We start from the raw sequence: 53,401 nt of genomic DNA, 5'->3' as shown, positions 1-53,401 counted from the left end.
TAAGCAGTGAAGGGCTGACTCTATTTGATCACTTCAAATGCAAAAGTGGTGATGAGAATTTCAGAAAATAACCCATCAAATATTGAACGTAACTTATTATATATAATGGATATTATTTAAATATTTCAATCTGAAATTCCCGGTATTCATCGCGATTGATGCTGCAAAAATGCCTCATTTAGCCGGATAAATTATGGTATGCTTACCCTCAATATACTTTTGCTAAAGGAATATCTTTCCAATTTGTTGTCCATGCCGGGGACAACATTTCTCTTTTCATCTTCCATTCTGTATTAATGCCCTGCCCCGCAAACCACACGTTGCCAAGCCCGGACTGATTAATACCGTCCAGCACCTTCATCAGCTGTGCACTGTTTTTTCTCGGCTGATCTTCATCGAACAGATTCAGCTGGCTGACGCCATACGGTGTGAAGTCATCAAGCATGATGCCTGCCGTCATATAGCGGCGACCTTCAAGCCATATACGGTCCAGCGAACGCATGACCACCTCAATCACGTCACGCGTATCCTGCGTTGGTCGCGGGAGCTTCTCGCCGGTGCTGTTGCCGTAAAACACCTCATCCGTCACGTGCGGTGAAGTACGTATAAACACGCCCACGTGCCTGCAGAACTGCCGCTCTTTCCTCAGCTTCTCCGCTGCGCGCGTCGCGTACTGGCAGAGCGCCTCCTGCATAGCCACCTTGGTGGTAATGCGTTCGCCAAAAGAGCGGCTGGAAACGATCTGCTGCTTCGCCGGCGGCAACTCCTCGAGCGGAATGCACGATTCGCCGTTGAGTTCGCGCACGGTTCGCTCGAGAACGACGCTGAAGTTTTTGCGTATTAGGGCAGGGTGCGCACGCGCCAGTTGCAGGGCGTTTTCAATTCCCATCAGGTTGAGACGCTTGCCGATGCGACGACCCACGCCCCAGATTTCCTCGACAGGCTGATTCAGAAGAAGGGTTTCAGTTCGTTTAGGATTTTTTGACGTAAGCGCCAGTACGCCCCGGAACTGCTTCCATTCTTTGCTGGCCCATTGTGCGCTTTTCGCCAGCGTCTTGGTCGGACCCATACCCACGCCGACGGTCAGGCCAGTTATATTAAGCACATGCGCACGCAGGCGACGGCCGAAATCTTCGAAGTCTTCGCAGCCGTCAATGCCGGTAAGGTCTAGGAACATTTCATCAATGGAGTACTGCTCAACTCTAGGTGTCATCTCTTCAAGTGCTGTCATCACGCGCTGCGACATGCTGTGGTACAGCGCGTAATTCGAACTGAAAACATGTACGCGTTCTGGATAGTCTTGGGTTTTTATCTGGAACCACGGCGCGCCCATTTTGATGCCGAGCTTTTTGGCGCCGGCGCTGCGCGCGATGACGCAACCATCGTTGTTGCTGAGCACTACTATCGGTTTCCCGCGAAGATCAGGGCGGAAGAGCGCCTCACAGCTCGCATAAAACGAGTTCACATCTGCCAGACCGAACATTGGCATAGCTACCTCCGGCGCGCACGCGTGCTGTTAAAAAACCAGGTGACTACGCCAAGCAGCTGGAGCTCTTCCGGATAAATTACGGGGTAGGCTGGATTCATGGGAAGCAGAGCAAGGCACGGCTGCAGCTGCAGGCGCTTGACCGTGAACTCGTAGTCTACTTCCGCAATGACGATGTCGTGGTGCGCTGCCTCTTCTGCCCGATCAACCACCATGACGTCGCCATCAAACAGGCCGAGATCCTGCATGCTGTTGCCGCTGGCGCGCACGAAGAACGTCGACGCGCGCCGGCGAATGCAGAGCTCGTTGAGGTCGAGCTCTTTTTCAACGTAATCCTGTGCAGGGGAGGGAAAGCCGGCCGCGCAGGGCTCTGCGTAAAGCGGCACGCGTATTCTGGGAGTAAAAATGGGGGGCCAGAGCAGAGTGAGATCCGCAGAACATGCTGCCTGTTTCATAGAGCAGCCCTCTGCAGATGATCCGGCGATAAAGCGATTGCTATCTGTACGTCACGCATAAAAATCCTCCTCAAAATGATACTGTTTTTATATACAGTATTATTGAGGCGGATTTGTCTGGCAAGTCCCCTAAGTTGAATGATCGTCGTTTAGCCACTCATCTGCCTGAATGGCGACCAGTTTTATTTTCCTGAGACGTCGGCGGTCATTTTCCGGAAGCTTTAGCAGCCCGTGGTCTTTGCTGAAATGATCGGAATTAAGTGTGAATTCAATCTTTAGCCTAAGGATGACGGCGTCAGCTGGGTATCAGTGGTTTGAAGCTATATCTGGCAGCTTCATGCCGCATAGAGGTATCAGAAAGAAGTCTGTGCAGTTCACGCTAGCCAGGTTATTTCTGGAAGAAATGTTCTTACAGGTACGAGACGTCCGCTATGTGCCAGAAGCGACGTTATAGGCGAGCGGATAGCTTTCGGCAACATAAACTTGCATAAATCTAAACCTTCAAAGATTTCTGAGCGAGCCTACACTTTGATTTATACCAACATTCTGATAACAGCTTTACAACGCAGGCGCATAGTCTGGCTAGTGATAGCCAACTCCAAGGCCAGCAGGTCGAGGCTATGGTTAAATCATTTGAAATGCTCCTTTAATCCTTGATATATGCCTGCATTGCTCAGGTTAGTATGTTTATCTCTCACATCAATGAGAATTGTTCTTCACCACATTTCCAGCCATGAAATTTAGTTATTTTAGCGGCATCGGTCACTTTTAAATCTCAATTCAGAACTCTTAACCTTTTTGATGAATACTGGTTATTTGTACATTGAAAAAACATTTAAAAAACAGTTTTAATAATCATTATTTATGTTTGGGAGTCGGCAATGTCTGATGTAAGCGTGGTTCAAAACCCTAGAGTGAGAATACTTAGTCTAAATGGGGGAGGGGCAAGGGGAATGTTCACTATCAGTGTGCTTGCCGAGATTGAACGAATACTTATGAACAAATACCCCGAGCAGCAAATCAGGATTGGTGAATATTTTGATCTCATAACAGGTACATCCATCGGCGGGATTTTAGCCTTAGGCTTGGCATCCGGAAAGAGTGCCCGCGAACTCGAAAGTGTATTTTTAGAGAGAGCACATGAAATATTCCCAACGAGATGGCCGGTAGTAAACCTGATTAAATCGATTTTCGCACCTATTTACAGCAGTTCGCCGCTTCGCAAAACGATTGAATCGATGATTGGGGCAGAAACTACCTTTAACGATCTAACACGACGAGTGATGATTCCTGCGGTAAACCTCACGTCAGGAAAACCGCAGATTTTCAAAACTCCCCACAATCCTGAATTTACCCGCGACGGAACGCTGAAATTGATTGATGCCGCACTTGCGACATCCGCAGCCCCAACTTTCTTCGCTCCACATCACTGTAAAGAGCTAGGTGCGCATTTTGCTGATGGGGGTTTAGTCGCAAACAACCCCAGCTACATTGCTCTTCTAGAAGTATTTAAGGACTTAAAGCCAAACTCAGATGTTAACCACAAAGACATACATATTCTTAATATTGGTACCGTTGGTGAAGAGTATTCGCTAAATCCGAAACAGCTTAGCAGGCAGGGGTGGAACGGATACATTCGTCTCTGGGGGGGCGGTAAAAGACTGGTGCTATCAACCATGACAGCTAACCAACACCTGCATAGAAATATGCTCCTGCGAGAGCTCGCGTATAACAACGCTTCAGAAAATTATAACTGTATTGATGAGACTATCCCCAATGAGGCCGCAGGTGAAATCACTCTTGACAACGCGTCGAAGAGTTCTCTGGAAAATCTAAGGGCTAGGGGCAAGCAGCTAGCGCATACACACTTCGCTCAGAATCAGAAATTGAAGCAATTTTTCAATGCCATTGCAGAACCTTTTGAACGTACAACAGCGCAGGAGTTATTTCAATGATCTGGGACTTCAACAACTATTACAGCCACAATGTTGATGGTTTAATCAGTAAACTGAAACTAAGTGAAGCTGAATCAGATACGCTGAAAGCGCTTCGCCAAAAAGTACGTGAAAGAACCAGAGATGTTTTTCAAGAAGCGCGTACTGTTGCATCAGACGTTAGAAAATACACACTGACATTCGAAGATGTTAAATCGAAGCTTGTTCATACCAACGTTCGCTATCTATCTTCTACCGATCAGGCACAAGTAGCGCGATTAATTTTTGAAATGGAGGACGGGGCCCGTGATGACTTCATTAAATACCAGCCAAGGTTCTGGACGCAGGGGAGCTTTCAGTACGATACGCTGAATCGGCCTTTTCATCCTGGACAGGAAATGGATATTGATGACGGGACTTACATGCCAATGACTGTATTCGAATCAGGGCCACGAATTGGTTATACCCTACTCCTTCTGCTCGTTGATACGTCGCTTAAATCACTGGAAGCTGAAAACGACGGGTGGATTTTTGAAGAAAAAAACACTTGCGGTCGCATTAAAATCCCTCGTGAAAAAACGCACATAGATGTGCCTATGTATGCGATTCCCAAAGATCAGTTTCAAAGCAAACACACGGCAGCCGATTCAGCACATCTTATAAAAGCTAATAACTCTATTTTTGAATCAGCCGCTATGGACCAGTCTGTGCGTGAAGCCTACCTCGTTGAGTCCGACAAAGTGAACCTGGCATTGCGCGATGGACCGAAGAGGTGGGCAATAAGTGACCCTAAAATTGTCGAGGACTGGTTTAAGGACAACAGTAATCGCATCGGGAATCATCTTCGTTCAATTTGCCGGTTTATGAAAGCATGGCGAGACGCCCAGTGGGAAGTTGGAGGCCCTTCTTCGATTAGTCTGATGACTGCAGTAGTGAATATTCTCGATAGAGAGATTCACAAAGGCTCGGACCTGACTGGGACAATGAAGCTCGTTGCTAGGTTGTTACCTGACGAATTCTGTAACGGGCTGAAAAGCCCGGATGATACAGATGAAAAGCTGTTATTCCCAGCTGAGCAAGATCACGATCTGCATCAGAGAACAATCGTGGAAGCAATGAGAAGTCTGCACGGAATTTTACTCGAGGCGGAGCGTTCGGTAAACCGAGAACAGGCCTTACTCAAGATGAATGAAGCCTTTGGCAAACGAGTGACAAATGCGGCTTTAATCACCTCAATTGCTGCGGCTCCGGCATTCCAATCTTTCCCTTCGAAAGAGTCTGAGCCTGTGAAGATCAATAACACTATGGTAAGCGGCTGATGGAAGATGGCCAACTACATCATATAATGACCAAGTGCGGGTATCGGTACTCGCACGCACGCACGCTGCCAGAAGAAGCTGTTCTGTATAGTCGGGAGCGTAGAAAGGGATACTATACAAAAGAATACGAGACTGATGCAGGTAGTTTTCACATTGCTTTGGTTATCCCCTCAGATCCGTTTATTGAACTACCAACTGCCTGCATCTGTGAACTCCCTAAGCAGTTCATGGACTGCCTCCTGCCTCATACCTACCAAGGAATGATTCTGTGCTACGTCGAACAGATGGAAGCGGACTGGAATTCAAACGATTTGGAAGGTACATACAGAGCTGTTGATGCACAGATACAAAACACGCTTGTTAATGCGGTATTAGCGGCGACAGAAGGCGTCAATGTCAGGCGGGAGCTGGCAGGCGAGTTTGCCGTTTACTGGGAACCCAGTGAGAATCTCTACATTCTTTCGAATGCCAGCCGGGGCACCAGACTCAAAACTCGAGTATCTCAAACAAGTAATGCTGACGGAACTATGCGGCTTGAATACTTAACAATTGAAGAATCTTCTTCGGAGGACTCGGAAAAAGTTATTACAAAATGGCTTAATCAACGATATCTTCGCCGCAATTCCATGAAAAAATACATAATCAGCACCCATTACGTTTCAGTAAACCCTAGACGTTTAGCAGGGATGAAATGGCCACCAGAGTCATTTCGTAACTTATTGGATTGGCTTAAAAAAACAGATCATAATGCTAGAGATAGGGTTGTTGAGCATATTAAATCTGAGAGCAAGGAAAGATTTATATTTCTTTTTGATATTGCCGATCAGGATATTTTTGCTGTTTATGTAGAATTTAACTCCCTATTTTTAGAATTTAGAAATCGCAATAAGTTTTCGAAAAACGCCATTTCCAAACTCGCCTCCATGTTGGGTGGAAAAAACGCCTGCACCACATTCAAAAGACTTGGGGTCGTACGTGCAGACATTGCCACTCTCCTTAGCCGAAACTCTCGACGGAAAGGGATAGAAAGCCTAGATGCAAAACGTATCGCCCTCATAGGCTGCGGGACGATTGGCGGTTATGTTGCAGAGTTATTGCTTCGTAACGGTGCTGGGTGTGGGGAAGGTTATCTGCATCTCTATGACAATGATATATATGACCCAAGTAATTTCGGTCGCCACACATTGTCATCAATTAATTTCGGATGTTATAAGTCCACCTCGCTTATGAAGCGACTCAAAGACTCTGTACATCTGGAAACAAAAATTACGGGTTTTGAAAATCAATTTCCTATCAAATCAGTCACAATGCAGAATTACGATATCATTATCGACGCTACAGGCCGACCTCCAGTATCAAAGCGTATAGCTTCTATTGTAAGAAGTATTCCACTAGAGCACCGGCCAATTATTATTCATGCGTTTAATGATGGTAATGGTCGGGTTGCAAAGGTTTTCATTGATGATGGCAGAAGCTGTTACGGATGTATGATTTCAGATCCCGCTAAATATCGTGATGGTGTCGACTCACGATTTTATGAACTTGATGCATCAAGTGAAAAAATCAAAAGTTGTGGAAAAACTTATACTCCCTATGATGCAGCCGTGAGCAGTATTACAGCATCTCTTACCCAAATGGCTGTACTCAATACCCTGGAGCCTGACCTGCAATGGACCTACAGTGAGCACCTGCTTAACGGTGGCCGCTCATTTAAACCTCAAATACTGAAACGTCAGTCTACCTGCCTGATATGCTATGAACATTCCTGAACTTGTATTTAAAGACGCTCAGGGTAATCATCTGGTAATTATGAGCTCAGTACTCCGAAAACTTTACTTTTATCGTCAGGTTCACCAAAAGAGTACCGAAGCAGGGGGAGTTTTAATAGGAGAGCGCCGGGGAAATCACATCGTCATCACTGATATTTCAGAACCCGGCTTTGAGGATATTCGATCACGACACCAGATTACAAGAAAAGGCGAACACCATCAGCATAAAGTGGACGAGTCATTTCAAACTTCTGATGGCTATCTTGTCTATCTAGGGGAGTGGCATACTCATCCTGAGGATCATCCTTATCCATCCAAATTGGACATCAATTCTTGGCATGCCGGACTTAACACTACTAAGCCAATGGTTATGCTTATCATTGGTAGAATTGGCGTTTGGGCAGGGCAGAAGCATGGAAATAGAATTAAAAAATTGCATAGAATCAGCGATGAAAATGACAGGCATTTGATAGGCTTGCCTTGAATGTAAATTATACAAATTTAGTTTCTCTGACCTACTGGTTTCCACATTGATTAACACTAGCGATATTAGTGAAACTACTTAGCAGTAAAAAAACGGAGAGTTTCCTCTGTTCGCTCAAAACTGCCACTAAGTTCCAACCACGATGAAAGCCTACAGCGGTTCAGTGAAGCACTTTAATGTTAGAAGAGAGCATCCGGTAAGATCACTTGAGGATAAGCAGAATGCTTCTGGAAAAGCTCAGGTTGCTGGAATGCAGCCTTCACGATGACAGGCGAAACGAACGGGAGTGTCTTGAGCGGATTCTCCATTCTGAATTCCTGGAAATCACACGATCAGGCGTGATGGTTGACCGTTCAGAGACGATCACGTCGCTATTAAACGAGAAAACTGCATCGCCTATTATCAGCATTAATTTCCGACTCACCGAAATGGGGGGATGCTGCGCCATGCTTCACTACCGGACGTCTAATGCTGACGGCAGTCGTCCTGGATTGCGCTCTTCCTGCTGGCTGTATTCGGATAAAGGGCATTGGACTCTGGTTTTTCACCAGGGAACGCCAGCTGAAGGCACTGCTTAGGTTCGCTGCTGAGATGTTCTGTTCAATTTGCCTGTATAACGGTTCAGATACAAAAAAGGTCGCCCGTGGGCGACCTTTCCTGGCACTTCCTTTTGCGACCATCCGTTATTTGTACAGCTCAGCGGTCATGTGAACGACGTTGCCATTGCTGGCCTCAATGATTTTGTATTGTGCGCCTTGCTGCTGAGCCTGCGCGGCGATTTTAGCCTCGGCACCGTCCATAGTCAGGGACGTTGCGGTAACGCTCTGCGCGAAGCTGGCTGCTGACATCAGTGAAAGAGCGGCAACGGCGGCGATAGACATAGCTTTAATGGTTTTCATGGTCTTTATCCTTGGTTTGTATGGTTGAAAGCGCGTTTGCTTTCGATGGGATAATGATAACCATAGTTACTATTACCTAATTAACAATAAGTGCTGGTATTGTGATCGCGCTAACTATTTCGGCAATAGGTGTACTCGATGATCGGTTCGACGGTGGGTTATTATGTTTAATGTGGAGAACCCCCCCCTATAGCTATCATTTTGGCGTTCGTTTTTCTCTCTTTGCGGGCATTAGCCTCACGTCAATCCTCTTTGTACCTTTAACGAATCCGCATCACTTAGTCGCGACCAGTTTTATTTTCCAGAGACCTCGGCCGTCATTTTCTGAAGCATCTGCAGCATAAGGTCCTTGCTGAGCTGATCGGACTTCAGCGCGCCGGCATAAGGTTGATAAGCGACAGCGTGACAGTGGCCATCGCCACGGATCGCTTTACGCGCTCTGCATTCTCGTAGTCTTTGTACGTGCGAAGGCTTACCCCAAGTTCTGCGGCAGCCTTGTCCCGGCTCCAGAGCCTCAGTTGCCTACCAGTCATGTTCCTTCTCCTTACCTGACAGCTTCACTTCATTTTCTAAAAAAGTGCAAAAACTGCACCTTTTTATAAATTGTCTACTCTCTCTTATTTCATTCTTTGATCCCGTTCGCACGCTTCACCACAGCGCTGTAAAGGCCGGCGCCCGATCCTAAATACGCCATGCAAGCTCCCTCTGTGCCATCGGGCCCGCACCTCGCCTTCACCTTAGCCGGGCCGCTGCGCCGGCAAGGGGTCTGTCGTCACCCGTTCCCCGCCGTACGCGGGACATTCAGTCCGCTCCGGCGGCGCATGCGGCTTCCTCCCTCGCCCGTTGCCTGCTCCGCTTTGCGCCCGGCTTCCGTGGCGGCACGGTGCAGATGGTGCCGTGCAACCCTTAACGGAGGAGTCAACATGCCAAAACTGGTGCGCCATCAGGCTTCGGGTTTCAGGCTCGGAGAATCACGTGAAAAATGCACGAGCGCTGATTGAAGGTGGGGAGGGCGTTTAGCCCTACGCGCGGACGGCTGCAGAAGGGATCCAGCTCTTTCTGGCGGGCTGTGCCGGGCTGCTGCGCCCGGTGGAAGCGACGGACTATGCGCCGTATCCCGCTCTAGTGAAGGGGACGGGAAGCGATACTCCGCAGAACCGCGCTTTTACGCAGTGGGTGGCGCAGCTGCGTGCCGGCGCAGAGCTGATGCCGGAAATTTGCAACAAGCTGCACGAACTGTGGCTGGCCAGCGGCCTGCAGCGCATGACGTGGTCATCGCTCTCTGCTGAGCAGCAGACGGTGATCGCCGGACTGTGGCAGATAAAGCAGGGTGACTGGCACTGGATGCGGGGTAATGACAGCCTCAGCGCTTCGTGGGACAGCCAGTGCCGCGAAGACGCGCTGCCGCTGCAGGCACTTCCGTTCGACATGCTGCAGCTGAGCCCGCCGCGTCTTGATGCGGAGATTAACGGATACAACGGACGCCTGCTCCACGGCGTGACGGACGGGTTTACCGACGTAGTTGAGCGCTGCGGCACACGCGCAGAATCTTGACGTGTCGCACGCCGAACTCATCACCCTTAACGCTGATTTTGATACGCCTTGGTCGCCTCCCTCGCCGGACGTGCTGTCTGCGCTGAGCGAGCGTTACGTCGTCACCGTTGAGCACTGGTATGCAGAGTCCGGCAGCAGCTACTGCGGATGGGCTGTTTATGAAGCGGGCTATCAGACCGAGGAGTGCTGCGACTCGCTGGAGTGGAGCGATGAGGAAGACGAGTTCGGGTTCAGTGAGGTGAACGGCCCGGCATGGATCATTGACAACGTGGCCAGCTACGGTGGCTGAACAGGAGGCGGCGGGCGCAGGCTCGCCGGACAGAAAATGAATGTATCCCCGACCATTGAAAAACTGATCGAGCACCTGCAGAAGTTTGCTCCCGACAAGCCCTGAGTGGGTCACTTCTGGATAGCTGAAGACTTAAAAGACGTGGCCCCGGAGCTCACGCCGGAGGAAGTGGTGGCCACCTTATCGCTCGCTGACAACACGCTCGACGCTGCGAACAGCCTCAACTGGTATTCACCTTACCTGGTTGGCTTTAAGGATCGTTCCGGCCGTTCGATTGCGAATGACGTAAACAGCGAATGGGTGCTGCCGGCAAGCCAGCAGATGTATCGGGTGCTCAAAGACGACAGCCTGGCGGTGAGCTTCTACGGCTGGAATCGCGTGGATATCTTTATGCAGGCGTGGAAGGCTGCAGGATTTCGCGTCGTTGGCCACCTGGTCTTTACCAAGCCCTAAGCCTCTAAGTCGGCGTTCGTCGGCTACCAGCACGAGAGCACGTACCTTCTGGCCAAAGGCCGTCCGCGGCTGCCGGCAAAGCCTCTCCCTGACGTCATGCCCTGGCAGTACACCGGCAACCGCCATCACCCGACCGAAAAGCCGGTCAGCGTCCTTCGCCCGCTGATTGAGACCTTCACGCAGCCCGGCGCCATTGTCCTTGACCCGTTTGCCGGCAGCGGTTCGACCTGCGTAGCTGCCCAGGAGTGCGGCCGCCGCTGGATAGGTATCGAGCTTCTTGAGGAGTACCACGCCGCCGGCCTGCGCCGCCTGTATGAACAACGCGCCGCGCGCGCGGCATAAGGGAGACAGATAAATGCTTAATGCAACAGAACATAACGCAGCCGATCGTCTGGCTCACGACGTGGCTGATATCGACGAGACGCTGACCGAGCTGTTTATGCGGATCCACGCAATGCGCCAGCGCTGGCCGCGGGACAGCGACGCGACCGCGGTGCTGCTGACTCTGATGGCAATAGACGATATCTGTGATTCCCTGAGGGATGCAGGCCGGCGCGCGGAACAGCTGCGGGGGTGCCTGCGCAGATGACAGAATTCCGCGGGGTGGTTGAAAAATGACCACTCCCGGATGCACCCTCTGACGCCTGGCCTGCATAAATGTATCCACAGGGTTCCGGGGCGGATATGCACTCCGGATGTGGACAAGACAAAAAGGATGTCGCGATGCTCCACCCCTCATGCACGCCGGCGGCGTGCGGGGACAAAACTCCGTGCGGTCTGCGGCCGGTGCCGTGACTTCACTTTAGCCCGGCCGCTGCGTGTTCAAGAGCCGCAGGCTCGTCTCCTCCCCCGTTCGCACTCTCTCCGGCACGCTTACTCCCGTCGCGCCTCCGCTCATGCTTCGCGTCTGCGCCGTCCGTAATCCCGCCTCCGTTCGCTTGCGCTGCGGCCTCGTCACCGCTCTTGAACACTCCGCTTTTCGCCGGGCTGTCATTCAGTCACGGCACAGGCCGGAACTGTTCACCACCCTGACTGCGGAGATTTCTGATGAATACGGCCACCCCTGCTTTTGAGTCCGTGCGCGTCCTTGACGGCTACGTGCGCCTGCGTTTCCTGCCCGTGCTGTTCGGCGATGATTTTATGCGCGCCGAAAACAACGTGTACCTGTACGCCAATCGTTACCTTGCGGACTACGACGGCGGCGTGTGGAACTTCGCGCTACTGCCGTCCGGCGGTGGCTTCATGAAGCCCGCAGCGGAGGAAACCTGGCGTTTCATTAACCCGGCAAATCACAGCGACGTGCGCCTGAGCAGCGAGGCGGCGGGCATCGTAATCACCTCTCTGGTGCTGAACCACCGCAGCTGGATGTATGACCGCCATGATGACACGGAGCTGTGCGCGCTTTACTGCCGCCGCCACCGCCTGCTGACCGACTGCGCCTTTGCCCACCCGGAAGCCGCCGCGATTTTTGCCGCGCTGGACTGATTAACCCACGGGGCGACACTGGCCGCCCCGCCAACAGGAGAATAAACATGATGCACGGTAACATTAAAGAAGTGTGTAACCACCTGATGGAATCATTCGGTGAAGACTGCCCGGTTGCTGTACTGGTCTGGACGCTGGAAGACGTGCTGGACAGCGCGGAATGCATGGATGTCACAGAAAAAGAGGCGGGCAGAGTTCTGGAATTCATCGCAGAGGATGGCGACCATCGCCGCTATGGCATCGGGCGGAACGAGATATGGGACATGCTGACAAAACTGCGAAAGGAGGAGGCGCAGGCGCGGGAAGTCACCATGTCCGCCAGCGCGCTGCCACAGGTGCTGTGCGTATAAGCAGCTTAAGGATGCGCAGAACGGTGAAGGAACAGCCAGAAGGCTCTGGCCACAGGAAATGGAAGCCATCAGAAATGTAATGAACGCATACAAAGACTGAACCCGTCCGGGGCTACCAGCACCGGATCGGTTTTATGTAATTTAACTGCTGCAACCGGCTGGCGGGGGTGTTTTAAACGCCCCGGCTAGACGATTGCCGGGACTTAAATGAGGACTAATGAAATGGGCTCATCGCATTCGATATACACTAAAAAAGAAGTTAATCTTTTTTCAGTTTTTTAACTAGCTCACTAACTATTTCATTAACTAAGGTTGGTATTTTTGCATGGTGGCACTCTGTGATTAAATATAAAAGATTAGCGCAACTTCCTTTTCTGGCTTTTAGTCGTTCAAGTCTGAATATTTTTTCTATTTTACTAATCCTGTTAAATTTAAGGAATCTTATCTGCTTCGCCCCTTTAGTTGTGAGGTGTTTATAGATCCAGCCTTTGGATATAAAAATGTGCTGAGAATAATTATCAAAGTGGGGGTGCACCCATCTGTATGAATTCGACGTGGATGGATAAGGAGAGCCAGCAGTTATTGGAGAGAAAAGAAAGGGGGCGACATTTTGTGTCCGTTTAAGCTTTTTCTTCAGATATTGTGAGTGCTGATTCTTAGCGGAATTGCACTCACTGCAAGATAAGGCTAGGTTGTAAACTTCATAGGTGAAATCGCTGAACAGCGCTTTTTCAACGATATGCTCAATGTCCGTATCAGGTACTAAACCGAGGAGGCGCCGGCAATAAGCGCAGCGACCCTCCTGACTAACCCGCAATTGATCTTTAAGGTGTTTCTTAAAAACGGGGACATTACCAGAGGTGTTCGCCCATTGCTTGCCATGTAGTTTGGCTTTTGTGATGTTTTTAGGGTAGTCGGGAGTAGGTGAGATGAATTCAAATCCTGCATCAATTTTATTATTCAGCATAGCTCATCACCGTATTGATAACCTCAATCATAGGGTCATTTTCAGACAGCGCTGCCTGTATCTTTTGGAGTTCAGGAATAAGTTTTTTGAACTCAGGTGTGTTTTCTTTATTGTCCTCAATTAAACTGACAGCTAGCTGTAATGTGTCTATGACGAAAAAATTCCTGCCAGTGGCTATCCCGAAGTGGTTAATTAATATTTCATCTGTAGATGCGCCGTAGAGAGATTCTTTTTCTTCTGAAGATTCCCCGTCCCGACTGAGGTCAATGACCAAGCAATTGTCTGTTACAGAGCTGACAATCAGTGGCGAGTGCGTAGATACTATTACATGAGATACTTCATAGTTAGTGAAGATTTCGCTAATTGCAGCGATGAATTCAATCTGCCATTGAGGGTGTAGGCTAACTTCGGGTTCATCAATCAGAACGATAGCAGCAGGCTCAACTGCAAACCCAAGTCCCAGAATTGAGATAAGCATGTTAAATTCGCCCGTACTCAAATCATAGACAGAAAATATCTCATCGGTTTTTAATGAGGTGACTTCAGCTCGGGTAATTCTGAAAAAATCAACCAACAATCCAAGTTTTATCATTCTACGTGTTTTGGGGCTTAACTTGCTAATTCCCTCCTCACTAAAATCAATCTTGAATGTTCTTCTGTATTCACTTTCTAAATCATCGAATTCTCTTTTACTGAATTCTTTCATTAGATAGTTAGCTAGATCGCTGTCAATTAATCGCTGCTTTTTAGATTCATTAGCAAAGTTGAGTGATGAGTAATGTACGCGGTCATGTAAGGAATCAAAACCAGAGCGTTGCTTATCTCGAGGCTCTGGTGAAACAATGAATGTTATTTGAGGTAGGAGATTTATTTTATTGAATGTATTTTTAAAAAAGCTGTCTTTTATTCTAGGTGTTTTTTTACTGGAAAATGCTTCCGATAGCATTGTTTCAAATGGCTGGCGACGGCTAATTATATTAGCGCCAGCCTTTTGTCCCAGGTAGGTGTAGCAATTAGGATTGGAAGGGGATTTTCCTCTGGCTTTTTTGAGAGGGTAGCGGTCAATTGATGCTCCGGAATATGCAATGACTTTAAAACTTTCTGGGTCATGGGTATGAAAGGTTACTTCCGGACGATCTACTTTTTCAGGTTCATCCATCATTGCATTTTCAGCGATTGTTTTTAAGATGATGCTCTTGTTGGACCCGTTTTTACCAGTGATTACTGTGTAAAACGGCCTGCTATTGTCATGTTCAGAACTTATCAAATCCAAATTTAGCACAGTGTTTTGATGCGTTTTTAATTGCACTGAGTTAACTTTGTTCATTTATATTCCTTTGCAAATGACGATGGGTTAATGGTGTTTTTTTATTTTGTTAATGGAAGTCATAAGGGTTGTCATAAAGTGCTTAGAATTAATTTGTGGTGAAACTGATTTGGCTTAAGTTAAGTGAATTCTAAGTTTCATTTTGGAAGGTTCTGTTTTTATCAATGAAAAGTCAACTTCCCGCCGTCAAAATACGTTTTAACAGCAACAGCAACAGCAACAATATGGCCCCCTTCGGCTCCCCGGCAAGCCGGGTCGTCGAGCCCTACTGCGCTAACCGGCAAAGCCGGTAAGCTCCGCCGGAACGCGAATGGTCGCGCTCCGTGCCTGACGGCTAGGGTCTGATGGCTGAGGTCAACGGCTGCTGTCGGCTTCGCCGTCGCTTTCACCGTCCCGGCAAACCCCCGCCGGGCCTTTAAGGTCAGCCCGCGGGGCGGTCTGAACGGTCCCTTCTGACGCTTCCCTGCATTCCGGCCAGCCCTTGCGCGGAGGGCTGGTCGTAGCACCGCCGGTTCAGGCAGAAAGGGGTGAAGTGCACGCCACCAAAAACTTTTCGCCAGGGGCCGCAAAAACTTTTTGTCGTCGCCCCTTTATGCCTTCACTTCGTCGTTGCTCCTTTGCCCTTTGCCGCGAAAGGCCAGACCGGAAAGAAGAAACCCGCGTCAGAGAAGGTCTTTTTCGGGTCCGCAGCGCGTGCTGCACCCACTCAGCCGGATTTAAGGAGCTATGCCATGCAAAACACACTCGTAAGCGTCACCCCTGATGCGACCACCGACCGCGCCCCGATCAACGCCGCCGGGGAAGTGATTTCAGATACTTTTTTTGCGCCCGTTAAAACTGACGTAATTGATAGCCTGCTGGGCCGCTATGGCCTCATGTATACGAAGCTGAAGCATATAGCCGCCACTATCCGCGAAGGTGAGAACGATCAGGCTGTTGAGTACTTCCTGAATGGCAACGTTCACAGTGCCCGAGGTTTTCACATGCCGCCAGTTCGCGTGGTATTCGACATGCCCGGCGCGGTAGCGGCCCTTAATGCCGATTTCTGGCAGCAGGCGCTGAACCTGACGGACGTTTACGAGTACATGCCCAACGACCGCCGCAACGAGTGGAACGAGCAGATCCGTGAGAAGAAAGCGCCGGACTTTGAGGAAAGCGCGGTGCGTGCCACGCTCTCTGAGCTGCTTTTCTCACGTCAGAAGTTTTTCTCCGAGCGCGTTGACGGGATTTTCCGCAGCCTGTCACGCAGCCACGTGACCAACCGCCCGGAAGGCTTCAGCAAGCGCATGATTATTGAATGCATGTTCGATCAGTGGGGCATGTGCAATTACGACCGCACCGGCTACGTGGACGACCTGCGCAAGGTGATCGCGAAGTTTATGGGGCGCGACGCGACCGGCCTGAACACGACCAATAAAATTCTGAACATCGCGCGCGCCCGTTCGGGGGAGTGGGTTGCCATCGACGGCGGAGCCCTGCGCGTGAAAGCCTTTATGAAAGGCACCATTCATCTGGAAATTCATGCGGACATGGCCTGGCGTCTGAATGAGATTCTGGCCTTCCTGCATCCGGCGGCCATCCCGGCGGAGCACCGCCTGAAACCGCGCACGAAGCAGAAAAGCTATGAGCTGCATACCAATCTGCTGCCGTTTTCCGTCCTGAGCGTGCTCAGCGACCTGGAGACAGAGCGCACCGAGCCAGTGCAGCGCAACCGCTGGGAAGAGCCGCGCCCACCGGTTACAACGAATCCATTTAACCGCCGCGTTAAGGGCTATTCGGACGAAAACAAGGCAGCACGCGCGGAAGCGGAAAAAGTGCTGATAAGCCTGGGCAGCGTAAAAAAGAATATCAACGCCTTAACCTGGTTTGAATTCGATTACGACCCGACCACGGTGCTCGAAGATATTCAGCTTTCCGGCGCATTGCCGGAGCAGAAAACGCACCAGTTTTACCCGACCACGGGCGAACTCGCCGCGCAGCTGCTTGACGAGGCGGACATCCGCGAGGGTGAAACCTGCCTGGAGCCGAGCGCGGGCATGGGCGGACTGGCCGACCTGATGCCGCAGGCGCATACAACCTGCGTGGAAATTTCGCCGCTGCGCTGCCGTGTACTGGAGGCCAAAGGCCACAACGTGATCGAAGCCGATTTTCTGGCGTGGGCATCGGTGACCGATCAGCGGTTTGATGTTGTCGTGATGAATCCGCCTTACAGCGAGGGGCGCGCCGTGGCGCACCTGAATGCGGCGGCGGAACTGGTGAAGAACGGCGGACGCCTGGCGGCCATCCTGCCCGCAGGCAGCGACCGCAAAAACCTGCTGCCGGGCTGGGACTGCAGCTGGTCCGCGCCGATGGAGGGTATGTTTGCGGGAACCAGGGTTTGTGTGGTGCGCCTCATGGCGTACAAGCCGGAATAAACCCGGCCCGGCTGGCAGGGGCGACCCTGCCGGACACCGCACCGGCCCGATAAACGGGCCGGGAAACTGACCCCCGAGACAGAGCAGAACATCATGACCCAGGAAGAAAAATTCACGCTTAACACCCTGCAGGCCTTCACCGGCTGCGATTTTGAAGCCTACCGCAACCGGGGCGAAGCGTTTCGCCAGCGCCTGAGCGGTGCCGTCCTGAACGTGCTGCAGCTGCCGGACAGCTGGCGCACAGACTGCGAGATGCGCGGCGAGTGGGGCGGAGCCTATCCCGTACACCTGCGGCTGACCCGCGCCGATGCCTCCGGGCTTGCCATCGAGCTGCTCAGCCCGTCGGCCGATTCCCCGCTGTGGTGCGCGGTGCTGACGGATGCGCGCACCATGTCGCGCGTCCCGCTGAGCGTTGGCTATCGCTTTGAACCTGCAACGCTTCGCACCACGCTTGAAAAAATCGCAGAGTACACGCGGGCGGGCTTCACAGGTGCCGGTGAGCTGGTCGCCGCGCTTCGGATGGGAGGGCACGCAGCATGATCCCGAAATCATTCTCTCTGGTCACCCTGCTGCCGGAACGTCAGGCCGCCCTGCAGGCCATCGCGGCGGTTGAGCACGCGCAGCAGCGGGGGACGCGGCTGGCCCGCCATCCCTACGCCGCCGCGTTTATGAAGCAGCTGAGCGGCAGGAGTCGCGTCAGCGTCCAGGCACTGAACCGCATCCGGGGCATTTACCTGCGCCCGCGCGAAAAGCGCGCGCCGCTGCCCGAGTGGGAAGGGGCGCTGGATACTTTCCTCAGCACAGCGGGTGAGGTGTGCCCGCTGCCGCTTCCAGGCGAGCTGGCCACCACGCTGTTTCCGGAGGCCGTTTTCCGCCGGGCAGAACGTGCAAAACACGCTGCAGATAAAACAATTAACCACGCTACGCGGCGGGAACGGCAGGCGGCGGACTACCATGAGCGACAGCTGGAGAACCGCATCCGCCAGGCTGAAACTGAGCTGGCTTTCCGCACGCCGGAGACGCTGCGCGGCTGGTTCGCCGCCTGGTGTGACAGCGTGCCGGAAAACGATATGAAGAACATGATCGCCGCGTGGGCGCGGCGCTTTCCGTCGCTGGACGGCCTGGAAACCCTGCAGCCGTATGCCGGAGACGTTGCCTGTGAAGTGGCGGGAGAAATTCACCTGCGATCGCTGCACATGGACAGCGCGCAGAAGGGCATGAACCGCTGGCTGGTGCCAAACAAGCTGACGGCGCAGTCTTATCAGGAACAGGTGACTGATAAATATTGAACTATCCCCAATATGGGGATATAGTATCCTCTAGTTGGGGACAGGGACTAACCATGCACGCGTTATTTATTGAGCTTTCTACCTTTGAGAAATACCGGGCCGACTATCTGAATGATGACCAGTTCAGGCTGTTTCAGAGCATGCTGCTGGCCGACCCGGAAAAAGGTGATCTGATCCCGGACACGGGCGGGCTGCGTAAGGTCCGGTTCCGGGACGAGCGACGAAACAAGGGCACCCGTGGCGGGATCAGGGTTATCTATTACTGGACCAACGAAAAAGGCCAGTTCATCCTGTTTACCATCTACGATAAAGATCAGCGTGACGATCTGACCAAACAGCAGCGCGATGCCTTGGCGTCGGCGCTGAACGTAATTAAAAAGGGGCTGAGACATGACTGAACGCGACATTTTCAGTGAGCTGATGACCGGCATGCAGGAGCTGAAAGATCACCAGGACGGAAAAATCACGCTCAAGACTTACAAGGTCAGCAAGCGCGAGCCCGTCACCATCGCGCCGCAGGAGCTGCGCGACGTGCGCGAAAAGCTTAACCTGTCACAGGCCGTTTTCGCGCACTACCTGCACACGGGCGAGACCACCTATCAGAACTGGGAACAGGGCAGGGCTAAGCCTAACGCTCAGGCCGTACTGCTGATCCGCATGGTGCAGCAGAACCCGGAAACACTGCAGACGCTGGCGCAGCTTTAAAGAGCATACCGCTGCACTTTTACCGCGAGGACAGGACTGATGATAATGTTTTCTCCCCCGCATCCGGGCGGCCTGATCACCGAATACATCGAAGATAATCATACAGGGCTGCGCGCGTTGGCGAAGGCGCTGGGTGTATCCGCTTCCGCGCTGGGTAAAGTCGCCAGTGGAAAAGCACCGGTCAGTGCGGAAATGGCGGTGCGACTGGAGGCGGGGCTGGGTATTGCGGCGCGCCTCTGGTTATCCATGCAGGCCGCCTGCGACCTGCACAAAGCGCGTGCCACCACAGACGTTTCCGGCGTGCACCTGCATCCGGGCGTGCTGGCCGCTTCCGCACAGGATCGGCCCGGCAAGTAACCCTGCGAAAGATGACCCTACACCGCGCCGCCTGGCGCGGTTTTGCTTTGTGCTTTCTGCCAGCCCGGAACGGCAACACCGCCGCCCTGCGGGCCGGGAAAACCAGTGCTGGCGCACCGGTCCTCTCCGCCCGGATGCGTATGGCCATAATCTATCGACCCGGTTCAGCTTCTGTTTTTCTGCAGTCAGTTCTGACTTCCCGCCGCATAAAAATATGCTTAAACAGCAACAGCAACAGCAACAGCAACAGCAACAGCAACAGCTACAACATGGCCCCCTTCGGCTCCCCGGCAAGCCGGGTCGTCGAGCCCTACTGCGCTAACCGGCAAAGCCGGTAAGCTCCGCCGGAACGCGAAAGGCCGCGCTCCGTGCCTGACGGCTAGGGTCTGATGACTGAGGTCAACGGCTGCTGCCGGCTTCGCCGTCGCTTTCACCGTCCCGGCAAAACCCCGCCGGGCCTTTAAGGTCAGCCCGCGGGGCGGTCTGAACGGTCCCTTCTGACGCTTCCCTGCATTCCGGCCAGCCCTTGCGCGGAGGGCTGGTCGTAGCACCGCCGGTTCAGGCAGAAAGGGGTGAAGTGCACGCCACCAAAAACTTTTCGCCAGGGGCCGCAAAAACTTTTTGTCGTCGCCCCTTTATGCCTTCACTTCGTCGTTGCTCCTTTGCCCTTTGCCGCGAAAGGCCAGACCGGAAAGAAGAAACCCGCGTCAGAGAAGGGCTTTTCAGGCACCGCGCGGCGGTCAGCCGGATCATTTATTTCAGACAGGAGCACATCATGACTTCAACCCAGACGGGCACCACCACCGAAATGCGCTGCGTAGCGGCGCTGGGCGACGGCGCATTTTCGCGCGAGCAGGCCACTCACGTCACGGCCGCTTTCAGCAACGTTTTCATTGAAGACGATCAGGGCAGCCACTTTCGCCTGGTCGTGCGTGAGCCGTCAGGCGCGCTTATCTGGCGCTCGTTTGGTTTTGAACATGATGCGGGCTACTGGCTGCGCAGGTACATCAACAGCCGGGGCGTGCGTCAGTCCCTGAAGGAACAGCTGACTGCGCTGACCGACCTGAATGACGTCCCGATGACGCTCACCCAACGCCGAGAGTTTATGGCCCATATCCTGAACAACCTGGCAGAGGCCGTAGTGCAGCGGGTGCCGGAAAATCAGGTGATGCTTCCGGTTGACGAGTCAGAAGTCTGGAAAGAGGCAGGGCGCATCGCGCTGGCGCACTTCGGACTTCAGGGGGAAAAAGCATTCCTGAAGGCGAGCCAGTGGCTGACCGTAGAGCTGGAGCAGGGCAGTAACGTACAGGCGTAAAAAAAGCAGGTTTTCCCCTGCTTAATTCACGGCAGCCAGTTCCACCTGTCTGCCTCATCAAAGACCAGACACTTTGGAGAGTAATATGATTTTTGACCCGCAAATCGTCGCACACGCACTGAGCTTTGTAAATGCCCTGCGCAATGGCCAGCTGGCGCACGTGCCCGCCATGCCCTTTGCCCTCTGGCAGCAGTTTATGACCACCGTAAACAACCTGATGGAGGCGCAGCCATGAGCATCGCAACGCCCCTGAATTTAGCCTTCGCGCTGGCACCCTTGACGCAGAATGACATCATCCGCGTGCTGGGCGAATACACCTTTATCCGCCTGGATAACGGCGACGAAGCGTTTTATCACCATGGAAACTGGATCACCGGCGCGGACGCGAGCTGCGGTGAGCCTTCCGTATTAGGGCTGGCGCAGAGCATGGCGCGCGCGGGCTGCAAGTCACTCCGCTGCGTCGAACTGCCGGTGCCGGATGATGCGGAGTGGAGCTGGGAGGACGTAGTCCAGAGGCTCGTGAACGCATCAGTTACGCGTCAAGTGCGCGGCGAACTGATCGTGACGGCCAGTGAAAACACGTGCCACGGGCGCGGCGTGCACGTTTGTTCCGACCCGCTTCTGAGCGGCATTAACAGCAATCTCTGGTTTCCGCTGAACCCAGCGGAGGACTGGCACGCAGGCGTCGAACGCGTGCTGACCATGAACGGCGTGGCTGAAAACGTGGTGCGGCTGGAGCCGCTGCGGGACGGCCCGGAATACACAGATTTTAAGGTGATTTACAACCGGAAAATCTGTGCCTGATGCGCAGAAGGGCCGGAGAAATTCCGGACTCATGACGTTATTTTTTCCGTCCCGCCCTGAGCGCCACAGCTTTACAGAGGTCTTCACAATGAAATCCGAATCCATCAAATCACTGACCGCTTCACCTTCTGAAAAAACGTTCACCATCCTTGATTTACAGGCGCTGTCACAGCGGGCAGAAGCTTCGGCTGAGGCGAACGATAATGCCCGCCGCATCAGCCTGGCGGCATCCGCACTGTTACATTTCGCAGAGCAGACGTGGATTGGTGAAAGTACCGAGCCGGCAGAGACTGCAGTCACCTACCTTCTGACAGACCTTATGCTGTTATGTACACATTTCTGGCCAGATGACGGTGAAGTCTCTTTTGACAGCTTAATGAAAAGAGCCAAGGCGTACTTCGAGGCAGAATCCAATGAACGTTCAGAGTGGGAATGCTCAAAATGAAAATGACCATCACTGATATAACGGAAGGCATGAACAGTTCTCACGAAGGCTATGTCGACTTAGTTGCTGATTCTGTTTCCTTCAGCCTCGGCCGCCCTCTCACAAATGAGGAATATACCCAAATCTATAGCATCACTGAACGCGCCATTTCTGATGCGGTTCAGCAGCTGGAAAGCAGCGGAACTGTGGATGATAAACCGCTCACACAGGATCAGTTCAATGACCTTGCTGACTACATTTATCGCTGGGGCGTGTTCACCGGGCCGGGGGGCATTCAGGGGCATGAGTTTCAGGCACTGACCGTCATTGATGAGCCCACCGACGAACCGGAAGGGCGTAAAATTTACGTCGGTGTCCGTTACCCGTTAGCGGTGTATGACTTTGACACCGGCTTTACGACCCTGCGCTCCTGAAAAGAAAAATAACCCTCCGTGAGCGGGCGAAAAATCGAGCCTGCTCACGGAACCAAGCGAAATTAAAATCACACAATGTCGGGGGACGTCATTCAGACGGTGTACAAAAATGACTTTATTAAATGATATTCAAAGCCAGCCAAATGAACCGGAAATCTGTCGCTGCGCGGTTGTCAGTAATGCGCACATGACGCAGAGTGATTCTGAGATTCTGGATTCACTGTCGCTCAGGCTGAGCGGTGAAGAGGGAGCCTGTCACTGGATACATCCCACGCGATACGGATTTCTGATCCGCCTGTCAGCAAGCTCGGACGCGATTGAGGAACTCAGAAGGGCAGGGCTGTCTGATGACTTCTGTCACGTTGTCACCTTTCTGTCTGAAAAGTGCCAAGCTTCGATGATTCACTTCGACGCTGATGCTGACCTTCTTGAAGGATTCAGCGTACACAACTGGTAAAAAATAATTCCGGCAGGCATTCATTAAACCTGCCGGATTTCTTCATGATACAGGCTGATTGTCCTGCGGGGTGGTTTTCTGCTGTACTGACTCCACCTTACGCGGAGTCCGTTTTTTCTTTCCACTTCCCTCGTTCACCACAGCGGAAATTGCCTTTTCACTAAAACGAAACTCCATGGCATCCAGCGCAGACTTGATATCCGCTATCGTGTAACCCTTCTCTTTCGCCAGCACCAGAATGGTGTCTTTAAGATTTTCCAGCGCCGCCTCTCTGGTAATGCGCTGCGGCGTCAAATCCGGGAGATTTTCCAGCTTCTTACGCGCCTCATCAAGCTGCTCCTGAGTGAAAACATTACGTACCGCCATCTCATTCCTTCCTTCACAATGGTAAAGACAAGATTTTGCTGGATTTCTTCCACCATTTCCACCCCCATCACCTCACATGACGCTGGTTTACTTCTGAGCAGCTAAGTGGCAAAATACGAACAGTTGATTAAAAGCCGGGACAGGAAATGTTTTGTGACCACCGCCAGCACGCTGGCAGTGATTCCCAAAACGACCTGCTCAGGGCTCCGCCCCGAGACCCGGGTAATGTGCCAAGGTTGAGTTATGTCGAAAAGCGAAAAGCGTCAGAGGGAAAAACTGGTCAAGTGCCGCTGTACAGAGGCGGAGTACGAAGCCATCAATAAGAAAGCCGTCGCCGCCGGGCTGACGACTTCTGAGTACCTGCGCCGTACGGCACTTAACCGCCGTATTACCGTGCGTACCGACATTCGCATGATGAACGAGCTGCTGCGTCTGGGCGGCTTGCAGAAACACCTGTACACCCAGATGCAGACGAGCATGACCACAGAGCTGAGCCACCAGTTTTCCGAGGTACTGACCATCATCAAACACGCCATAAACGCGCTGGATATGACGCCAGTGCCGGTCGAGGACATGAAAGACCGATGAACGTGATAATCCCGCCTAAACGTCGCGACAGGAAGACCAGCTTTAAGAAGCTGGTTACCTACGTGAGCACGCGCGAGGAAAAGAAACCGGATGAAGCCGTGACTCACGAAGCGGCCCATACCACGGGAGCTGAATACGTCGCGACGTCGGGATTTGGTCAGCTAATTGATTACGTCGGACGTAAGCGTGCAACACCGGTTACCGAAATCGTCAGCATTTCACCCGAGGGCATTCAGCGCGTGCTCTCCGGTGAAGTGCTGTGTGAAACCAACTGCTTTTCACTGGATACCGCCGCGTCAGAAATGAACCTGACGGCCTCGCAGAACCGCCACTGCAAAGACGCGGTGTATCACTTTATTCTGTCCTGGCAAGGCGACGAAGACCCGTCACCCGATGCGGTATTCCGCTCCGTGCGTTACAGCCTCAAACAGCTGGGTATGGAAGAACATCAGTACGTGGCCGCCATCCACCGCGACACGGATAATATCCACTGTCACGTGTCGGCTAATCGCGTACACCCGACCACGTTCCGCGCGCAGAACATGTGGAACGACGCCGATGAACTGCAGAAGTGCTGCCGTGTGCTTGAGCGCGAGTTCGGCTTTAATGTCGATAACGGCAGCTGGCATATGGATACGTATGGTGACCTTCACCGTACCCGTCGTGATATGCCCTCTGCTCCACGCGGCGCGGCTAAGCGTGAAATCTTTTCTGATAAAGAAAGCCTGCATGGCTATGCCGTTCGCGAAACCCGTCAGATGCTGAATGACTTTGCAGAACAGGATTGTCTGGACTGGCCGCTGGTCCATAGCGTGCTTCACACGCGCGGACTCGGTCTTCGCGAGCAGCAGGGTGGGCTCGCGGTCTACGATCTTCTTAACCCGGAAGGCGTCAGCGTGAAAGCGTCTGACGTACATCCTGCTATCAGCCATGCGTCCATGGTTAAGCGCTGGGGTAATTATCAATCAGCACCTCCTGCATCCGATCCTGACAATCATGAAGCAGGGATACTGGTCGTTGATAAATTCTATATGCCGCAGCTCCACGTTCGCGATCAGGAGGCACGTCGTGAACGTCGCGAAGCCCGTGCCATAGCGCGTGACATTCTGCGCGCGCGTTATGATGCCTACCGCAGCGGCTGGGAGAAGCCAGACCTTCGCACGGGTGAACGTTTTCGCCAGATTGCCTCGCACTGCGTGGTTGCTAAAGCTCACGTTCGCGACACAGTTAGAGATCCATTGATGCGAAAACTGATGTATCGCGTTGCCGAGTTTGAAAAGATGAAGGCAATGGCCGAACTGCGCCTGCAGCTGCGCAAGGAGCGTCAGGTACTGAGCGACACCGGTGCGAGCCGACCGCTGAGCTGGAAGTCATGGGTTGAGCGAGAAGCGCTGAAAGGGGATGCTGCAGCACTCAGCCAGATGCGTGGCTGGGCATACCGTGAGAAACGCGCTACCCGCCAGCAGAGAAATGCGTGGCCGGAACCTAACGCCGTTATTCACTTTGGCCCGGGTGATGATGTGCCAACGTTTAAATCGAGCGAACATGAGACGCGACTGCTGCATGACGGAACGGTCAGCTATCTGCGCGACGGTAAACCGGCTGTCACCGACTTTGGTGACAGAGTAGAAGTGTACCCCGCACCTGACAACAAGACTGACCGTTCTAACAATGACCTTGCTGCAGAGATTACTGCGTGGCACAGCGGCGATAATACGACGCTGACAGGAGAGGAGAAAGCCGTTAACCGCGTACTGTATTCTGGCGTAGTCCGGAACATTACTAAGCGTGACGGGCTCGTGTTTGAAGTCAGCGATCCGAAACTGATGGCCAGCGTACACGCTACTGAAGAAAGCATGCGGAATCAGAATGTACAGCCAGAACTGAATCAGGCAGAACCTCAGATCAGGGACGAGCAAGATTTACGTCCTGTTAACAGAGATTTACCACGACCATGAGGAGTTTAAAAAGAGAGACATAAGCCAAACGGAAGTATTTAGTCGCTGATTGCACAGGGTTAGGAGCCTGTACAACCAGCTAACCTTAACAACCTGTGTAGGAGGCTGCTATGGCTGCCGAGGATCTTAGTCATTTTTCTCATCTAAACAAGTTCTTTCCTGAATTGACCGAAATACAGTCAGCACATGTATGTATGCTCGTGTTTTCATCCTGGTCTGCTGAGGAAATAGCAGGGTATCGTAATGTCACAGTTGATACAGTTAAAGACTCATTAGTTGCTGCTCAAAAACGCCTTAGAGCAAGTAATATGAAATTACTTCGGGGTGTTGTGGTACTTCGGGTGATGATGAGTATTTCTAGCTTTATGTATGGCAATAATTTGCCTTAACGTTATAAGCTTTAAACTATTAAAAGATTTTTTAGTGTCAAAGCAGCTTTTTTAAGCTGCTTTTTATTTATTATCAATAAGATAACTAACTACCCCCTTTTTAGGGGGTGTTTTCTTTTTAGGACCAATCTTATTTAATGCTTACATTGCTAACACGATCCATACACTCGGTTACGGAAGAATACAGATGCCTGCTCACATCAATAAAGATAAAGGAATGCAAGTCCTGCTGCGCCTCTCGCCTGAGATGACCGCTATGCTGAGCCAGGCCGCAGACCGTTCTGGTCGCAGTAATACTAAAGAGGCTCTTGTGCGCCTTGAAGACCATCTTAAATCTTTTACTGACCTCGCCACACCAGGGCGCCGGTTTACCGCTGAAGACAGCGACAAAGCTATTAAATAATTTTCAACCAGCAAGAATAATTGCTGGCCTTCTTTTTGATTGAATTATGCGCGCCTGCGCAGGGCATCGTTTTGCCTAAAAACTCTTCTGCTCTTTAACAATGTGCCCGTTTTTATATTCCCGACCTCAGGGTCCTCTCTTGCCGGCATCCTTTACCGATGCGCGGAAGATGTCCGGAGGCTACGTCATGGCCTGCACTACGTTGGGAGAACAGTAAAGCCACAAAGAAACGACTGTGCGGCTTTACAGGCGGGCACCGCGCAAAGTCGGAATTGTGGAGCGTAACCGTTATACCCCTACGTACAAATTCGATGTATCCAGTTCGACCGGTGCATTTACTGCATCAGGCCCCGGCGCGATCCGCCGGACACAACCTGTATCTGGAGAAGATTAGCCCTGCATTTTCGTGCGGTCGTGAACGGGCATCCCTGACGGTTTCAATTCGCAAAACGCACAGTGACACAGAGCATTCTGTGCCGGCCCACTCTCGCGAGTGGGTCTGCCCGGAAAGTCTTTTAAACATTTCATTTAAACGGATGCCCGGGGACGCGGGCGCATTTCATGGGGTGAAATCATGCATCTTTCAAAATCAAAACGCGAAGCGCTGCGGCGGCAGTTTAACGGCTGCTGCGCCTACTGCGGTGAAGCGCTGCCGGCACAGGGCTGGCACGCTGAAGCTATCAGTAAAGAGTTCGTTGAGGGGGGAATTGTTCCCGTCTGCACCACCTGCCGGACGATCAAAGGAAATTCTACTCCTGATGAATTCCGGGCGCTGCTCGCAGAGCAGGTCGACAGAGCGCTGCGCCACAGCGTGAATTTCCGTACGGCGATGCGCTTCGGCCTTGTGAGCCCGCGGGCTGAACGGGTTGAATTCTGGTATCAGCGCTGTGACGGCATTCGACCACAGAAATCTGATAAAGCTCAGGATGAAACAGGTAGTAGCGCCCTGAGAGACCGGCGTCTGAAGCTAAATGAAGGCGCCGGAAATAATTTATGAAACGCTCTGTGTTCCTGCGCGCATCCCTCCGGCGAGCGCTTCGTATCTGCCGGTCAGCACCGCCCGTTTCGCAGCCGGGCCCTTCTCACAAAAGGGCGGCCTCTGAAGGAATAAAATCATGAACAAGACACTTCTCCGTTGCGCTGGCCTAGCGCTTACGCTCGTCTTTCCGCTTGCTTTGACATCCTGCCTTCCCCATGAAAAAAGCGTTGCGCCGCAGACCTATCCTGCTGGTACATGTCAGAGTTGTGATGCGTTCAGCGTCAGCGTCTGGCATGTCAGTGCCGGTGAGGCCAAATTTACAGACTTCTTTCCGGCCCAGGACTCCTCAACGGAATTGCTTAATTCTGAGGATATAAAGGTCATTGATGCTGCCAGAGCTGAAGCCATCCTGCAGCTGTTGCAGCATGACAGACGCTCAACTTTTATCGGAAAAGCATGGAGCACGTCTGCCGCCGGCAAGAGCCAGTTGTTTAGCGTTCACAATGCTTCAGGCGCATTTTCAGCCGTAATTACGGCTGGCCCTCAGACCCGCAAGCTGTCATCCCGCGTGGTGAAGCTCATCCTCTCAGACAGCATTTCTGACGCAGCGAGTCGGGTTTCTGAAGAAAAATCACGGGTAAGCGCCCGCGTGTTGCTCAGAGACGGCCAGACGGTGTTGTCGGTTCGGTCTGTGCAGGACGGCTGGCTTGTATGGCTTATTGGTGAGACGTTCTCCGCCTGACGTCTGCCCGGCGCGTCCGGGCCATTTCTTTCCCTGCAACGCAAAGCGCACTCGCCCTCACCGGTCAGTGCGTTTTTCGTTGTGGCGGACCTGCGGCCAGCGCACGCGGTCAGACTGACATCGTCTTATTACTCATTAATTCGATGCGACAAGTCTAAGTCATGCCGCTCTGGCGTCTGTCAGTCTGGCCAGAGCACCGGGAGGCACCCGGCGCCGCAACACTCCTTCTGACCGGCAGGTTTCGCCTGCCTTCCCGCACGGTTTTTGCCGGTCCGGCTCCGGCCGCCGCAGAGACGGTGCAGCCCTGAGTTATCCGGAGTTCTCTCTATGTCATTTACCGAACGGGCAGGGCTGATACCGGTCCTGTTTCTGACTGGCTGCGCGCAGCAGGCGGTCATCACCAGGCCGCCCTCGGGCAGCGTGGTGGACGGCATGCTTACGCGAAGCGCGGCCGACATCAGCGCCATGCAGTACCGGCTTCACCAGAGCACGCCTTCGGCGCAGCGCCCGGCTTCACCGTTGGGCACGAAAGCTCCCGCGCCGCTGCTGTCGAAACCTGCTGTCGCGGCGGGCGGGTCCCCTGCCTTCAGAGGCATCACAGCGCCACCGTCCACGGCGGGCGCCGGGCCTTCCGACGGCTTCGTGCGTCAGGGTGGCGCGGCGCCCACACTTCGTGCAGCCCTGCGCAAAATTATCCCGCCCGGACACGCGGTGGTGTTCGACAAAGCCGTTTCCGCCGACGCGCCTGAGCTGTGGCAGTGGACGGGGAACGATCGCTGGCCGTTTGTCGTGGACAAGCTGCTGGCCGGGCGCGGGATGAAGGCGACCGTTACCGCGAAAACCGGCACCGTCACCGTAGAGCGCGCGCAGACGGCACGCAGCGCAGACAAATCAATATCGCCCCCGGCACCTGCCGGCGTACCCGCCAGACCAGCATCGGCCGGAGGGGTGAAAGCTGTGCCACGGCCAACTACCGGACGTAACCCGTTCCACGGCGCTGCCACGGCTAAAGCAGTCAGGACCACAAATGCTCCGGTATCACCGGCAACAACCCGCGTCCCCGTTCTGCCGGTGATACCGCCGCCGGTGGTTCAGGTTCGCCACTGGCGCATCGAGACGGGCAGCACCGTGAAGGACTGGCTCTACACGCAGGCCGCCGCGGAGACCTGCGCCGTGCCGGGCATTAAGAACTGGACCATCGCCTGGCTCACGCCGACCAACTACCGGGTGGATGCGCCGCTGAACTTTGACGGCAGCTTCCGCGAGATGCTTAACCGGCTCTTTACCCTGTACGGCACGGCGAAGGTGCCGCTTTACGCCGGCGTGCGCGCCGCGCAGTGCGTGGTGAGCGTGGACGATAAGGAGGTGCAGTAATGTTTATGTACTGGCTGCTGGCGCTGTTTCTGGGGGCGCTTCTGGCCGGGCTCACGCCTGACCAGCGCGCCGTTCAGCAGGCGGGGCAGCTGCAGGACCAGACGCTGAGCCTGCAGGCCGCGCAGATGGTGCGCTACATGAACCGCATCAACGACTGGCGGTACAGCAACCCCGCGGCGAACAACGTCAGCGTGACGGACGCACAGCTGCCCGGCTGGAAAAGCGTCACCGGCCTGAACAACCTCATTTCCGGCGGCCGGACGTTTGTCTGGCGTACCGGTCAGCCCGGACTGATGTCCGCGCTGCTCACGCAGACGCACCGGTCGGCGCTGACCGGGCGGGTGGCCTCCCGTCGCCTGCTCGACAGCACCGGTGCCGACATGCAGATCACCGTCCCCGCCGCCGTTCCCGACGGCAGCGTGGTGTGGGTCAACTGATTCTCTCTTCCTGACAGGAAACCGTAATGAAAATACCTCACCGGCTGACCGCGGCGGCGATGCTCTGCCTGCTGGCCAGCAGCTGCAGCACGCTGGACCGCGTCGGCGCCACGGAAAAACGCGCAGATGCTGCCGAAGCGCAGGCCGCCGGGCATAAACGCGCGCTCGACAGCGGCCAGGTCGTGCGCGACCTGACCTCGCAGTGGATCAATCCCGTGCCGATTAACGGCGTGGCCGGGCTCCGCCCGGCGCTGCCTCCCTGCACGGTCAAAATTAACCGCCCCGGCACCGTCACGCTGGCGTATGTCAGCGCCTTTATTACCGACCAGTGCCGCATCCCGGTGGTGGTGACACCGGACGCCCAGGCCGCGATGGCGGGCGGCAGCGATGCCGGCGGCCGGACCGAGAAGATGCCGGGCCCGCTGCCGGCGCCCGACGCCAGCGGGATGGTGCCGCTTGCCGCCATGGGGCAGACAACAGGCCGACCGGTTGCCGTGCCGCAGGGCGAGGGCGGCCTGCGGGGCGTCAGCTGGAACGGCTCCCTCAGCGGCCTGCTGGACAACGTCACCACGCGCCTCGGCCTGTCGTGGCGCTACGAGTACGGGCACATCGCCATTTTCTGGCTCGATACCCGCAACTTCGCCATTAACTTCATGGACAGCGACGCGAGCTTCGTGTCGAAAACGGTGAGCGGCACCACGACCTCCACCGGGACCAGCGGTGGCAGCGGCGGCGGCAACACCGGCGACAACAGCACCAGTCAGACCACCACGGCGACCATCAAGTCCAATATCTTTAAGGACGTGGAAAACACGGTGAAGTCGATGCTGACGCCGGGCTCCGGGCGCCTGAACCTCTCCGCCGGCGTGCTGACGGTCACCGACACGCCGCGCGTGCTGGACGCCATCGGGCGCTACATTGACGACCGCAATCGCGAGCTGAACCGCCAGGTAATGATTTCGGTGAAGGTCTTCAGCGTGGAGAACCGGCATCAGAACCAGCTGGGCATCGACTGGAACGCGGTGCTGAACACCGGCAGCGTGGGCCTGTCCCTGACCAGCCCGTTTACGGGCGCGGCTTCCGACGCGCTCAGCGGCGGCGTGGCCATCCTCGACGGCAAAGGGGAGGGCACGCAGACGTTTCTGAAGGCGCTGGACGAGCAGGCGAAGCTCAGCGTAGTGACCTCCGCTTCGGCGCTGACCACTAACCTGTCCGCCGTGCCCGTGCAGAACGCCATCCAGCAGGACTATGTGCCTAACATCAGCACCAGCCAGACGGCGAACGTCGGGACCAGCACCTCCATCACCACGGCGACCATCACCACCGGCTTTAACATGACGGCGCTGCCGCTGCTGTTCCCGAACTCGCCAAAGATGCAGCTGGAGTTCTCCATCAGCATGTCGGATGACCCGACGTTCACGGCCTTCACCTCGGGCGGACAGAACGCCCAGCTGGCGAAGACCACCCCGAAAACTATCGTCCAGCGCGTGATCATGCAGTCCGGCCAGACGCTGGTGCTGAGCGGTTACGAGCAGCTGAGCGATTCGGCCAACCGTCAGGGCACCGGCAGCTACAACTTCTTTGGCCTGGGCGGCGGCGCGCGCGGTGACGACAGCCGCCGCATGTTTATCATCCTCGTGACGCCCGTGGTGCTGGGTTAAGGAGTCCTTATGACGTCAGAACTGACGCCGGCGCCGGCGGTCAGCGTGCTGCCCGCGGGCAAAGCCGCGCTGGTCGCCGGGCTGCACTGGCAGTGGGTGGCCGCGCGCGGCCGACGGCGCATGCGCATTGAGGCCCGCGACCAGCTGGCGAGCCACTGGCTGGCGCTGCCGGCGGGCACGGGCGACGACCCGGCCACCTGGCTGGGCTGCCTCACCGACGAGGCGGACATGCTGCCTAACGGAAAACGGCCCGCGTCGCTGGCGGCGGCGGTGCTCGGCAGCGTGCCCGCGGACTGCTGGGGCGTGTTTCTGCTTCCCGGCGGAAAGTACTGGTTTATGGCGGTCACCGGCGGTCACCCCTCTCCCTACGGCGACGTGGTGGGGGACGCGGCCACGGTGCTGCGCGCGTCAGAGCGGTTCCGCACCACGGCGCCGGCGCCGTCATCGGGCTGGACGGTGTTCGATCCGGACAGCCTGCTGGAGATGCCTGACGCCCGCCGCGACCCGCTGGCAGCGCTGATACCGGCCGCCGTGCCGGCGCGTGCGAAGCTGCACAAAACCGACAGCCGCACGGCCTCCCGCCTGCTGCTGCTGGGTGCGGTGTGCGCCGCCGCGCTCTGGTACGGCAACCACTGGCTGGAGGCCAGGAAAAAGGCCGAACACGACGCCTGGGTGCAGGCGGAGCTCGTCCGCGCAAAAGCCGCCGCGGCGTCAAAGCCGGGCAGCCTCGCCCGGCCGTGGGGCGGCCAGCCTGACTTTTCGGGGATGCTCAGCGCGTGCGTGAAGCAGTGGCGTCAGGCGCCGCTGTCGATCGCCGGCTGGGTATTCCGCCAGGCGATGTGCGAGTCCACCGGGCAGCTCACGCTGCACTACGCCCTGCCGGACGGCGGCACGGTCGGCGACTTTGCCGTCCGGCTGCCGGCGCTCTACGGCCCGGGTACGCCGGTCACGTTCAACATGCCCGGCCCCTCGGACGACGCGTCCTTTAAGGAAGCGGTGCGTTTTGCCCCTGCGCCGGCCGAAACGCTGCTGCCCGGCGACGAGCAGCTGCGCCGCATGACCAGCTACGCGCAGCGCCTGCGGGCCAACCTGCGCTTCAGCGAGCCGGTGGTGCTGACCCAGACCGTGGGGCAGGACCGGATCCCGCTGCCGTGGAAGCGCTACAGCTTCACCTTTATCACCGATATTCCGCCGGACCGGCTGTTTGACGCATCGCGCTTCCCGGGTAACGGGCTGCGGCTGAGCTCCGTGAAGGCCGAACTGCACAGCAGCCGGCTGACCTATACCCTGGAAGGAACACTCTATGCAGAGAAATAAGTGGCGTTACCTGCTGCTGCCCGCGCTGCTCAGCGGCCAGATGGCCGTGGCCGGCCCCGTGACACCGGACGGCCTCAATCCGCAGGCCGGAGCCGGTAACGAAGCCTCACCGTCCGGCCACGCGCCGGCCGCCACGGTTGTCGTCACCGACACCGGCGGGCGGGACAACAGCATGGGACGCCTGGAGGACATTCAGGCCAAAACCCTGCTGTATGAGGCGCAGCTGGCGCAGGCCAAGGCGTTTAACGAGCTGCAGAAAAACGGCTACGACGCGGTGCTGGGCGGCCCGTTCAACCCGCAGCCGGCGGCTCCGGTGAAAGACAATGCCGACGCGAAGCCGGCACAGGAAAGCAAGGCGCCGCCGCTGATTGTGGAAATCTCCGGTGGTCAGCAGCTCTCCGCTACCCTGCGGCTTGACGGCGGCAACGAGGTGCGCGTGCAGGCCGGCAGCCGCATCCCGGGCACCGGGTGGACGGTTACGAAAATCACCTTCAGCGAGGTCACCGTCAGCAGCGCCGGCGGCGGCCTCGTGTCACTGGCCTTTGCGGGGTAAACGTCATGGAATTTACCGAAAGTACCGTGAACTGGCTGCATCTGGACAACAGCAACCCGGAGCAGGGGCGGCTGTACGTGTCCACCGAGCACCGCGCGGATCCGGCCGTTCAGTCCGACATCGCCCGCGCGATGCGACATTATCCGGGTCTGAACGTGGAGCCCGTGCACCTCGGCGAGCTGCGCCGCCATCAGCTGCAGCGCGCCGGGGTGACCGGCACCGCCGGCAGCTGGTCGCCGGAGCAGAATAAAGTCGTGGATTTTATGCGTCGCGCGGGCGAGGCCCACGCGTCGGACATTCATATCCTGATTGGCATGGAAAACCTGACCGCCGTGGTGTTCCGCATCCACGGCGACCTGGCGCTGCAGGCCGAACTGTCCATTGAAGAGGGCATGAGCCTCGCCGCGACCATCGTGATGTCGATGTGTGACGCGGCGCCGCAGCAGTTCAGTGAGACGGACGAACAGGACGGGCGCCTGCGCAACGAGTTCGTGAAGGCGCTGGGCCTGTACGCCGCGCGCTACTCGGCCGTGCCAACCGAGTCCGGGCTGTACGTGGTGCTGCGCGTGATTCTGGATGAGAGCGAGGATATTCCTTCACTCGACGCGCTGGGCTACCTGCCGGAGCAGCAGAAGCTTATCAACCGCATGCTGCGCCGACCGGAGGGGCTGATCATCACCGCCGGCCCGACCGGTTCGGGTAAAAGCACCACGCTGCGCACCTTTTGTAAAATGTACGTTGACCTCACCGGCGGCAAGCGCCGGCTGATAACGGTGGAGGACCCGGTCGAGGGTAAGGTGCCGGGTGCCGTGCAGACCACCATCATTGCCGATCGCAACGACCCCGACTCCGTGACCCGCGCGTGGCAGCGGCGCCTTTCGGCGCTCAAGCGACTTGATTACAACGCCGCGGTGGTAGGCGAAATCCGCGATACCTGGTCGGCCAATGCCAGCATCAGTGAGGCCAAGAGCGGCACGCTCGTCGAGACGACCACGCACGCCAACGACGCGACGGGCATTATCGATCGCCTCACCGATACGCTGGGCATCGCGCCGGGCATGGTGATGGATCCTCAGGTGGTTATCGGGCTGATTGCCCAGCGCCTGGTGCAGATGCTCTGTCCGGCCTGCAAAAAGGGCTGGGCCGACGTCAGGGAAAACCTGTCCGAAGACGATCGCGAGCTGGTCGAAACCTACTGCGATACCGACACCGTTGCGTTTCGTCATTACGACGGCTGCAGCGCGCCGGGCTGCTGGCACGGCATCACGGGACGTAAAGTCATTGCCGAAGTCATCCGCCCTGACGCCCGCTTTATGCAACTCTACCGCGTGCACGGCAAGCTTGCCGCACGCAGCTACTGGGTGCATCACATGAACGGCATCACCCGCGGGGCGCACCTGCAGCGCTACATTGCTGCCGGTGAAGTCGACCCGCTGGACGCGGATAAAATGAGCCCGCTGGACGAGGACGCGCTGAACCTGCTGCCGCCGGAGGCCGTCCAGGCGTTTCTCAGCGGAGGTGGCCATGAGTGACCTGCTTAACCGGCTGCGGGGCCGGCTGAAGGCCTCGCTTGCCACGGGCAGTACCCGCTCTGAGGGGCTGGGCCGCTGGATAGGGCAGAAGACTTTCAGCACCACTGACCGTATGACGCTGTATGAAGACCTGGCGTTTCTGCTGGAGAACAAACAGAAAACCGAAGACGCCATCGCGGGCCTGCAGCGCACGCGACGGCGTAAAAACGATCCGGTGCTGCTGTGCCTGAACGACGTGCACCACGCGCTCACGCGCGGGCGGGGCCTCGACGCGGGACTCGCTGGCTGGGTGCCGGCGCAGGAAACCACCATCCTGCGCGCGGGGCGCGTGGCCAAAGATCTGCGGGGGGCCCTGCTGAGGGCCATTGAGGTCGTGAAGGGCGTGGGGGAGATGAAGTCCACCGCGCTGGTCAACCTGGCCTACCCGGCCATGCTGCTGGGCGGGACGTTTTACATGATGCAGATGGTGAGTGAGCGCTTTCTGCCCCGCCTGGAGCAGCTGAGCCCCGCCGACAGCTGGACCGGCTGGATGTGGTGGCTCGGCGCCATTACGCACTTCTTCGTGGATAACCGCTATCTCCTCGGCGGCGCGCTGGCGGCCTTTACCGTCTGGGTCATCTGGTCGCTGCCGCGCCTCACCGGCCCGGTCCGCGGCAGGGTGCTCGACCACCTGTTTCCGTGGAGCCTGTACCGGGAGGTGCAGGGGGTGTCGTTTCTGCTGAACCTCAGCGCCCTGCTGCGCGCCCAGCTGCGCACGGAGGAGGCGCTGGACATGCTGAGCCGCAACGCCACGCCCTGGATGTATGAGCGCCTGACGGCGACCCGGCGGCAGGTGTCGCGCGGCAAGCACCTCGGTCAGGCGCTGGCGGACAGCGGGTACGCGTTTCCCTCACGCGAGGCCATTGACCGCCTGATGCTCCTGACCGCCAGCCCGGGCGGCGAGGACAACATCGAAAACTTCGCCAGGATGTGGCTGAAAAAGGCCATCGGGCGCATCAAACGTGTCTGCCAGGTGTTCCAGCTGGCCGGCATGCTGGCCACCGCCGGCTATCTCCTGCTCACGTTCCTGGCGACTCAGGACCTGAGCTCCATTATTGGCAACCGCTGATTTCAATACCGAGAGGATTTACCTATGTCACTGCTTTCAAAACGTTCCGGCGTTCACCGCGGGGCCCTGACCCTGCCCGAAGCCATCATCGTCAGCGCCGTGGCGATGCTTATCATTGTCACGGTTTATGCCTCGGGCGGGGGGCTCTTCAAAAGTGCGGACTACAACGAGGAGATGTCCAACGTCAGCGACATCATGACCAATACGCGCAGCATGCTGAAAACCGGCGGCGTGTACGACTTCAGCTCGGCCGCCACCATGACAGGCGCGCTCGTTCAGTTTGGCGGCTCGCCCGGCAGCATGGCCATTATCGGCACCAAGTCATCCGGGAGCGCGACGCTGAACAACCGCTGGGGCGGCACCGTCACGGTTACGCCGGTGAGCACGAACGGCGGGCAGAACACGGCGTTTTCCCTGACGTACACGCAGGTGCCGCAGGAGGCCTGCGCGCAAATGACGCAGAAGCTTTCGGGCGCGAATAACGTGGCGTCGACCAGCATTAACGGCAGCACAACCAGCGGCGTGGTCAGCAGCTCGGTGGCGGGCTCGCAGTGCACGGCGGATAGCGGCTCAACCGGCACCAACACGCTGGTCTTCACCAGCAACACCTGACGGCAGGCCGGGGGGCAACCCCGGCACTGAGGGGCTCAGCGTACGATCGCTGTGTGCTGTCCCCTTCTTTCCGTCCTCTGCCATTTTCACGGTACGCATCATGAAGAAACTTTTTCCCCTGCTGATCGCCGGCGGGCTGCTGCTGTGCGCCTCCCGCTCTGCGATGGCGTTCTGCTATAACGAGGCGGGCGCACGGTATCACGTTGACCCGCAGCTGCTGCGCTCCATCAGCAAGGTGGAAAGTGGCTTCAACCCGGGCGCCATTGGCTATAACCGCAATAAAAAAGGGCAGGTCACCAGCCGTGACTTTGGCCTGATGCAGATTAACTCCACGCACGTGCCGCAGCTGCGCACGATGGGCGTGCTGCAGAACGAGCAGGACCTGCTGAGCAAACCCTGCCTGAACGTCATGGTGGGGGCCTGGATACTGGCGCGCCACCTGCAGGTCTGCGGCGTCACCTGGGAGTGCCTCGGCAGCTACAACGCCGGCTTCGCCGATGACAACACGGCCCGCCGCATGCTCTACGCCCGCAAGGTTTACGCCGACTACATGGCCCGCCGCTGACTCCCCTGACACGGAAACATGATGACTTCACTCACTTACAGCGTGACCGTCGGGCTGTGGCTCGCCGGCTGCGCGGCGCTGTTCGTGCTGCAGGCCTTCCGGGCCCGCCGCTTTCTGCAGCTGTATGAGGGGCGGCCGCTGACGTGGCCTCTGCTGACGCCGGTTGCCCTTATTTACATGCTGACCGCCGGCTGGCTCATGGTGCTGCTGCCGGTGCTGCCGGAACCCACGATATGGCGAAGCGCGGTCCTGCTGGTGCTGGCCCTGCCCATGACGCTGACGGACCTGCGCTGTCAGTGGCTGCCGATGCGCTACACGGTGACGTTCTGGGCGGGGGGGCTGCTGTCCGCCGCGCTGCCCGCCGCCGTGATGCCCTGGACCGCGTCAGTGACAGCAAGCCTGGTGGCGTTCGCGCTGTCCGCCGCGGTTCGCGGGCTCGCCAACTTTCGTCAGACAGAGGAGCGCATCGGGCTCGGCGACGTTTACCTGATGGCCGGGCTGTGCGCGTGGCTGCCCTGGCGCAGCGCCGTGTACGCCGCAGCGGGTGGCCTTCTGCTCTGCAGCCTGTGTGCGCTTCTTACACGGAAGCCGTCAAAACCCTTTGCACCCGCACTGTTTGGTTACATGTGCGGCGTGTGCCTCTTCTTTCCCCAGCAACTGGCGGGAGTGCTCTGATGAAATTGCTGAAACAAAAAAAACGTCCGGTTCACAGCGGTAACATGCTGCTTCAGGCGGGCATTGCGCTGGCCATAGTACTGATCATCACGCCCGGCGCCATCGATCGCTATGCCGGCGGGCAGCAGGAAAAGGTCTGGACGAATACCGCCTCGCACCTGAGCTTTGTGAGCGACGCGGGCAAGCGCTACGTGCGCGACAACCGTGCCACGCTGCTGACCCAGGTCGCGGGCGGTCCGGTGGTCATTACCGGCGCCACGCTGCGCACGCAGGGCTACCTGCCCGCGGGCTTTTCGCTGACCAACGACAGCGGCCAGACCTACCAGCTGGCGGTGGCGAAAGATCCCGCTCAGGCCGGACAGCTGGTCGCGTTCGTGCTGACCACCGGCGGCAGCGAAATCCCGTATAAAGGGCTGCGTCAGATAGCGTCTGACACGGACGGCATGGGCGGCTACGTGTGGCCCGCCAACACGGCGGTGGGCGCGGACGGCGGCTGGCAGGCGAAGCTTGCGGATTACGGCCTGAGCGGCCAGCAGGGCAGGCTCGCGGCGTTTCTTTCCGCCGACGTGCTGGGCACCGACGCGGACGAAAGCGACAGGCTGTACCGCTACCAGGTGAACGGCCGGCCGGACCTGAACCGCATGCACACGGCCATCGACATGAACGGCAACAACCTTAACAACGGCGGCACGGTGAATGCGGCCACGGGGGCCTTTACTGGTCAGGTTTCAGCCGGCACCAACGTTACTGCGGGCGCTAACATCACGGCCAGCGGCAGCGTGACGGCGAACGGAAACGTTACGGCTAACAGCAACGTGGCGGCCGGTAACAACGTTACGGCCAACAACGGCATCACGGCAAATAACGACATCCGCAGCAATAACGGCTGGATCATTACCCGTGGTGGCAAGGGCTGGCTGAACGAAACTTACGGCGGCGGTTTTTATATGTCAGACAACGACTGGGTAAGGTCAGTTAATAACAAGAACATTTACACAGGCGGACAGGTGCGCGGCGGCAGCGTTCGCGCGGACGGCGACGTCTCTGCCGGCGGCGTTCTGTCACAGGATCAGGTTAACACCGCAGGTGCGGCCTGCGGACCGCTCGGGGCCATAAGTCATGATGGGTCCGGCGCGACACTTGCCTGCCAGAATGGCGTATGGCAGAGCGGCAGCAGTTCCCCCGTGCGTGTCTGTTCCAACAGCTGCGGCGGACGCTGGCCACTGGAAATTGGTCGCGTCAACCATGACGGCGACTGGTCATCCTGGAACACGCTGGGCGTTGCCTGCGGCGGCGGCTACACGCAGAACTGGCAGGTGCCGGTCTTTTGCTCGGTTAACTGACCCTTTTCACCCTGCCGGTTCTGCGCAGGGTCGCTCAATTTTTCATTCAACGTATCCGTCCGTCCGGCCGGATGCTGAGGCTTTCCATGAAACGACTAATCCTTACGGCAGCGCTGCCGGCGCTGCTGCTGTGCGGCTGCCAGGTCCCCCCTTATTCTCCTTCGCCGAGCGCAGCCCCGGCAAACATCGTCAACCCGAAGCCGAAAGCGGCGCTTCAGCTGACGCAGCTCTGGATGGAGGGTGGCCTTCGTGACAGCGCGACGTTGCCCGTGTCGGTCATCCGCGCCGACAGCGATCGCGTCACCTTCAGCTGGAACGGCGACGCGGTGGAGCTGCTGAGCGCGCTCGCCCGGGCGCGCGGGCAGGCCTTCAGCTACACGGGCGTGCGCCTGCCGCTGCCCGTGGACATTGAGGTGCAGGACGTCACCTATGCAAACGTCCTGCGCATGATTGAGATGCAGACCGCCTGGCGCGCCACGTTCGTGACTTACCCCGGGCAGATGATGCTGCAGTTCATGCCGTCTCTTCCTGCCGTTCAGACCCGCCACGCGAAGGGGAACCGCCGATGAAAGCCCGACTCACCGTCCTGCTGCTGCCCGCGCTGCTGGCGGGCTGCGCGGGATTTCACTTCACAAAAGCGGCGCCTGCGCCCGGGCCGGACGGCGCACCGCCGCCGGGGCCGGAAGCCTACCTGTCACCGCAAAAGCGCGACACCGCTGACGTGTCCGATAACCGCCGCCAGATGCTGACCGAGGGCGGGCGCACCACCGGCTTTCGCGGGGGCAAGGCGCAGCGCGCGTGGGAACTGCGCCGCGACCTGGAGGCGCGCGCGAAGCAGCTGGACGCCACCTATGACTTCCGCCCGCTCATCAGCGCCCGCGGCTGGCTGCCGCCGGTCATCACCGAGGCGGTGGACGTGGCGCACGTCACCCCCGATCAGATACGCACCGCGAGCCACGTGTACGAAATCATTCAGCCCGAGCGCTTCGTCAGCAACCCGCCGACGTGGCGGGGCTGGCTGATGGCCGGGCTCAGCACCGTGCCGCCGGACGAGCCTGCGGGTGGCCTCATCCCCGAGAACGGCGTGCAGCGCGACGTCTGGCAGGCGGCGGTCAACGAAGGCTGGGCAGAAGGACGCCAGAGCGCCGACGAGACGCTGGAGGCCAACGTCAACCGCCTGACGCGCGACTACAACGGCATGCTGCAGTACGTGCTGCTGCGCCGGCAGAACCTCATCACCGCGCCGGTGGTGACAGAGCGTCAGCAGACGGTCACCGGCGACAGCAACAAACTCACCACCGGCGATCGCGAGCGACGCCTCGAATCCCGCGCCGGCTTTGTCACCGACAAGGCGAAGTGGAAGCCGGTCATCAATACGGAGAAGCGCTGATGGCAGCCTCAGACCTGGAACTCTACGACTTCAGCGGCGGCCTCAGCGCCGATACGCTGCGCGGCTTTATGGTGTGGTGTGCGCGTAATAACGTGAGCGACATTCACCTGCAGGGCGACAACCACTTCGTGGTGGGCCGCTACGGCCGGCTCCTTAAGGCGAGCCCCTTTGCGGTGGCGGACGACACGATGGCAAAGCTCATGGACGAGGTGTTTTCCCCGGAGCTCCGCCCGCAGGTGCGCGGCGGCGTGTCGGTTGACCGGGCGATGCAGCTCGACGGCGACATGACCGGGCGCTGGGGCCTGAACCGCGGCGAGCGCATCCGCTTTCGCGTCAATCTGCTGCAGGGCACGGCGGGGCGTCAGGACAGCACGATTGGCTGGACAATGCGCGTCATACCTTCCGACATCCCGCCGCTGGAAAGTCTGGGGCTGGAGCCGGAGCTGATGGCGAACCTCCTGCCGGCGAAGGGGATGGGGCTATGGGGCGGCATCACCGGCTCAGGCAAAAGCACCTCGCTCGCCTCGACCTATCGCTACTGTCTGGACACGGACCCCGACCGCAAGGTCACCACCAAAGAAGACCCGATTGAGTTCATCCTCGGGCGGCCGGGCGATGTGCTGCCGCCTCTGCAGTCGCAGGTCGGTAAGGACATTCCCGACTTTGCCACGGGTATTCGTGCCGACCTCAGGCGTGCGCCGTCGGTCATCGGCGTGGGTGAGATGCGCGATCGCGAGACGATTGATGCCGGCATCCGTGCCGGCCAGCTCGGCCACCTGATGCTCTCTACCACGCACATCGACTCGCCGGGTGAGGCCTTCCCGCGCCTCATTAACGAATTTCCGCACGAGAGCCGCGACGCCATGGCGTGGTCGCTGCTGGGCGTGCTGCAGTACGTGGTGGTGCAGACGCTGCTGCGCACGACCGACGGTAAGCGTATCGCGGTCCGTGAGTTCATCCTTTTCGACTACAGCCTGCGTGAAAAGCTCGCCGAAATGCCGTGGTCGCAGTGGGGGCAGCACATTAACAGCATCATCCGGCTGGAGAAGCGCCGCATCGTGGAGCAGGCCTGGCGCCTGTACCGCGAGGGCCGCATTGCCGAATCCGAGCTGGTCGTGGTGATGTCGCCGCGCCAGCGCCGCGAGTTTGAGGAGGGTACCGCGTGAGTGCGCTGAATAAAGATGACTATCCCCCGGGGTTCTGGCGGCGCGCCGGCAGCGCCCTCAACTTCGTCGGCATCCCCGCCTGGCTGTTTCTGCTCTACCTCTTCTGGTTCCGCTTTCCCGCCATGAACACGATTTACGTCGTGAGCGGCATCATCGCCGTGTTCCGCGTGCTGCGGATGTTTGGCTGGGGCGTCACCGAACTGCTTACGCGCCTGGCTCGCTGGGCGCGCGGCAAATCCCTGAGCGGTCGCCCGTGGTGGTACCGCCGGTTCACCGACGGCGAGTAGCCGTCCTGACACAGCAGCACAGGAGGTTTTATGAAAACAGCGGATTACCCGGTGTGGCTTGCCGTCCTGCCGGACCAGCGCGACGCCGCGCGCGCCGACGCCGGTAAACATCCGGACGGAGGCAACGCGATCACGTGGGATAAAGAGGCACAGCTTTGGTACGCCCGCCCGGGTGCTGACCTGAGCCGGCTTCAGAAGTGGCTGCCGGACCGCAGCATACGCAGCAGCGGCGGTGGTGACCCGCAGGCGGAGTTTCTGGACGCGCTGACCAGCGGCGGCCTGGTGCTCGACGGCCTGCCGGTGATGGATGGCCGGCGTCACAGGGTACCGGTCGCGGACGGGAAAAAAGGCAATAAAGACGGCGTCTATCGCGGATTTCTCGACGGCGTGAAGCCCGCAGGCTGGTTCATCAACTACCACCGCGCCGATAACGACAAGGACATCACTCGCTGGAAGTCCAGCGGCGGAACGGGGAAGGCCGACCCGCTGGCGCGCGTGCACATTCGCGCGGTGATGCGTCAGTCGCAGGATGATTTTGCGCGCGAGCAGGCCGCGCTGTATGCCCAGCAGACCGCAAAGGCAAAGGCGCTGTATGACCGGCTGCCGGCGGCCGATCCGTCGCACGGCTATCTGGTGCGCAAGGGCATCACGGTCGCAGAGGATGTGCGGCAGACGCGCAACGGCGCGCTGGCTATACCCTTTCACGACGTCAGCAATGCCTTCCGTACGCTTCAGTACATTCCGCCCGACGGCGAAAAGTACCTGTTTAAGGATGCCCCTAAAGCCGGTCACTTCCGTGTAGAGGGTGGTGAGCTCCTTAACGGTAAACCCATCCTGTACGCCGAAGGCTATGCCACGGCTCGCAGCCTCTTCATGGTCACCGGTCGTCCCGTTGTGATGACCATTGACGCCGGGAACATGGAGGCGGTGGCCAGCGTGCTGAAAGTCCGTTACCCGGACAGTCCGCATCTTTTTATGGCCGACGTAGACCATGCTAAGAAAAAAAATAAGGGTGTGCTGTCTGCGAACCGCGCTGCGGCGGCCACCGGAGGTGCAGTCCTGCTGCCGGATCTGACGGCCGCTGAAATCGAACGCGGCTATACCGACTTTAACGACCTGCATTTGTTCCGCGGCACCGAACTGCTGCGCGAGACGCTACTTCCCGACATTGCTCAGGCTCTTGAGCAGCTCAATTATAAGGATGCCCCCATGGCTACACCTGACGACGCACAGCCTGCGCCGGATAATCATCCCGCCGCGTCCCCGGACGCCGTCGCGGACTCTACCCCGGCACGCCGCCCCGGCGCGGCCAAAGAAAAAACGGACGAAATTCTGAAGCTGCGTGATGAGGGGCTGAAGCCCGCGCAGATTGCGGCGCAGCTCGGCATCGGGCAGACCAGCGTGTACCGCATTCTGAAGGCGCAGCAGACAGACGCGCCGGTGGCGGACAGCACTCCGCCTGCAGCCACTGTGAGCGAGCAGGTTATCCCGGCCGCGACCTCTGTGCCTGCAGAGGTACCTGCCGTTAACGCCAGCGAACCTGATGTCCCGGCGGTGGCTACCGGCGTGACATCGACTGCCGAAGCGCAACCTGTCACTGCGCCGGCGGCTGAAAGCGTCGCGGCAGCACAGCCAGCACCTGAAGCTCCGGTGACGCCGGCGGCGGTATCACCGGGTACCTATGATGGCTTCACCGGGCTCTACGGCACCGGCGCCGAACTGCGCGACAGGCTGGCCGCGCTGACCAGCGGGCAGGTCACACCGGCGGCGCTGCTGCAGGACATCAGCACGCTGCGTTCACGCGTGGAGAGCGCGGCGATAACCGGCGTGTATACCCGTGAGCACGTGAAGGAGATGCAGCAGGTCTTCGACCGGGTGACGCAGGGAGGAATGGCAGGGGCAAACGTCATGGAGACGGGCGGGTTCAGCCGTCTGCGCAGCCTGCTGGGCCAGCGCGATACCTGGAGTTCACTGCACCCGACCGGCGGCACGCTGGATGTTAATACCGTGCCTGACAGGGTAGCCCAGCAGTATGCGCTGCTGGCGCGCGGTGACGTGACGCGCGCGCAGTTCGATCGTGAGGTGCGGATGCTTTACGGCGAGTTCACCCGCGCCGACCCGGGGAGCTTTACGCCCGGGCGACAGGCGGAAACGCGCGCGGTCTTTGATCGCATGGCGTCACTGGAGAGCCCTAAGCGCGCCGCGCAGTATTCGGCTGGCGCGGCGGTGCTCGCGGCGCAGCTGCCGGCGGCATCAGCAGCGGACCCGAACGCCACGGCGCTTGATCGTATTCAGACGGCCCTGCGCGATGAGTTTGTGTCGCTGGCACGTGGTGAAACGGCGGCGCCGGCGCTGATGGAAAACGTGGCGCGACTGCAGGCGCAGCTTGATGATGCTAAGGCGCTGGGCGTCTATGCCGGCGGCCACCTGAAAGAAGTGCAGGGCGCGTTTGACCGCGTCACGCAGGGCGGACTTGCGGGTATGCCCTCGCCGGATGCACCGGCTCCCCGCGGAGACTACCTCTCCCGCAATCCCGGATCCGCCTCGCTTGACGTTGCCAGCGTCCCTTCACGCATTGAGACGCAGATTGGTCTGCTCGTTCGCGGTGAGGTCACGCGCGCACAGTTTGAGGATAACCTGGCGGTGCTGCGCAATGAGGTCGTGCGGCTGTCAGAGACCGGCAACGTCACGCCGGCGGCACTGTCAGCTGCAGAAGGTGCTTTTGCGAACCTGGGCGCTCAGCCGTTACCGGCCGCAGCGGCCACACCGGCACCGCTTTCAGTACCGGTCACATCTTCTGACGCGCCCTCTGCGGAGCCTGCGGCAGCTGCAACGGCATTCGAAGCGTCTGCGGTGCCCGCCACGGCAGCTGAGCAGGCACCACCGGCCCCCTCGGTCTCAGCTCCCGCGGCTTCTGCTGTGCCGGACGTCACCTGGCAGACGGCAGCAGCGGACGCCCGACCTGAACCCGCTGCCCGCGCGCCGGAGCCTGCGCATGAAGCCGCCGCATCCGCGGCGGAGGCTGTTCCGCAGCCAGACGTGCCGCCGGTCAACCCGCTGACCTCCGCATTTGGCGCAGAAAATGCCATCCTGGTCGGCGCCCCGCGCGTGGCGCCGCAGGATGAAGATGCGCCAGCCTCTTCCGGATCGAAATCGGCGCGCATCGATGCCGACAAGCTGCTGAGCCGCGTCACGCACGAGAAGCACCCGGACGGTAAAAGCGTGCTGTACAAGCTGGACGGCGAGGCGGCCTTCATTGACCGCGGTAACCGCCTGGTCATGGCAGAGGGCGCCAGCGCGCATCAGGAGAAAGTGCTCGCCGCGCTGCTGACCGCTGCCAATCACTATCAGGGGCGCATCGAGCTGACCGGCAGCGACGAGTTTAAGGCGTTTGCGATCGGCGTCATCGTGGCCAATAAGCTTGACGTGAGCATGAAAAACGCCAGCCAGCAGGCGGACCTGGACGCCGCGCGCCGCGCCGCCGGTCAGCCCGTCACGCCGGCCGCCCCAGCTGATGCGGTACGCGGGGACCCACAGGCACCGCGGGCCACTGAGACGCCGCCCGTGACGCCAGCTGCGCCTGCACAGGCGCCAGCGCAAAGTGCTGCACCCGTGACAGCGTCACAGCAGCCCGCTTCTGCACCGGCGCCTGAGCCCGCCGCGTCGAAGGTTTCACCGGCGGTTCATACGCCAGCGGAAAAGGCGCGCGAGCCGGTGACCGGCAAGGTCACCGCCTGCGGGCAGGCGCCGTTCCGTTTTGAAGCGGACCAGAGCGAAAGCACCTTTATTACCCTGCGCACTAAAGAGGGTCCGCAGACCTTCTGGGGCAAGGAGCTTGCCGGCCTGCTGCGCGAAACCAACCTGAAGCCCGGGCGCATGGTCACCCTGCAGTGGCAGGGCGAACAGCCGGTCACCGTTAACAAGCCCGTTAAGGACCTTCAGGGTAACTTTACCGGCCAGTACGAAAAGGTTCAGACCCGACGCAATCAGTGGTCACTGGCCCCGGTGGGCGGAGCCCGCGTAAAGACCGGTGCAGACGACATGGTGCCGCTCGCGGCCGTGGACGTGAACCGCTACACCCAGATCCAGCACACGCTGGTGAGCCGCCTCGGGCTGGACGTCGACGCGCCGCCGAAGCCGGCCGACGGCCTGTACTGGCTGAAGCCGGACGGGCAGGGAAGCGCGCAGGCGGGCGATGCGCTCTCAGCGCCGCGCCCGGCGCATAACGAGCGCGCCGGCACGCCGGTGATGTCCGCGTGGGGCGATGACGGCCGGCTCGACCTGCACCTGGTGCAGGGCGACGGGGACTACCTGCAGGGTGTGGTACGTCAGGGCGGCACCTATCAGCACGTGCTGGTCAGCCTGCCGGGCAGCGCTGATGCGCCGCCGATGGTGGTCAACCTGCTGACGCCGGAAGGGGCGCAGCCTGTCGGCAGCGGCAACGGCATCAACCGCTCAAACGGTCAGCCCGTGCCGCGTGAGCACGTGGTGGTGCGCCTCACCGGTGACGCAGAGCCGCGCATCGCGAAGCTGGATGCGCCCGCCGACGTTCCTGCCGCGCTGCACGCCCGCCTCGGGTATGACGAGCGTTTCAAAGCGGAGTCCGGCTGGGTAAAGGAGCAGCCGGCAGCAGCACCACAGGCAGCACCGGTCACGCCGCCGCGGCCGGCTCAGTAATCGATCCTTCCGGAGTTCTCACATGAAAAAACATTCAGCGACCGCCCTCGTGGCGGTCTTTTTCTGCTGCACCGCCTTTGCCGCCGGCGCCGCGACCTGTCGCGCCGGCAGCGCCGCGCAGACCGGCAGCGAGGCGGGCTACAACGCCGCCAAAAAGGCTAACGACGCGTGGGCGGCCCGCGAACGCCAGACGTCCGATCAGCTGCAGAACTGCCTCTCCGGCATCCGCAACATTTCCATCAGCCTGCCGAACCTGCCGAGCCTGCAGGACATCATGAACCAGGCGTCAGAGAAGGTCTGCGGGGCGCTGACGGACAAAATCAACAGCAACCTGCCGACCAGCATCGATCCGTGGCAGTCCTACGGAATGTAAGGAGTACCGCATGCAGAACCCCCAACACGCCGCGCCGCCTCAGGAGGCGGCCGTGGTCCTGACCGACCCGGAAGCCTATGAACACGCCCTGCACGCGCAGCACGAGCGCACGCTCGGCGCTGAGTTTGCGCGCACCTGCCTGAAGAGGCTGGGCTGGAGCCTCAGCGTCAACGTTATTCAGGCCATCGTCATCGGCGCCCTTGCCGTCTACATCCTGTTTATCCCACGGGAGTACTTCGCTACCGAAGCGGGGCGCATCACCCCGCTTTACCCGACGGACAGGCCGGTATGGAGCGAGAGCGACGTTCGGCAGTTTGGTGCGGACACCATCAGCAAGGCATTTACGCTCGACTTCGTGCACTACCGCGACCAGATGACCGCCGCGGCCGCTGACTTCTCGGAAGAGGGTTTCACCGGCTACAACAGGGCGCTGAGCACCGACTCCAACACCCTGTCGCTGGTGAAGGATAAGCGCATGAACCTGACCAACACCGTCGAGCCGGGCGTCATCACCCGTCGCGGCGTGGTGGGCGGGCGCTATACGTGGGAGTTCCAGTATCCCGTGACGCTGCGCCTGCAGGGCCAGAACACCAGTACGCCGCCGCTGCGCTACATCTTCACGCTGCGCATCCAGCAGGCCGATCCGCGCCTCAAACCGCGCGGCCTTGAGGTCACGCAGACCATCACCAATAACGCAGGATAATGCTATGAGCAACTTTCGCACGCTGGCCCTGTGGCTGGCGCTGTGCGGCAGCGCGAGCGCCGCCACGTCAACGGAGGCCGCCCCGGCGGCCGGCACCGACGGCGGCTGGCGCTCGACCGCGTCCGCCGGCGGTGCTACCGCATCAGGCCAGACCGGTGGCGGTACGGGAACGACCGCCGCGCCTGCCGCGGCAGGCCCGCTGCCCGGGCAGGCCCTGCCGCCACCCACCTCGGTCACGTATGACCAGGCGCAGGCGACGATTGCCCCGCTGACGCCCGATGAAATCCGGCAGCTGCGTGCGCAGCAGACCGAACAGAACCGGGCGCTGGCCACGCCGGGCATCACGGCGGTGCCGCGCATCAGCGCGCAGACGGTGAGCCTGCAGCCGGGCGCGAGCCTGCCGCTGGTGCGCACCGCGGTGAACTGGCCGGCGACCGTGAGCTTCATCGACAGCACCGGCGCGCCTTGGAAAATCCTCGGTGACCCGGTAAGCGGCTCCCCGGACATCGACGTGAAGTGGATCCCGGGCATGTCCTTTATGGTCATCACCGCAAGGCGCGACTTCGTGAACACGCTGGTGACCGTGGGGCTTGAGGGCCTGCCGGTGCCGCTGCAGATAAGCGTGATGAGCGGCGAGGCCGACACGGCGAAAAAGACCTGGACGGTGGACGCGCGCCTTGACCTGCGCATTCCCCGCCGCGGGCCGGGCGCGGCGCCTGACGCGCCGGGGCCTTCGCGCATCGGGCTGCATGACGACGTGCTGCAGGCGTTTCTGGACGGCGTGCCGCCGTCGGGCGCGAAGCGCCTGAAAACCACCGGCAGCGTGCCGGACACGGCGGTGTGGCAGCAGGGCGACGACCTCTACATCCGCTCGCGCGCGGACATCCGCGACGAGTTCGACACCACGCTTTCGTCGGCCGACGGCACCCACCTGTGGAAGCTGCCGGTGACGCCGCGCGTGGCCTTCTCGGTTGACGGGCGCACCGAAGCCCTCAGCATTGCCCTGGAGTAATCATGAGCGATCAACAGAACACCGGCGGCAGCAACATCCGCCTGATGATGGGCCTGATCCTTGGCGGCATCGTGGTGGTGGCGGGCGGCGGCTACGCGCTGTTCAGCTACTTTGCCGCACCGCCGCCCGAGCCCTCCCGCGTGAACCTGACGCGGGTGGGCGGCACCACGCAGGTGAGCGCACAGGAGCAGGCGGCCTACCGCGAGCTGCTGCGCGAAAACAACGCCCGGGGTGCGCAGACCGCGGCCGCCTCAAACGGCAGCTTTATCGCCAGCATCCCGCTGCAGCAGGACGTGGTCACGGTGAAAGAGACGCCAAAGGTCGCGCCGGCCGTTGCGCCGCGTGAGCTGCCCCGCCCGCAGGGTAACGGGCGTACGCAGGAGCAGGAGAAAGCGCTCAGCGAGGCGCGGCAGAAGTCGCTGGCCGTGCTGCTCGCAAAAATGCAGGCGGAGCCACAGACAGACCTCCCCGCCGCGCAGCTGCTGGGGGGAAAGGACGGCGGCTGGGCCGCATGGCGCGACTCGCAGCCGGGCAGCTACGTGCAGCAGGCCGCCGCGCGCAGCCGTCAGGTCGCCGCGAATACGCCGCCGGCCGCCGTCGTGGTGGCGCCTTACTGGCGCGGGCCGGGTGAAATTTACACCGGCGTGGACTCGGATAACGGCACCACGCCGGTGCTGGGCCGCATCACCACGGGCCAGTACGCGGGCGCCGTACTCAAGGCGCCTGAGGGGGCGAAGCTGTCGGGCGACGGGGTCATCATCCACTTCACCACCATGGCGCTGAACGGGCAGGCCTACAAAGTGGACGCCTACGCGCTCGACGATAAGACGCTCGTGGCCAACATTGCCACCGACGTCGACCATCACTACTTCCGCCGCATCGTGCTGCCGTCCATCTTCAAGGGCATCGGCAGCGCGGGCCAGCTTTACGCGCAGGCCAACACGCAGCTGCTGAGCAACGGCTTCAACACCGTCACCACGCGCCCGTCCACGCCTGACGGCACGGCGGTGGCCGGGGTGATTGCCGGCGGCACGGCGGAGCAGGCGGCGCAGGTGCTGAACAGCGACGCGGCCCGCCTGCCGGATCGCACCGTAACGGTGAAAAACGGCGAGGTAGTGGCCATCCAGTTTATGCGCGGCGTCTACAGTACCGACGCCGAGTCGCCGCAGGGCGTATCGCAGGCGACCGGAGGCAACGCGTCACAGGCGGCACTGAGCAGCAACCCGACCCCGAGCGCCGCGGACCTGCGCGAAGAAACCCAGGCGCGCATCCGCGCCGCCGAACAGAGAGGTATGCCCCGTGAATGAATTCGATCCGCAGCCGGCGGTAATCACGCCGGTCACCCCCGCCGCTTCACCGCCCGCCCCGCAGCAGCAGAGCTTTCTGACGCGCCCGCTGCTGCTGGGCTACTCCCTGCCCTGGCTGGCGGGGATAGGCCTGGTGCTGGGCTTCCTCGCCTGGTATCTGTTCTTGTCCTCAGGCTCCTCACAGGATGCCAGCCAGCGCGCGTTCGGGCAGGACGCCGGGCTTGAGGCGGTGCAGCCCCCCTCTGCCGCGTCCCCACCGGCGCCGCTACAGACGGGCGGACTCAGCGTCCCTGCCGCCGCGCTCAGCGTGGCGGAACCGGCCGGCAGCGTGCCGGACGACGTGGTGAAGCTCATCCGCGAGGGGCGCGAGTTTGAGGCGGCCAACCGCGAGGCGATCACCCGCCTGTCGGACACGGTACGCGCCCAGAGTAAGGCGCTGGCCACCCTGCAGCAGCAGCTAACCGGCATCGCGCAGGAAAACGCCCGGCTGGGCAATCAGCTGACCGTGCTGGCCGCGCGGCCTGACCCCGGGGCGGGTGGACACGCCGCCGGCAAACGCGCAACGCGATCGGCGCTATCCGGCATGCGGCTGGAAAGCCTGCAGGAGGGGATGGCGTGGGTCAGCTGGCAGGGCAGGACGTGGGCGGTGCAGGCGGGCGACACCCTTGGCGGCGTCACCGTGCGCGACATTAACGCACCGGAGCGCAGCGTCACAACCAGCGCCGGCGTGCTGCGCTAGGGAGGCGTCATGGGAGGATCGCTTGACGGCATCACCATGCTGTCTAACCTGGCCTCCGGGCTGCAGAGTACGTTCATCACCCTGGCCCTGACGCTGGGGGCGCTGTTCGGCGTGCTCGGTGCCGGCAGCTTTCTGGTCCGCCAGTCCTGGCTTGCCCGCAAGGCGCCCGGTCAGTCAGCGAGCGGCGGGGCCGTGGTGGCCTGGCTGCTGCTGTCGGGCTGCCTTGTAGGGCTGGACCAGCTTATCGGCGCGGGGGCGCGGCAGGTGGGCTGGCAGGTTTCGTTTGACGCCATCAGCTATGTGGACCAGGGGACGTTCGGGCAGGGCGCGGTCGCGGCCAACGCTCTGCTGAGCCTGCTTCGTATGGTCGGCGTCTGGTTCGCACTGGCGGGCGTGATGCTGTGGCGCCGTTCCCGTAAAGATGGCCACTCGGGCCTGACGGCGGGCGACGACGTCAACAAAGGTACCGTGAGATTTATCCTTGGGGTGTTGCTCATCTGTAGCCCCTACCTGCTCGACGCCTTACAGAAAACCCTCGGTATGCACTGAGGCAGGTTCAAAGACTTCCGTCCTCATGGACGATTTAACCGGCTATCCGGCCACTCTTATTTATTAAGGAAAACACCATGATTACTCGCTTTTACCGCGCGGCATACGCGCGCGTTCTGATGCTGTCTGAAACCCTGCGCCGCATGACTTTACGCGCTCTCAGCGCCTGGCTTGCCTTTATTTCACCGATGGCCATGGCCGACGGTGATTTAGCGGATATGGGGAAAAATTTATCCGAGGGCGCCAAGTCTGTACAGAGCAGCGGGATCGTCATTATCCAGGTTATCGGGTTCTTTTCGGTTGCCGGTGGCATTCTTTCCATTAAAGCCATGAAGAACAACCCGCAGATTAAACCCTGGATGATAGCGCTTGCCATTGTTGGCGGGCTGCTGGCTATGGGTATCGCGGAAATCATCAAGCGCGGCATGAACCAGATGGGCATGACGCCGGTGAGCGTCAGTTAACTGACCGGCCGCCCCAATACGGGGCGGCACTTTTCCCGGTTCCGTCTGAACCTTTCCTGAGTTCCTTATGGAAAAGCTGATTTCTTACGGCCGGTATCGGCGTCAGATGAAGGTCGGGTGCCTTACAGAGGTAATGACTCATGCACTACCACCGTGAATATATACATGCCACCCCTGAAGAATTTCAGGCGGCTGTTGTGCGGGCGCTCACAAAGTTGCCCCCCGTCTGTGAGGAGGAGGTCCCCATTCACGAATTCATTGCGCGCTGGCCGGCCTATACCGGCGGCTGGCTGCTGATGCATTGCGGTCTGCTCAGATGCCATTCGACGGACAGTGAATATGTAAATGCATCGTTGAACATACAAATTGACAGGAATTCGTCCTGGATGTCGGTTGTCGTCAAAGGGCTGAAAGAGGCGCATCTTCCCGGATTCAACGACGGGTTTATCCGTCGTCAGCAGTTCATCTGCTTCCATTTTCTGGAGAAGGGCGTTGACGCCCCTGTGCTGAGGCTCGATACATGAAAATGAATATATTGTCGCCCGAAGAGATGATTTCAGTTGTCATCAGGCATCTTTCCGGCACACCGCTCTTCACTGAATCACAGTCCGGGGTGCAGCTCAGGCGCTTTCTGAGGGGGGATGACGGGACGCTGACAGGCGGGCTCCTGCACCTGCTTTCCATGGTGTCACAAAGTGCGAAAATGGCGGCACACGGTCGCGTCGCAGAATGGCATCCCAGAATTGAATTTTCTGGTTGTACACGGAAAAAACAGCTGCACATTTTTGTGGTTAACGCCTGGGTACTGGCTGTCCCTCCGAACTTTGAAGATAAAAACAGTGACGGCAGACGCATAAGGTTGTCGTTACTTCCCGGGCGGTCATAGTGCCGTCCAGTTAACCTCTCTGAATTTTACATCACTCCGGCATCACCACATGCATCAGGCCCTGCCTGTAAGGACTTCCTGTGTCTGTTTATCCCTTACCCTCTACGGCGGGTGGCCTGCTGCCGCTCCTGCCGGATGTCAGCGGCGAAGACGCTGCCCCGAGGCCCGTTTCCCTTGAAGCCGGGCCACCGTGCCGCTGCTGCGGTACGCGCGCGCAGCGCCTGTGGCAGGGGCCTGACGCGAAGCCGGTCTGCACGCTGTGCTGGCTGACCTTCA

60 protein-coding genes and 2 pseudogenes (1 of these 62 only partly in view) are annotated in these 53,401 nt (G+C 58.6%); 55 read left to right on the top strand and 7 right to left on the bottom strand.

Annotation, left to right across the window (positions count from 1 at the left end; translation table 11 throughout):
* Positions 1 to 208: 208 nt before the first annotated feature.
* Complete coding sequence (umuC, locus tag AC6I8K_RS23445) at positions 209 to 1,483, bottom strand: translesion error-prone DNA polymerase V subunit UmuC (RefSeq protein WP_497827796.1); 1,275 nt, start codon at positions 1,481 to 1,483, stop codon at positions 209 to 211.
* A gap of 8 nt (positions 1,484 to 1,491) precedes the next feature.
* Positions 1,492 to 1,941, bottom strand: a complete 450-nt coding sequence (umuD, locus tag AC6I8K_RS23440) for a translesion error-prone DNA polymerase V autoproteolytic subunit (protein WP_497827791.1) — start codon at positions 1,939 to 1,941, stop codon at positions 1,492 to 1,494.
* Positions 1,942 to 2,822: 881 nt separating this feature from the next.
* Here umuD and AC6I8K_RS23435 point away from each other — a divergent pair.
* The 4 genes from AC6I8K_RS23435 to cap3 are packed head-to-tail and all read left to right on the top strand — an operon-like array spanning position 2,823 to position 7,447.
* Entirely contained in the window at positions 2,823 to 3,896 is a 1,074-nt protein-coding gene (locus AC6I8K_RS23435; protein WP_497827790.1) for a CBASS cGAMP-activated phospholipase, read from the top strand.
* Positions 3,893 to 5,194, top strand: coding sequence for a CBASS cGAMP synthase (locus tag AC6I8K_RS23430; RefSeq protein ID WP_497827789.1), 1,302 nt, complete (start codon positions 3,893 to 3,895; stop codon positions 5,192 to 5,194). Before AC6I8K_RS23435 ends, AC6I8K_RS23430 begins: the two co-directional genes overlap by 4 nt.
* Positions 5,194 to 6,963: an E2/UBC family protein gene (locus tag AC6I8K_RS23425; RefSeq protein WP_497827788.1), complete on the top strand. Its 1,770-nt coding sequence runs from the start codon at positions 5,194 to 5,196 to the stop codon at positions 6,961 to 6,963. The genes AC6I8K_RS23430 and AC6I8K_RS23425 overlap by 1 nt, the downstream gene beginning before the upstream one ends.
* Positions 6,950 to 7,447 carry a CBASS system CD-NTase/cGAS isopeptidase Cap3 gene (gene cap3, locus AC6I8K_RS23420; protein ID WP_497827787.1) on the top strand — a complete coding sequence of 166 codons (498 nt, stop codon included), beginning with the start codon at positions 6,950 to 6,952 and terminating at the stop codon, positions 7,445 to 7,447. Before AC6I8K_RS23425 ends, cap3 begins: the two co-directional genes overlap by 14 nt.
* Positions 7,448 to 7,626: 179 nt before the next feature.
* Here the strand turns inward: cap3 and AC6I8K_RS23415 are convergent, their stop codons facing one another.
* On the bottom strand, positions 7,627 to 7,755 hold the full coding sequence (locus AC6I8K_RS23415) for a hypothetical protein (RefSeq protein ID WP_497827797.1): 129 nt from the start codon (positions 7,753 to 7,755) through the stop codon (positions 7,627 to 7,629).
* Between the two features lie 30 nt (positions 7,756 to 7,785).
* Here AC6I8K_RS23415 and AC6I8K_RS23410 point away from each other — a divergent pair, with 30 nt between their 5' ends.
* Entirely contained in the window at positions 7,786 to 8,025 is a 240-nt protein-coding gene (locus AC6I8K_RS23410; RefSeq protein WP_497827795.1) for a hypothetical protein, read from the top strand.
* Between the two features lie 105 nt (positions 8,026 to 8,130).
* On the opposite strand, the gene AC6I8K_RS23405 is transcribed toward AC6I8K_RS23410, so the two are convergent.
* A complete protein-coding gene (locus AC6I8K_RS23405) occupies positions 8,131 to 8,346 on the bottom strand; it encodes a YdgH/BhsA/McbA-like domain containing protein (protein ID WP_008102115.1) in 216 nt (71 codons plus the stop codon).
* A gap of 1,047 nt (positions 8,347 to 9,393) precedes the next feature.
* On the opposite strand from AC6I8K_RS23405, the gene AC6I8K_RS23400 reads away from it, so the two are divergent.
* The 6 genes and pseudogenes from AC6I8K_RS23400 to AC6I8K_RS23375 all read left to right on the top strand — a co-directional run bounded on the left by AC6I8K_RS23400 (position 9,394) and on the right by AC6I8K_RS23375 (position 12,477).
* Positions 9,394 to 9,900 carry a DUF1281 domain-containing protein gene (locus tag AC6I8K_RS23400; RefSeq protein ID WP_497827794.1) on the top strand — a complete coding sequence of 169 codons (507 nt, stop codon included), beginning with the start codon at positions 9,394 to 9,396 and terminating at the stop codon, positions 9,898 to 9,900.
* Entirely contained in the window at positions 9,869 to 10,189 is a 321-nt protein-coding gene (locus tag AC6I8K_RS23395) for a DUF1281 family ferredoxin-like fold protein (RefSeq protein WP_497827786.1), read from the top strand. The genes AC6I8K_RS23400 and AC6I8K_RS23395 overlap by 32 nt, the downstream gene beginning before the upstream one ends.
* Positions 10,190 to 10,423: 234 nt before the next feature.
* Positions 10,424 to 10,984: pseudogene (locus tag AC6I8K_RS23390) on the top strand (DNA methyltransferase); the annotation flags it as partial.
* Positions 10,985 to 10,997: 13 nt separating this feature from the next.
* Positions 10,998 to 11,231, top strand: a complete 234-nt coding sequence (locus tag AC6I8K_RS23385) for a hypothetical protein (RefSeq protein WP_497827785.1) — start codon at positions 10,998 to 11,000, stop codon at positions 11,229 to 11,231.
* 458 nt (positions 11,232 to 11,689) lie between these two features.
* Positions 11,690 to 12,127 (top strand): antirestriction protein, encoded by a 438-nt coding sequence (locus AC6I8K_RS23380; RefSeq protein ID WP_497827784.1) that lies wholly within the window; start codon positions 11,690 to 11,692, stop codon positions 12,125 to 12,127.
* A gap of 47 nt (positions 12,128 to 12,174) precedes the next feature.
* Complete coding sequence (locus tag AC6I8K_RS23375; RefSeq protein WP_497827783.1) at positions 12,175 to 12,477, top strand: hypothetical protein; 303 nt, start codon at positions 12,175 to 12,177, stop codon at positions 12,475 to 12,477.
* A 259-nt stretch (positions 12,478 to 12,736) separates the two neighbouring features.
* Here AC6I8K_RS23375 and AC6I8K_RS23370 read toward each other — a convergent pair whose 3' ends face one another.
* Together AC6I8K_RS23370 and AC6I8K_RS23365 are read right to left on the bottom strand one after the other, a co-directional pair.
* Positions 12,737 to 13,444, bottom strand: coding sequence for an HNH endonuclease (locus AC6I8K_RS23370; protein ID WP_497827782.1), 708 nt, complete (start codon positions 13,442 to 13,444; stop codon positions 12,737 to 12,739).
* On the bottom strand, positions 13,434 to 14,771 hold the full coding sequence (locus tag AC6I8K_RS23365) for an AAA family ATPase (protein WP_497827781.1): 1,338 nt from the start codon (positions 14,769 to 14,771) through the stop codon (positions 13,434 to 13,436). Before AC6I8K_RS23365 ends, AC6I8K_RS23370 begins: the two co-directional genes overlap by 11 nt.
* A gap of 731 nt (positions 14,772 to 15,502) precedes the next feature.
* Between AC6I8K_RS23365 and AC6I8K_RS23360 the strand changes: the two genes are divergently transcribed.
* The 12 genes and pseudogenes from AC6I8K_RS23360 (at position 15,503) to AC6I8K_RS23305 (ending at position 22,970) form a co-directional block, all read left to right on the top strand.
* Positions 15,503 to 17,185, top strand: a complete 1,683-nt coding sequence (locus AC6I8K_RS23360) for a DUF4942 domain-containing protein (RefSeq protein ID WP_497827780.1) — start codon at positions 15,503 to 15,505, stop codon at positions 17,183 to 17,185.
* Positions 17,186 to 17,278: 93 nt separating this feature from the next.
* Positions 17,279 to 17,725 (top strand): conjugation system SOS inhibitor PsiB family protein, encoded by a 447-nt coding sequence (locus tag AC6I8K_RS23355; protein WP_497827779.1) that lies wholly within the window; start codon positions 17,279 to 17,281, stop codon positions 17,723 to 17,725.
* Positions 17,722 to 18,474, top strand: a complete 753-nt coding sequence (locus AC6I8K_RS23350; RefSeq protein ID WP_497827778.1) for a plasmid SOS inhibition protein A — start codon at positions 17,722 to 17,724, stop codon at positions 18,472 to 18,474. The genes AC6I8K_RS23355 and AC6I8K_RS23350 overlap by 4 nt, the downstream gene beginning before the upstream one ends.
* A gap of 53 nt (positions 18,475 to 18,527) precedes the next feature.
* Positions 18,528 to 18,872: a toxin gene (locus tag AC6I8K_RS23345; RefSeq protein ID WP_200577957.1), complete on the top strand. Its 345-nt coding sequence runs from the start codon at positions 18,528 to 18,530 to the stop codon at positions 18,870 to 18,872.
* The gene (locus tag AC6I8K_RS23340; protein ID WP_045834423.1) at positions 18,865 to 19,179 is read left to right on the top strand and encodes a helix-turn-helix domain-containing protein; all 315 of its coding nucleotides are present in this window, start codon (positions 18,865 to 18,867) and stop codon (positions 19,177 to 19,179) included. The genes AC6I8K_RS23345 and AC6I8K_RS23340 overlap by 8 nt, the downstream gene beginning before the upstream one ends.
* Before the next feature lie 39 nt (positions 19,180 to 19,218).
* Positions 19,219 to 19,536, top strand: coding sequence for a HigA family addiction module antitoxin (locus AC6I8K_RS23335; protein ID WP_479414275.1), 318 nt, complete (start codon positions 19,219 to 19,221; stop codon positions 19,534 to 19,536).
* Between the two features lie 775 nt (positions 19,537 to 20,311).
* A pseudogene (locus tag AC6I8K_RS23330) lies at positions 20,312 to 20,563 on the top strand (DUF905 family protein); the annotation flags it as partial.
* 373 nt (positions 20,564 to 20,936) lie between these two features.
* Complete coding sequence (locus tag AC6I8K_RS23325) at positions 20,937 to 21,086, top strand: succinate dehydrogenase flavoprotein subunit (RefSeq protein ID WP_479490554.1); 150 nt, start codon at positions 20,937 to 20,939, stop codon at positions 21,084 to 21,086.
* A complete protein-coding gene (locus tag AC6I8K_RS23320; protein WP_497827777.1) occupies positions 21,083 to 21,655 on the top strand; it encodes a hypothetical protein in 573 nt (190 codons plus the stop codon). The genes AC6I8K_RS23325 and AC6I8K_RS23320 overlap by 4 nt, the downstream gene beginning before the upstream one ends.
* Before the next feature lie 88 nt (positions 21,656 to 21,743).
* Positions 21,744 to 22,100 carry a hypothetical protein gene (locus AC6I8K_RS23315; protein WP_497827776.1) on the top strand — a complete coding sequence of 119 codons (357 nt, stop codon included), beginning with the start codon at positions 21,744 to 21,746 and terminating at the stop codon, positions 22,098 to 22,100.
* Positions 22,097 to 22,513, top strand: a complete 417-nt coding sequence (locus AC6I8K_RS23310; RefSeq protein ID WP_497827775.1) for a hypothetical protein — start codon at positions 22,097 to 22,099, stop codon at positions 22,511 to 22,513. The genes AC6I8K_RS23315 and AC6I8K_RS23310 overlap by 4 nt, the downstream gene beginning before the upstream one ends.
* 109 nt (positions 22,514 to 22,622) lie before the next feature.
* Positions 22,623 to 22,970 carry a DUF5983 family protein gene (locus AC6I8K_RS23305; RefSeq protein WP_497827774.1) on the top strand — a complete coding sequence of 116 codons (348 nt, stop codon included), beginning with the start codon at positions 22,623 to 22,625 and terminating at the stop codon, positions 22,968 to 22,970.
* Between the two features lie 42 nt (positions 22,971 to 23,012).
* Here the strand turns inward: AC6I8K_RS23305 and AC6I8K_RS23300 are convergent, their stop codons facing one another.
* Entirely contained in the window at positions 23,013 to 23,336 is a 324-nt protein-coding gene (locus tag AC6I8K_RS23300; protein ID WP_497827773.1) for a hypothetical protein, read from the bottom strand.
* Between the two features lie 243 nt (positions 23,337 to 23,579).
* On the opposite strand from AC6I8K_RS23300, the gene mobA reads away from it, so the two are divergent.
* The 32 genes from mobA to AC6I8K_RS23140 all read left to right on the top strand — a co-directional run.
* A complete protein-coding gene (gene mobA / locus AC6I8K_RS23295) occupies positions 23,580 to 23,924 on the top strand; it encodes a plasmid mobilization protein MobA (protein ID WP_497827772.1) in 345 nt (114 codons plus the stop codon).
* Positions 23,921 to 25,882: a TraI/MobA(P) family conjugative relaxase gene (gene traI, locus AC6I8K_RS23290; RefSeq protein WP_497827771.1), complete on the top strand. Its 1,962-nt coding sequence runs from the start codon at positions 23,921 to 23,923 to the stop codon at positions 25,880 to 25,882. Before mobA ends, traI begins: the two co-directional genes overlap by 4 nt.
* Before the next feature lie 110 nt (positions 25,883 to 25,992).
* Positions 25,993 to 26,271: a helix-turn-helix transcriptional regulator gene (locus tag AC6I8K_RS23285; protein WP_497827770.1), complete on the top strand. Its 279-nt coding sequence runs from the start codon at positions 25,993 to 25,995 to the stop codon at positions 26,269 to 26,271.
* Between the two features lie 187 nt (positions 26,272 to 26,458).
* On the top strand, positions 26,459 to 26,674 hold the full coding sequence (locus AC6I8K_RS23280; protein ID WP_222213668.1) for a TraY domain-containing protein: 216 nt from the start codon (positions 26,459 to 26,461) through the stop codon (positions 26,672 to 26,674).
* Between the two features lie 574 nt (positions 26,675 to 27,248).
* On the top strand, positions 27,249 to 27,671 hold the full coding sequence (locus AC6I8K_RS23275; RefSeq protein WP_497827769.1) for an HNH endonuclease: 423 nt from the start codon (positions 27,249 to 27,251) through the stop codon (positions 27,669 to 27,671).
* 118 nt (positions 27,672 to 27,789) lie between these two features.
* Complete coding sequence (locus AC6I8K_RS23270; RefSeq protein WP_497827768.1) at positions 27,790 to 28,395, top strand: hypothetical protein; 606 nt, start codon at positions 27,790 to 27,792, stop codon at positions 28,393 to 28,395.
* Between the two features lie 327 nt (positions 28,396 to 28,722).
* Positions 28,723 to 29,769, top strand: coding sequence for a TcpQ domain-containing protein (locus AC6I8K_RS23265; protein ID WP_497827767.1), 1,047 nt, complete (start codon positions 28,723 to 28,725; stop codon positions 29,767 to 29,769).
* A complete protein-coding gene (pilM, locus tag AC6I8K_RS23260) occupies positions 29,769 to 30,206 on the top strand; it encodes a type IV pilus biogenesis protein PilM (protein WP_497827766.1) in 438 nt (145 codons plus the stop codon). Before AC6I8K_RS23265 ends, pilM begins: the two co-directional genes overlap by 1 nt.
* A gap of 26 nt (positions 30,207 to 30,232) precedes the next feature.
* Positions 30,233 to 31,867 (top strand): PilN family type IVB pilus formation outer membrane protein, encoded by a 1,635-nt coding sequence (pilN, locus tag AC6I8K_RS23255; RefSeq protein ID WP_497827765.1) that lies wholly within the window; start codon positions 30,233 to 30,235, stop codon positions 31,865 to 31,867.
* A gap of 9 nt (positions 31,868 to 31,876) precedes the next feature.
* Positions 31,877 to 33,184 carry a type 4b pilus protein PilO2 gene (gene pilO2, locus AC6I8K_RS23250; RefSeq protein WP_497827764.1) on the top strand — a complete coding sequence of 436 codons (1,308 nt, stop codon included), beginning with the start codon at positions 31,877 to 31,879 and terminating at the stop codon, positions 33,182 to 33,184.
* Complete coding sequence (gene pilP / locus AC6I8K_RS23245; protein ID WP_479490538.1) at positions 33,171 to 33,737, top strand: type IV pilus biogenesis protein PilP; 567 nt, start codon at positions 33,171 to 33,173, stop codon at positions 33,735 to 33,737. The genes pilO2 and pilP overlap by 14 nt, the downstream gene beginning before the upstream one ends.
* A 5-nt stretch (positions 33,738 to 33,742) precedes the next feature.
* Positions 33,743 to 35,269: a GspE/PulE family protein gene (locus AC6I8K_RS23240; protein WP_436333143.1), complete on the top strand. Its 1,527-nt coding sequence runs from the start codon at positions 33,743 to 33,745 to the stop codon at positions 35,267 to 35,269.
* Entirely contained in the window at positions 35,262 to 36,377 is a 1,116-nt protein-coding gene (locus tag AC6I8K_RS23235) for a type II secretion system F family protein (protein WP_436333142.1), read from the top strand. The genes AC6I8K_RS23240 and AC6I8K_RS23235 overlap by 8 nt, the downstream gene beginning before the upstream one ends.
* A gap of 24 nt (positions 36,378 to 36,401) precedes the next feature.
* On the top strand, positions 36,402 to 36,989 hold the full coding sequence (locus AC6I8K_RS23230) for a type 4 pilus major pilin (RefSeq protein WP_436333141.1): 588 nt from the start codon (positions 36,402 to 36,404) through the stop codon (positions 36,987 to 36,989).
* Positions 36,990 to 37,089: 100 nt separating this feature from the next.
* Positions 37,090 to 37,554, top strand: a complete 465-nt coding sequence (locus AC6I8K_RS23225; protein ID WP_483818635.1) for a lytic transglycosylase domain-containing protein — start codon at positions 37,090 to 37,092, stop codon at positions 37,552 to 37,554.
* Positions 37,555 to 37,572: 18 nt separating this feature from the next.
* Positions 37,573 to 38,229, top strand: a complete 657-nt coding sequence (locus AC6I8K_RS23220; RefSeq protein WP_497827763.1) for a prepilin peptidase — start codon at positions 37,573 to 37,575, stop codon at positions 38,227 to 38,229.
* Positions 38,229 to 39,572 (top strand): shufflon system plasmid conjugative transfer pilus tip adhesin PilV, encoded by a 1,344-nt coding sequence (pilV, locus tag AC6I8K_RS23215; RefSeq protein WP_497827762.1) that lies wholly within the window; start codon positions 38,229 to 38,231, stop codon positions 39,570 to 39,572. Before AC6I8K_RS23220 ends, pilV begins: the two co-directional genes overlap by 1 nt.
* 86 nt (positions 39,573 to 39,658) lie before the next feature.
* Positions 39,659 to 40,141, top strand: coding sequence for a DotD/TraH family lipoprotein (locus tag AC6I8K_RS23210; protein ID WP_497827761.1), 483 nt, complete (start codon positions 39,659 to 39,661; stop codon positions 40,139 to 40,141).
* Positions 40,138 to 40,962, top strand: a complete 825-nt coding sequence (locus tag AC6I8K_RS23205; protein WP_436333136.1) for a type IV secretory system conjugative DNA transfer family protein — start codon at positions 40,138 to 40,140, stop codon at positions 40,960 to 40,962. Before AC6I8K_RS23210 ends, AC6I8K_RS23205 begins: the two co-directional genes overlap by 4 nt.
* Positions 40,962 to 42,128, top strand: coding sequence for a plasmid transfer ATPase TraJ (gene traJ / locus AC6I8K_RS23200; protein ID WP_497827760.1), 1,167 nt, complete (start codon positions 40,962 to 40,964; stop codon positions 42,126 to 42,128). The genes AC6I8K_RS23205 and traJ overlap by 1 nt, the downstream gene beginning before the upstream one ends.
* Positions 42,129 to 42,133: 5 nt before the next feature.
* Positions 42,134 to 42,415 carry a conjugal transfer protein gene (locus tag AC6I8K_RS23195; RefSeq protein ID WP_497827793.1) on the top strand — a complete coding sequence of 94 codons (282 nt, stop codon included), beginning with the start codon at positions 42,134 to 42,136 and terminating at the stop codon, positions 42,413 to 42,415.
* A gap of 30 nt (positions 42,416 to 42,445) precedes the next feature.
* Positions 42,446 to 47,092 carry an LPD7 domain-containing protein gene (locus AC6I8K_RS23190; protein WP_497827759.1) on the top strand — a complete coding sequence of 1,549 codons (4,647 nt, stop codon included), beginning with the start codon at positions 42,446 to 42,448 and terminating at the stop codon, positions 47,090 to 47,092.
* Between the two features lie 22 nt (positions 47,093 to 47,114).
* Positions 47,115 to 47,465, top strand: coding sequence for a conjugal transfer protein (locus tag AC6I8K_RS23185; RefSeq protein WP_497827758.1), 351 nt, complete (start codon positions 47,115 to 47,117; stop codon positions 47,463 to 47,465).
* A gap of 10 nt (positions 47,466 to 47,475) precedes the next feature.
* Complete coding sequence (locus AC6I8K_RS23180; RefSeq protein WP_497827757.1) at positions 47,476 to 48,168, top strand: DotI/IcmL/TraM family protein; 693 nt, start codon at positions 47,476 to 47,478, stop codon at positions 48,166 to 48,168.
* A gap of 4 nt (positions 48,169 to 48,172) precedes the next feature.
* Entirely contained in the window at positions 48,173 to 49,180 is a 1,008-nt protein-coding gene (locus AC6I8K_RS23175) for a DotH/IcmK family type IV secretion protein (RefSeq protein ID WP_497827756.1), read from the top strand.
* Between the two features lie 2 nt (positions 49,181 to 49,182).
* Positions 49,183 to 50,487: a conjugal transfer protein TraO gene (gene traO / locus AC6I8K_RS23170; protein WP_497827755.1), complete on the top strand. Its 1,305-nt coding sequence runs from the start codon at positions 49,183 to 49,185 to the stop codon at positions 50,485 to 50,487.
* Positions 50,480 to 51,226 (top strand): conjugal transfer protein TraP, encoded by a 747-nt coding sequence (traP, locus tag AC6I8K_RS23165; protein ID WP_497827754.1) that lies wholly within the window; start codon positions 50,480 to 50,482, stop codon positions 51,224 to 51,226. The genes traO and traP overlap by 8 nt, the downstream gene beginning before the upstream one ends.
* Positions 51,227 to 51,235: 9 nt before the next feature.
* Complete coding sequence (gene traQ, locus AC6I8K_RS23160; RefSeq protein WP_497827753.1) at positions 51,236 to 51,775, top strand: conjugal transfer protein TraQ; 540 nt, start codon at positions 51,236 to 51,238, stop codon at positions 51,773 to 51,775.
* A 77-nt stretch (positions 51,776 to 51,852) separates the two neighbouring features.
* Positions 51,853 to 52,239, top strand: a complete 387-nt coding sequence (locus AC6I8K_RS23155; RefSeq protein WP_479490525.1) for a DUF6750 family protein — start codon at positions 51,853 to 51,855, stop codon at positions 52,237 to 52,239.
* Positions 52,240 to 52,379: 140 nt separating this feature from the next.
* Positions 52,380 to 52,763, top strand: a complete 384-nt coding sequence (locus tag AC6I8K_RS23150; RefSeq protein ID WP_497827752.1) for a hypothetical protein — start codon at positions 52,380 to 52,382, stop codon at positions 52,761 to 52,763.
* A complete protein-coding gene (locus AC6I8K_RS23145; RefSeq protein WP_497827751.1) occupies positions 52,760 to 53,125 on the top strand; it encodes a hypothetical protein in 366 nt (121 codons plus the stop codon). The genes AC6I8K_RS23150 and AC6I8K_RS23145 overlap by 4 nt, the downstream gene beginning before the upstream one ends.
* Before the next feature lie 80 nt (positions 53,126 to 53,205).
* Positions 53,206 to 53,401 carry the beginning of a conjugal transfer protein gene (locus tag AC6I8K_RS23140; protein WP_497827750.1) on the top strand. The gene runs 425 nt beyond the window's last position, so only the first 196 of its 621 coding nucleotides appear in the window; the start codon lies at positions 53,206 to 53,208; its stop codon lies beyond the right edge, outside the window.

The organism is Pantoea sp. X-Soil-ISGK-421, from assembly GCF_059730785.1.
The sequence above is the reverse complement of the archived record's forward strand: the minus strand, read 5'-3'. Positions and strand labels throughout refer to the sequence as shown.

What these genes read in the sequence shown, in the direction of transcription:
- AC6I8K_RS23220 (WP_497827763.1), top strand. Translation starts at nt 37,573, where the DNA reads ATGATGACTTCACTCACTTACAGCGTGACCGTCGGGCTGTGGCTCGCC.
- AC6I8K_RS23145 (WP_497827751.1), top strand. Translation starts at nt 52,760, where the DNA reads ATGAAAATGAATATATTGTCGCCCGAAGAGATGATTTCAGTTGTCATC.
- AC6I8K_RS23155 (WP_479490525.1), top strand. Translation starts at nt 51,853, where the DNA reads ATGATTACTCGCTTTTACCGCGCGGCATACGCGCGCGTTCTGATGCTG.
- AC6I8K_RS23190 (WP_497827759.1), top strand. Translation starts at nt 42,446, where the DNA reads ATGAAAACAGCGGATTACCCGGTGTGGCTTGCCGTCCTGCCGGACCAG.
- AC6I8K_RS23275 (WP_497827769.1), top strand. Translation starts at nt 27,249, where the DNA reads ATGCATCTTTCAAAATCAAAACGCGAAGCGCTGCGGCGGCAGTTTAAC.
- AC6I8K_RS23405 (WP_008102115.1), bottom strand. Translation starts at nt 8,346, where the DNA reads ATGAAAACCATTAAAGCTATGTCTATCGCCGCCGTTGCCGCTCTTTCA.
- AC6I8K_RS23375 (WP_497827783.1), top strand. Translation starts at nt 12,175, where the DNA reads ATGATGCACGGTAACATTAAAGAAGTGTGTAACCACCTGATGGAATCA.
- AC6I8K_RS23205 (WP_436333136.1), top strand. Translation starts at nt 40,138, where the DNA reads ATGAAAGCCCGACTCACCGTCCTGCTGCTGCCCGCGCTGCTGGCGGGC.
- AC6I8K_RS23310 (WP_497827775.1), top strand. Translation starts at nt 22,097, where the DNA reads ATGAAAATGACCATCACTGATATAACGGAAGGCATGAACAGTTCTCAC.
- AC6I8K_RS23340 (WP_045834423.1), top strand. Translation starts at nt 18,865, where the DNA reads ATGACTGAACGCGACATTTTCAGTGAGCTGATGACCGGCATGCAGGAG.
- AC6I8K_RS23370 (WP_497827782.1), bottom strand. Translation starts at nt 13,444, where the DNA reads ATGCTGAATAATAAAATTGATGCAGGATTTGAATTCATCTCACCTACT.
- pilO2 (WP_497827764.1), top strand. Translation starts at nt 31,877, where the DNA reads ATGACGTCAGAACTGACGCCGGCGCCGGCGGTCAGCGTGCTGCCCGCG.
- AC6I8K_RS23335 (WP_479414275.1), top strand. Translation starts at nt 19,219, where the DNA reads ATGATAATGTTTTCTCCCCCGCATCCGGGCGGCCTGATCACCGAATAC.
- AC6I8K_RS23235 (WP_436333142.1), top strand. Translation starts at nt 35,262, where the DNA reads ATGAGTGACCTGCTTAACCGGCTGCGGGGCCGGCTGAAGGCCTCGCTT.
- AC6I8K_RS23380 (WP_497827784.1), top strand. Translation starts at nt 11,690, where the DNA reads ATGAATACGGCCACCCCTGCTTTTGAGTCCGTGCGCGTCCTTGACGGC.
- pilN (WP_497827765.1), top strand. Translation starts at nt 30,233, where the DNA reads ATGAAAATACCTCACCGGCTGACCGCGGCGGCGATGCTCTGCCTGCTG.
- pilP (WP_479490538.1), top strand. Translation starts at nt 33,171, where the DNA reads ATGCAGAGAAATAAGTGGCGTTACCTGCTGCTGCCCGCGCTGCTCAGC.
- AC6I8K_RS23180 (WP_497827757.1), top strand. Translation starts at nt 47,476, where the DNA reads ATGCAGAACCCCCAACACGCCGCGCCGCCTCAGGAGGCGGCCGTGGTC.
- AC6I8K_RS23430 (WP_497827789.1), top strand. Translation starts at nt 3,893, where the DNA reads ATGATCTGGGACTTCAACAACTATTACAGCCACAATGTTGATGGTTTA.
- AC6I8K_RS23350 (WP_497827778.1), top strand. Translation starts at nt 17,722, where the DNA reads ATGATCCCGAAATCATTCTCTCTGGTCACCCTGCTGCCGGAACGTCAG.
- AC6I8K_RS23360 (WP_497827780.1), top strand. Translation starts at nt 15,503, where the DNA reads ATGCAAAACACACTCGTAAGCGTCACCCCTGATGCGACCACCGACCGC.
- cap3 (WP_497827787.1), top strand. Translation starts at nt 6,950, where the DNA reads ATGAACATTCCTGAACTTGTATTTAAAGACGCTCAGGGTAATCATCTG.
- AC6I8K_RS23425 (WP_497827788.1), top strand. Translation starts at nt 5,194, where the DNA reads ATGGAAGATGGCCAACTACATCATATAATGACCAAGTGCGGGTATCGG.
- AC6I8K_RS23265 (WP_497827767.1), top strand. Translation starts at nt 28,723, where the DNA reads ATGTCATTTACCGAACGGGCAGGGCTGATACCGGTCCTGTTTCTGACT.
- AC6I8K_RS23345 (WP_200577957.1), top strand. Translation starts at nt 18,528, where the DNA reads ATGCACGCGTTATTTATTGAGCTTTCTACCTTTGAGAAATACCGGGCC.
- AC6I8K_RS23225 (WP_483818635.1), top strand. Translation starts at nt 37,090, where the DNA reads ATGAAGAAACTTTTTCCCCTGCTGATCGCCGGCGGGCTGCTGCTGTGC.
- AC6I8K_RS23270 (WP_497827768.1), top strand. Translation starts at nt 27,790, where the DNA reads ATGAACAAGACACTTCTCCGTTGCGCTGGCCTAGCGCTTACGCTCGTC.
- traO (WP_497827755.1), top strand. Translation starts at nt 49,183, where the DNA reads ATGAGCGATCAACAGAACACCGGCGGCAGCAACATCCGCCTGATGATG.
- AC6I8K_RS23415 (WP_497827797.1), bottom strand. Translation starts at nt 7,755, where the DNA reads ATGGAGAATCCGCTCAAGACACTCCCGTTCGTTTCGCCTGTCATCGTG.
- pilM (WP_497827766.1), top strand. Translation starts at nt 29,769, where the DNA reads ATGTTTATGTACTGGCTGCTGGCGCTGTTTCTGGGGGCGCTTCTGGCC.
- traI (WP_497827771.1), top strand. Translation starts at nt 23,921, where the DNA reads ATGAACGTGATAATCCCGCCTAAACGTCGCGACAGGAAGACCAGCTTT.
- AC6I8K_RS23305 (WP_497827774.1), top strand. Translation starts at nt 22,623, where the DNA reads ATGACTTTATTAAATGATATTCAAAGCCAGCCAAATGAACCGGAAATC.
- AC6I8K_RS23150 (WP_497827752.1), top strand. Translation starts at nt 52,380, where the DNA reads ATGCACTACCACCGTGAATATATACATGCCACCCCTGAAGAATTTCAG.
- umuC (WP_497827796.1), bottom strand. Translation starts at nt 1,483, where the DNA reads ATGTTCGGTCTGGCAGATGTGAACTCGTTTTATGCGAGCTGTGAGGCG.
- AC6I8K_RS23285 (WP_497827770.1), top strand. Translation starts at nt 25,993, where the DNA reads ATGGCTGCCGAGGATCTTAGTCATTTTTCTCATCTAAACAAGTTCTTT.
- AC6I8K_RS23280 (WP_222213668.1), top strand. Translation starts at nt 26,459, where the DNA reads ATGCCTGCTCACATCAATAAAGATAAAGGAATGCAAGTCCTGCTGCGC.
- traJ (WP_497827760.1), top strand. Translation starts at nt 40,962, where the DNA reads ATGGCAGCCTCAGACCTGGAACTCTACGACTTCAGCGGCGGCCTCAGC.
- AC6I8K_RS23365 (WP_497827781.1), bottom strand. Translation starts at nt 14,771, where the DNA reads ATGAACAAAGTTAACTCAGTGCAATTAAAAACGCATCAAAACACTGTG.
- AC6I8K_RS23315 (WP_497827776.1), top strand. Translation starts at nt 21,744, where the DNA reads ATGAAATCCGAATCCATCAAATCACTGACCGCTTCACCTTCTGAAAAA.
- AC6I8K_RS23300 (WP_497827773.1), bottom strand. Translation starts at nt 23,336, where the DNA reads ATGGCGGTACGTAATGTTTTCACTCAGGAGCAGCTTGATGAGGCGCGT.
- AC6I8K_RS23320 (WP_497827777.1), top strand. Translation starts at nt 21,083, where the DNA reads ATGAGCATCGCAACGCCCCTGAATTTAGCCTTCGCGCTGGCACCCTTG.
- AC6I8K_RS23385 (WP_497827785.1), top strand. Translation starts at nt 10,998, where the DNA reads ATGCTTAATGCAACAGAACATAACGCAGCCGATCGTCTGGCTCACGAC.
- AC6I8K_RS23355 (WP_497827779.1), top strand. Translation starts at nt 17,279, where the DNA reads ATGACCCAGGAAGAAAAATTCACGCTTAACACCCTGCAGGCCTTCACC.
- AC6I8K_RS23240 (WP_436333143.1), top strand. Translation starts at nt 33,743, where the DNA reads ATGGAATTTACCGAAAGTACCGTGAACTGGCTGCATCTGGACAACAGC.
- AC6I8K_RS23210 (WP_497827761.1), top strand. Translation starts at nt 39,659, where the DNA reads ATGAAACGACTAATCCTTACGGCAGCGCTGCCGGCGCTGCTGCTGTGC.
- AC6I8K_RS23175 (WP_497827756.1), top strand. Translation starts at nt 48,173, where the DNA reads ATGAGCAACTTTCGCACGCTGGCCCTGTGGCTGGCGCTGTGCGGCAGC.
- AC6I8K_RS23230 (WP_436333141.1), top strand. Translation starts at nt 36,402, where the DNA reads ATGTCACTGCTTTCAAAACGTTCCGGCGTTCACCGCGGGGCCCTGACC.
- AC6I8K_RS23435 (WP_497827790.1), top strand. Translation starts at nt 2,823, where the DNA reads ATGTCTGATGTAAGCGTGGTTCAAAACCCTAGAGTGAGAATACTTAGT.
- mobA (WP_497827772.1), top strand. Translation starts at nt 23,580, where the DNA reads ATGTCGAAAAGCGAAAAGCGTCAGAGGGAAAAACTGGTCAAGTGCCGC.
- umuD (WP_497827791.1), bottom strand. Translation starts at nt 1,941, where the DNA reads ATGAAACAGGCAGCATGTTCTGCGGATCTCACTCTGCTCTGGCCCCCC.
- AC6I8K_RS23185 (WP_497827758.1), top strand. Translation starts at nt 47,115, where the DNA reads ATGAAAAAACATTCAGCGACCGCCCTCGTGGCGGTCTTTTTCTGCTGC.
- AC6I8K_RS23325 (WP_479490554.1), top strand. Translation starts at nt 20,937, where the DNA reads ATGATTTTTGACCCGCAAATCGTCGCACACGCACTGAGCTTTGTAAAT.
- traQ (WP_497827753.1), top strand. Translation starts at nt 51,236, where the DNA reads ATGGGAGGATCGCTTGACGGCATCACCATGCTGTCTAACCTGGCCTCC.
- pilV (WP_497827762.1), top strand. Translation starts at nt 38,229, where the DNA reads ATGAAATTGCTGAAACAAAAAAAACGTCCGGTTCACAGCGGTAACATG.